The organism is Paraburkholderia sp. MM6662-R1, assembly GCF_050436245.1.
In the GTDB taxonomy this organism is placed as follows: domain Bacteria; phylum Pseudomonadota; class Gammaproteobacteria; order Burkholderiales; family Burkholderiaceae; genus Paraburkholderia; species Paraburkholderia tuberum.
On sequence record NZ_JBNDLV010000001.1, the window covers coordinates 4,111,719 to 4,167,617 of the forward strand.

General features: G+C 61.6%; 63 protein-coding genes and 1 pseudogene (1 of these 64 cut by a window edge). 52 read left to right on the forward strand and 12 right to left on the reverse strand.

The window, feature by feature from the left end; translation table 11 throughout:
• Positions 1-343 precede the first annotated feature (343 nt).
• From OKW39_RS19465 to OKW39_RS19555, 19 genes are all read left to right on the forward strand, one after another.
• Complete coding sequence (locus OKW39_RS19465; protein WP_429563281.1) at positions 344-1,195, forward strand: hypothetical protein; 852 nt, start codon at positions 344-346, stop codon at positions 1,193-1,195.
• 213 nt (positions 1,196-1,408) lie between these two features.
• Positions 1,409-1,906 (forward strand): HNH endonuclease, encoded by a 498-nt coding sequence (locus OKW39_RS19470; RefSeq protein ID WP_429563282.1) that lies wholly within the window; start codon positions 1,409-1,411, stop codon positions 1,904-1,906.
• A gap of 8 nt (positions 1,907-1,914) precedes the next feature.
• Positions 1,915-2,823 carry a hypothetical protein gene (locus OKW39_RS19475; protein WP_429563283.1) on the forward strand — a complete coding sequence of 303 codons (909 nt, stop codon included), beginning with the start codon at positions 1,915-1,917 and terminating at the stop codon, positions 2,821-2,823.
• The gene (locus OKW39_RS19480) at positions 2,801-3,421 is read left to right on the forward strand and encodes a hypothetical protein (RefSeq protein WP_429563284.1); all 621 of its coding nucleotides are present in this window, start codon (positions 2,801-2,803) and stop codon (positions 3,419-3,421) included. The genes OKW39_RS19475 and OKW39_RS19480 overlap by 23 nt, the downstream gene beginning before the upstream one ends.
• The gene (locus OKW39_RS19485; RefSeq protein ID WP_429563285.1) at positions 3,418-3,909 is read left to right on the forward strand and encodes a RusA family crossover junction endodeoxyribonuclease; all 492 of its coding nucleotides are present in this window, start codon (positions 3,418-3,420) and stop codon (positions 3,907-3,909) included. The genes OKW39_RS19480 and OKW39_RS19485 overlap by 4 nt, the downstream gene beginning before the upstream one ends.
• Positions 3,906-4,133, forward strand: coding sequence for a hypothetical protein (locus OKW39_RS19490; protein WP_184063986.1), 228 nt, complete (start codon positions 3,906-3,908; stop codon positions 4,131-4,133). The genes OKW39_RS19485 and OKW39_RS19490 overlap by 4 nt, the downstream gene beginning before the upstream one ends.
• 47 nt (positions 4,134-4,180) lie before the next feature.
• On the forward strand, positions 4,181-4,357 hold the full coding sequence (locus OKW39_RS19495) for a hypothetical protein (protein WP_429563286.1): 177 nt from the start codon (positions 4,181-4,183) through the stop codon (positions 4,355-4,357).
• A 419-nt stretch (positions 4,358-4,776) separates the two neighbouring features.
• Positions 4,777-5,346: a HigA family addiction module antitoxin gene (locus OKW39_RS19500; protein WP_429563287.1), complete on the forward strand. Its 570-nt coding sequence runs from the start codon at positions 4,777-4,779 to the stop codon at positions 5,344-5,346.
• Position 5,347: 1 nt separating this feature from the next.
• Positions 5,348-5,782 (forward strand): antirestriction protein, encoded by a 435-nt coding sequence (locus OKW39_RS19505; protein ID WP_429563288.1) that lies wholly within the window; start codon positions 5,348-5,350, stop codon positions 5,780-5,782.
• Between the two features lie 86 nt (positions 5,783-5,868).
• On the forward strand, positions 5,869-6,606 hold the full coding sequence (locus OKW39_RS19510) for a hypothetical protein (RefSeq protein ID WP_429563289.1): 738 nt from the start codon (positions 5,869-5,871) through the stop codon (positions 6,604-6,606).
• Positions 6,578-7,312: a ParB/Srx family N-terminal domain-containing protein gene (locus OKW39_RS19515; protein WP_429563290.1), complete on the forward strand. Its 735-nt coding sequence runs from the start codon at positions 6,578-6,580 to the stop codon at positions 7,310-7,312. Before OKW39_RS19510 ends, OKW39_RS19515 begins: the two co-directional genes overlap by 29 nt.
• Positions 7,309-8,040, forward strand: coding sequence for a cupin domain-containing protein (locus OKW39_RS19520; RefSeq protein ID WP_429563291.1), 732 nt, complete (start codon positions 7,309-7,311; stop codon positions 8,038-8,040). The genes OKW39_RS19515 and OKW39_RS19520 overlap by 4 nt, the downstream gene beginning before the upstream one ends.
• The gene (locus OKW39_RS19525; RefSeq protein WP_429563292.1) at positions 8,037-9,239 is read left to right on the forward strand and encodes a phosphoadenosine phosphosulfate reductase family protein; all 1,203 of its coding nucleotides are present in this window, start codon (positions 8,037-8,039) and stop codon (positions 9,237-9,239) included. The genes OKW39_RS19520 and OKW39_RS19525 overlap by 4 nt, the downstream gene beginning before the upstream one ends.
• Positions 9,220-9,789 carry an IbrB-like domain-containing protein gene (locus tag OKW39_RS19530; protein WP_429563293.1) on the forward strand — a complete coding sequence of 190 codons (570 nt, stop codon included), beginning with the start codon at positions 9,220-9,222 and terminating at the stop codon, positions 9,787-9,789. The genes OKW39_RS19525 and OKW39_RS19530 overlap by 20 nt, the downstream gene beginning before the upstream one ends.
• Before the next feature lie 14 nt (positions 9,790-9,803).
• On the forward strand, positions 9,804-10,505 hold the full coding sequence (locus OKW39_RS19535) for a hypothetical protein (protein WP_429563294.1): 702 nt from the start codon (positions 9,804-9,806) through the stop codon (positions 10,503-10,505).
• A 794-nt stretch (positions 10,506-11,299) separates the two neighbouring features.
• The gene (locus tag OKW39_RS19540) at positions 11,300-11,824 is read left to right on the forward strand and encodes a hypothetical protein (protein WP_429563295.1); all 525 of its coding nucleotides are present in this window, start codon (positions 11,300-11,302) and stop codon (positions 11,822-11,824) included.
• Positions 11,757-13,874, forward strand: a complete 2,118-nt coding sequence (locus tag OKW39_RS19545) for a phage terminase large subunit family protein (protein WP_429563296.1) — start codon at positions 11,757-11,759, stop codon at positions 13,872-13,874. Before OKW39_RS19540 ends, OKW39_RS19545 begins: the two co-directional genes overlap by 68 nt.
• 19 nt (positions 13,875-13,893) lie before the next feature.
• Positions 13,894-14,166 (forward strand): gpW family head-tail joining protein, encoded by a 273-nt coding sequence (gene gpW / locus OKW39_RS19550; protein ID WP_429563297.1) that lies wholly within the window; start codon positions 13,894-13,896, stop codon positions 14,164-14,166.
• Positions 14,167-14,173: 7 nt separating this feature from the next.
• Positions 14,174-15,868, forward strand: coding sequence for a phage portal protein (locus OKW39_RS19555; protein WP_429563298.1), 1,695 nt, complete (start codon positions 14,174-14,176; stop codon positions 15,866-15,868).
• Positions 15,869-15,872: 4 nt separating this feature from the next.
• Here the strand turns inward: OKW39_RS19555 and OKW39_RS19560 are convergent, their stop codons facing one another.
• The 3 genes from OKW39_RS19560 to OKW39_RS19570 form a co-directional block, all read right to left on the reverse strand.
• Positions 15,873-16,454, reverse strand: a complete 582-nt coding sequence (locus tag OKW39_RS19560) for a DUF6037 family protein (protein WP_429563299.1) — start codon at positions 16,452-16,454, stop codon at positions 15,873-15,875.
• 161 nt (positions 16,455-16,615) lie between these two features.
• The gene (locus OKW39_RS19565) at positions 16,616-16,753 is read right to left on the reverse strand and encodes a hypothetical protein (protein WP_429563300.1); all 138 of its coding nucleotides are present in this window, start codon (positions 16,751-16,753) and stop codon (positions 16,616-16,618) included.
• A 485-nt stretch (positions 16,754-17,238) separates the two neighbouring features.
• Entirely contained in the window at positions 17,239-18,693 is a 1,455-nt protein-coding gene (locus OKW39_RS19570) for an ATP-dependent nuclease (RefSeq protein WP_429563301.1), read from the reverse strand.
• 343 nt (positions 18,694-19,036) lie between these two features.
• On the opposite strand from OKW39_RS19570, the gene OKW39_RS19575 reads away from it, so the two are divergent.
• The 17 genes from OKW39_RS19575 to OKW39_RS19655 all read left to right on the forward strand — a co-directional run bounded on the left by OKW39_RS19575 (position 19,037) and on the right by OKW39_RS19655 (position 33,242).
• Positions 19,037-19,912, forward strand: a complete 876-nt coding sequence (locus OKW39_RS19575) for a S49 family peptidase (protein ID WP_429563302.1) — start codon at positions 19,037-19,039, stop codon at positions 19,910-19,912.
• A gap of 39 nt (positions 19,913-19,951) precedes the next feature.
• Positions 19,952-20,653 (forward strand): hypothetical protein, encoded by a 702-nt coding sequence (locus OKW39_RS19580; RefSeq protein WP_429563303.1) that lies wholly within the window; start codon positions 19,952-19,954, stop codon positions 20,651-20,653.
• 46 nt (positions 20,654-20,699) lie between these two features.
• Positions 20,700-21,425 carry a head decoration protein gene (locus tag OKW39_RS19585; RefSeq protein ID WP_429563304.1) on the forward strand — a complete coding sequence of 242 codons (726 nt, stop codon included), beginning with the start codon at positions 20,700-20,702 and terminating at the stop codon, positions 21,423-21,425.
• 73 nt (positions 21,426-21,498) lie between these two features.
• On the forward strand, positions 21,499-22,644 hold the full coding sequence (locus OKW39_RS19590; protein WP_429563305.1) for a major capsid protein: 1,146 nt from the start codon (positions 21,499-21,501) through the stop codon (positions 22,642-22,644).
• Positions 22,645-22,656: 12 nt separating this feature from the next.
• Positions 22,657-22,992 (forward strand): head-tail joining protein, encoded by a 336-nt coding sequence (locus tag OKW39_RS19595; RefSeq protein ID WP_429563306.1) that lies wholly within the window; start codon positions 22,657-22,659, stop codon positions 22,990-22,992.
• A 21-nt stretch (positions 22,993-23,013) separates the two neighbouring features.
• Positions 23,014-23,700, forward strand: a complete 687-nt coding sequence (locus tag OKW39_RS19600) for a hypothetical protein (protein WP_429563307.1) — start codon at positions 23,014-23,016, stop codon at positions 23,698-23,700.
• Between the two features lies 1 nt (position 23,701).
• Positions 23,702-23,938, forward strand: coding sequence for a DUF2635 domain-containing protein (locus OKW39_RS19605; protein ID WP_429563308.1), 237 nt, complete (start codon positions 23,702-23,704; stop codon positions 23,936-23,938).
• Positions 23,939-24,100: 162 nt separating this feature from the next.
• Positions 24,101-25,591, forward strand: coding sequence for a phage tail sheath subtilisin-like domain-containing protein (locus OKW39_RS19610; RefSeq protein ID WP_429563309.1), 1,491 nt, complete (start codon positions 24,101-24,103; stop codon positions 25,589-25,591).
• Between the two features lie 117 nt (positions 25,592-25,708).
• A complete protein-coding gene (locus OKW39_RS19615) occupies positions 25,709-26,218 on the forward strand; it encodes a hypothetical protein (protein WP_429563310.1) in 510 nt (169 codons plus the stop codon).
• Positions 26,219-26,273: 55 nt separating this feature from the next.
• A complete protein-coding gene (locus OKW39_RS19620) occupies positions 26,274-26,648 on the forward strand; it encodes a phage tail tube protein (protein ID WP_184064060.1) in 375 nt (124 codons plus the stop codon).
• Between the two features lie 21 nt (positions 26,649-26,669).
• Positions 26,670-26,906, forward strand: coding sequence for a phage tail assembly protein (locus tag OKW39_RS19625; RefSeq protein ID WP_429563311.1), 237 nt, complete (start codon positions 26,670-26,672; stop codon positions 26,904-26,906).
• An 11-nt stretch (positions 26,907-26,917) separates the two neighbouring features.
• Positions 26,918-27,073, forward strand: a complete 156-nt coding sequence (locus OKW39_RS19630) for a GpE family phage tail protein (protein ID WP_184146116.1) — start codon at positions 26,918-26,920, stop codon at positions 27,071-27,073.
• Between the two features lie 4 nt (positions 27,074-27,077).
• Entirely contained in the window at positions 27,078-29,042 is a 1,965-nt protein-coding gene (locus tag OKW39_RS19635) for a transglycosylase SLT domain-containing protein (RefSeq protein ID WP_429563312.1), read from the forward strand.
• A gap of 4 nt (positions 29,043-29,046) precedes the next feature.
• The gene (locus tag OKW39_RS19640; RefSeq protein ID WP_429563313.1) at positions 29,047-30,387 is read left to right on the forward strand and encodes a DNA circularization protein; all 1,341 of its coding nucleotides are present in this window, start codon (positions 29,047-29,049) and stop codon (positions 30,385-30,387) included.
• A gap of 317 nt (positions 30,388-30,704) precedes the next feature.
• On the forward strand, positions 30,705-31,508 hold the full coding sequence (locus OKW39_RS19645; RefSeq protein ID WP_429563314.1) for a hypothetical protein: 804 nt from the start codon (positions 30,705-30,707) through the stop codon (positions 31,506-31,508).
• A 1-nt stretch (position 31,509) separates the two neighbouring features.
• Complete coding sequence (locus OKW39_RS19650; RefSeq protein ID WP_429563315.1) at positions 31,510-32,154, forward strand: hypothetical protein; 645 nt, start codon at positions 31,510-31,512, stop codon at positions 32,152-32,154.
• Entirely contained in the window at positions 32,151-33,242 is a 1,092-nt protein-coding gene (locus OKW39_RS19655; RefSeq protein WP_429563316.1) for an MBL fold metallo-hydrolase, read from the forward strand. The genes OKW39_RS19650 and OKW39_RS19655 overlap by 4 nt, the downstream gene beginning before the upstream one ends.
• A 446-nt stretch (positions 33,243-33,688) precedes the next feature.
• On the opposite strand, the gene OKW39_RS19660 is transcribed toward OKW39_RS19655, so the two are convergent.
• Positions 33,689-34,339, reverse strand: a complete 651-nt coding sequence (locus tag OKW39_RS19660) for a hypothetical protein (protein WP_429563317.1) — start codon at positions 34,337-34,339, stop codon at positions 33,689-33,691.
• An 87-nt stretch (positions 34,340-34,426) separates the two neighbouring features.
• On the opposite strand from OKW39_RS19660, the gene OKW39_RS19665 reads away from it, so the two are divergent.
• The 13 genes from OKW39_RS19665 (at position 34,427) to OKW39_RS19725 (ending at position 43,482) form a co-directional block, all read left to right on the forward strand.
• On the forward strand, positions 34,427-35,566 hold the full coding sequence (locus OKW39_RS19665; protein ID WP_429563318.1) for a phage baseplate assembly protein: 1,140 nt from the start codon (positions 34,427-34,429) through the stop codon (positions 35,564-35,566).
• A 19-nt stretch (positions 35,567-35,585) separates the two neighbouring features.
• Positions 35,586-36,173: a phage baseplate assembly protein V gene (locus OKW39_RS19670; RefSeq protein WP_429563319.1), complete on the forward strand. Its 588-nt coding sequence runs from the start codon at positions 35,586-35,588 to the stop codon at positions 36,171-36,173.
• 10 nt (positions 36,174-36,183) lie between these two features.
• Complete coding sequence (locus tag OKW39_RS19675) at positions 36,184-36,618, forward strand: phage GP46 family protein (protein WP_429563320.1); 435 nt, start codon at positions 36,184-36,186, stop codon at positions 36,616-36,618.
• 30 nt (positions 36,619-36,648) lie between these two features.
• Complete coding sequence (locus tag OKW39_RS19680; RefSeq protein WP_429563321.1) at positions 36,649-37,761, forward strand: baseplate J/gp47 family protein; 1,113 nt, start codon at positions 36,649-36,651, stop codon at positions 37,759-37,761.
• Positions 37,752-38,372: a YmfQ family protein gene (locus tag OKW39_RS19685; protein WP_429563322.1), complete on the forward strand. Its 621-nt coding sequence runs from the start codon at positions 37,752-37,754 to the stop codon at positions 38,370-38,372. The genes OKW39_RS19680 and OKW39_RS19685 overlap by 10 nt, the downstream gene beginning before the upstream one ends.
• A 12-nt stretch (positions 38,373-38,384) precedes the next feature.
• A complete protein-coding gene (locus tag OKW39_RS19690; protein WP_429563323.1) occupies positions 38,385-39,098 on the forward strand; it encodes a hypothetical protein in 714 nt (237 codons plus the stop codon).
• Positions 39,080-39,307 carry a hypothetical protein gene (locus tag OKW39_RS19695; RefSeq protein ID WP_429563324.1) on the forward strand — a complete coding sequence of 76 codons (228 nt, stop codon included), beginning with the start codon at positions 39,080-39,082 and terminating at the stop codon, positions 39,305-39,307. The genes OKW39_RS19690 and OKW39_RS19695 overlap by 19 nt, the downstream gene beginning before the upstream one ends.
• Position 39,308: 1 nt before the next feature.
• Entirely contained in the window at positions 39,309-40,601 is a 1,293-nt protein-coding gene (locus OKW39_RS19700; protein ID WP_429563325.1) for a hypothetical protein, read from the forward strand.
• 485 nt (positions 40,602-41,086) lie between these two features.
• A complete protein-coding gene (locus OKW39_RS19705) occupies positions 41,087-41,488 on the forward strand; it encodes a hypothetical protein (RefSeq protein WP_429563326.1) in 402 nt (133 codons plus the stop codon).
• A 206-nt stretch (positions 41,489-41,694) separates the two neighbouring features.
• Positions 41,695-41,862, forward strand: a complete 168-nt coding sequence (locus OKW39_RS19710) for a hypothetical protein (protein ID WP_429563327.1) — start codon at positions 41,695-41,697, stop codon at positions 41,860-41,862.
• 123 nt (positions 41,863-41,985) lie between these two features.
• Positions 41,986-42,417: a hypothetical protein gene (locus OKW39_RS19715; protein ID WP_429563328.1), complete on the forward strand. Its 432-nt coding sequence runs from the start codon at positions 41,986-41,988 to the stop codon at positions 42,415-42,417.
• A 119-nt stretch (positions 42,418-42,536) separates the two neighbouring features.
• Positions 42,537-43,013, forward strand: coding sequence for a lysozyme (locus tag OKW39_RS19720; RefSeq protein ID WP_429563329.1), 477 nt, complete (start codon positions 42,537-42,539; stop codon positions 43,011-43,013).
• Positions 42,997-43,482 carry a lysozyme inhibitor LprI family protein gene (locus OKW39_RS19725; protein WP_429563330.1) on the forward strand — a complete coding sequence of 162 codons (486 nt, stop codon included), beginning with the start codon at positions 42,997-42,999 and terminating at the stop codon, positions 43,480-43,482. The genes OKW39_RS19720 and OKW39_RS19725 overlap by 17 nt, the downstream gene beginning before the upstream one ends.
• Before the next feature lie 82 nt (positions 43,483-43,564).
• Here OKW39_RS19725 and OKW39_RS19730 read toward each other — a convergent pair whose 3' ends face one another.
• The 3 genes and pseudogenes from OKW39_RS19730 to OKW39_RS19740 all read right to left on the reverse strand — a co-directional run.
• Positions 43,565-44,050: a hypothetical protein gene (locus tag OKW39_RS19730; protein ID WP_429563331.1), complete on the reverse strand. Its 486-nt coding sequence runs from the start codon at positions 44,048-44,050 to the stop codon at positions 43,565-43,567.
• Positions 44,051-44,308: 258 nt separating this feature from the next.
• Positions 44,309-45,388 carry a helix-turn-helix domain-containing protein gene (locus OKW39_RS19735; RefSeq protein ID WP_429563332.1) on the reverse strand — a complete coding sequence of 360 codons (1,080 nt, stop codon included), beginning with the start codon at positions 45,386-45,388 and terminating at the stop codon, positions 44,309-44,311.
• Positions 45,389-46,233: 845 nt separating this feature from the next.
• Positions 46,234-46,329 (reverse strand): annotated as a pseudogene (locus OKW39_RS19740) (aspartate racemase); the annotation flags it as partial.
• Between the two features lie 113 nt (positions 46,330-46,442).
• On the opposite strand from OKW39_RS19740, the gene OKW39_RS19745 reads away from it, so the two are divergent.
• Positions 46,443-47,279, forward strand: coding sequence for an RNase A-like domain-containing protein (locus tag OKW39_RS19745; protein WP_429563333.1), 837 nt, complete (start codon positions 46,443-46,445; stop codon positions 47,277-47,279).
• Between the two features lie 7 nt (positions 47,280-47,286).
• Positions 47,287-47,577: a contact-dependent growth inhibition system immunity protein gene (locus OKW39_RS19750; RefSeq protein WP_429363640.1), complete on the forward strand. Its 291-nt coding sequence runs from the start codon at positions 47,287-47,289 to the stop codon at positions 47,575-47,577.
• A gap of 161 nt (positions 47,578-47,738) precedes the next feature.
• Here OKW39_RS19750 and OKW39_RS19755 read toward each other — a convergent pair whose 3' ends face one another.
• On the reverse strand, positions 47,739-48,437 hold the full coding sequence (locus OKW39_RS19755; protein ID WP_090800823.1) for an aspartate/glutamate racemase family protein: 699 nt from the start codon (positions 48,435-48,437) through the stop codon (positions 47,739-47,741).
• A gap of 163 nt (positions 48,438-48,600) precedes the next feature.
• Here OKW39_RS19755 and OKW39_RS19760 point away from each other — a divergent pair, with 163 nt between their 5' ends.
• Positions 48,601-49,902, forward strand: a complete 1,302-nt coding sequence (locus OKW39_RS19760) for an amidohydrolase family protein (protein ID WP_429563334.1) — start codon at positions 48,601-48,603, stop codon at positions 49,900-49,902.
• Between the two features lie 130 nt (positions 49,903-50,032).
• On the opposite strand, the gene OKW39_RS19765 is transcribed toward OKW39_RS19760, so the two are convergent.
• From OKW39_RS19765 to fixL, 4 genes are all read right to left on the reverse strand, one after another.
• Positions 50,033-52,138, reverse strand: a complete 2,106-nt coding sequence (locus OKW39_RS19765) for a M3 family metallopeptidase (protein WP_429563335.1) — start codon at positions 52,136-52,138, stop codon at positions 50,033-50,035.
• 317 nt (positions 52,139-52,455) lie between these two features.
• Entirely contained in the window at positions 52,456-53,319 is an 864-nt protein-coding gene (gene folD, locus OKW39_RS19770) for a bifunctional methylenetetrahydrofolate dehydrogenase/methenyltetrahydrofolate cyclohydrolase FolD (RefSeq protein WP_090800818.1), read from the reverse strand.
• Positions 53,320-53,763: 444 nt separating this feature from the next.
• A complete protein-coding gene (fixJ, locus tag OKW39_RS19775) occupies positions 53,764-54,408 on the reverse strand; it encodes an oxygen response regulator transcription factor FixJ (RefSeq protein ID WP_018417512.1) in 645 nt (214 codons plus the stop codon).
• On the reverse strand, positions 54,405-55,899 hold the 3' portion of the coding sequence (fixL, locus tag OKW39_RS19780) for an oxygen sensor histidine kinase FixL (RefSeq protein ID WP_167368661.1). It continues 1,022 nt past the right edge of the window; 1,495 of the gene's 2,517 nt are visible here — the last part of the coding sequence; its start codon lies beyond the right edge, outside the window — the gene reads right to left on this strand; it ends in the stop codon at positions 54,405-54,407. Before fixL ends, fixJ begins: the two co-directional genes overlap by 4 nt.

The following is a 55,899-nucleotide window of genomic DNA, read 5'->3' on the forward strand; positions in this document are numbered from 1 at the left end:
CCGCATAAAAAATTATCAGTTGCCGCTTCCAGAACGGTCGTTTAATTTTTATTCTCATATCCATCAGCGGCTTGCGCAGCGGGTGTCGAGGATGAATTGACATAACCTGACGTTAATGGTTGAAACATCCAGTTTTCCTAAGTGAATGCACCTATCCCCTTGATTTTTTTTAAAAGACATCTGTGTACTTCCATGCACTTGCATGCACTCTTAATACAAGTAAGCGTAATTGACGGGATGCCTTTTTACGCCTAATTTTTAGTCCGTGAATCCAGTAAAGGAATTCGTCATGCTTACCGCGACAGACGATTTTCCCGGGGTGACGACACCGTAGGACGACGCGATGAATCCAGCCGATCAAGGAGCGCGCCTTACCGGCTCGGACGGCAAGACGTACCCGCGCAGCTACAAGGTCAACCGCGACGCGATCCGCAAGGCCATCGAAGCCAATCCGACCGCGACCAACACGGCGATAGCCAGGCTGACCAGCGCGTCACGCGATACGGTTATCGACGTGCGCCGCAACATGATCGCCCGCGCCGGGGCGCTGGTCGATGCACGCTACGTCGCAATGTGTACCGCCATTGCGGAATGCCATCGCGTCGATGAAGTGAAAGACCTTCGCGACAGGGCACTCGCGCTCGAAGTCTATGCAAGGCAGGCGAAGAACACCGACGCCGAACGTAAGGCGTGCGCAATCCGCCTTCGCGCCGAACGCCGCGCAGGCGTGCTGCTGAAAGAACTTGCCGAAGCGGAAATGCGGGCGACGCCGAAAGGCAATGTCAATCCGGCGAACGCGTCGCCCAAGGTGTCGCACGATTCGACACCTTCCCGCCCGCAAACGCTTGCCGATCTCGGCGTGACGCGCGATCAGTCTTCGAAGTGGCAGAAGCTGGCCGCGATTCCTGAAGCGCAGTTCGAGGAAGCGTTGCGCGACCCCGCCGGGAAGCCCTCAACAGCGGCGCTTGTCCGCGAAATTCGCAACGACGTCGCGGCGACTATCAACCGGATTCCCGAGGACGTGCTCTGGATATGGGGGCGCGTGCGCGACTTCGAAAGCGACGGGTATCTATCGAAGAATCCCATCGCGATCTATGACGCGATGACGGACGCCATGCAGGCCGACATGCGGCGCATCGTGCCGGCGATGGCCGCGTTTCTGTGCGCAATGCTGGAAGGGGCAAACCATGACTGATTCCCGAATCAAGGGACGTTTCGCTATCCGCGTCGCAAGGCGCGCACGCACGCTTGACGACTATGAGTGTGCGGCGCGGGTCGTACTGCGCGAACGCGGAGGACATTGCGCTTCACGTTGGCGAGCGTCTTGCCGAACTGCGCGATCAGGAACAGCGCGCACGCGCGTTGCTGCGCGTTGCGCCGCTGCCGTGCTCATTCGAATAGCGCCGTCATGTCTGCGAACGACTATGCAGAAAAGCTTCGTGACCCACGCTGGCAACGTCGCCGGCTGGAGATCATGCAGCGGGATAACTTCGCCTGCACCGAATGCGGAGACACGGAATCGACGCTGAATGTCCATCACAGACGCTACATCCGCGGCGTTGAGCCTTGGGACTGTCCGACCGCGATGCTTGTGACCTTGTGCGAGAGATGCCACGAAGCCATTCACGAGGGATGCAGGACCATTGCAGAAGCGTTATTCGATGCAATGCGCACAGCCGGAGCGGGCGAACAAGAGTTCGACGTCTTCGGCGCAACTTTTCTCTCGTGCCTCGGAACACCTGACGGCCATTTGACATCTGCTGAATGGCAAGCCGTTTGTTGCTCGCTGGAGGCGACGATACGCGGAATTGTTCATATCAGGAACGGCGACGGCGATGCCGCCGCGTTCTATGCGCTGCACCGGCACAAGCTATCTTCGTCGCCTGATCTGGTCGCCACCCGCTAGAGGATGACATGGCGCGCATCCGCACAATCAAGCCAGAATTCTGGGTCAACCCGCAGGTCGTGCATGTATCGCTTGCCGCACGCCTGCTATTTATCGGCACCTGGAACTTTGCCGACGATCACGGCAACCTGCCGCGCGATCCAGAAAAGCTGAAGATGCAGGTTTTCCCAAGCGCTCTGGACGCCGACATTGATGTCGAACCGCTGGTTCTCTCACTGATTTATCAAGGATTGCTAAGTGAATATTCAGTGAGCGGGAAGCGCTATCTGCATATCACCGGCTTCGAAAATAATCAGGTTATCAATCGTCCTTCAAAGCCTACCTTTCCCTTGCCGCATAAGGATGACGCGCCATCTGAAGACGCGGATTCAGCCGCTGATTCCGTGAACACTCATGCACCCCTCACTGAAGGCTCATGGACGGAAGGGAGTAGGAAGGGAGTAGGAAAGGAAAAGGATAAAACCAGTGGTACTAACGTGGGCGAGCAGCATAACCCGCGCGCGCGCGAGGAAACCGTCGCGCCCGTCCGCCCTGCCGATCTGTCGGCAGCAATGCGACGCAATAGCGTCGAGGCGTCACCGTCCGATCCCCGCGTGATCACCGCGGCTGCAAAGGGCATCACACCCGAAACCGTCGAAGCCGCTTGCGTGGAAGCCCGTGCTTCGGACCCGGCAGGACGCATCAAGCCGGGTTTCGTTATCGCGATTGCCGAGCGCTGGACGCAGCAGGCAGCGCAAATGCGGTTGTCGCCGAATGCGCAGGGGCCGCCCTTTGCGCGTCTTTGCGCCCGGGACGTGCGCGAGGCACGTGACCGCGAATTCGTGGCTGCTGTGACCGGACGCGATGCGTCGCGCCCGCCCGATGTGTTCGACCTTGCCCCCGAGGACGTGCGCGATGTTCCCGACCGGCCAACCTGAGACCCGTGGCGAATGGCTGTTTCGCCAGATGCACGCGATCTATGGCGCGCGCTTCGTGGCGATGTGGCGCAGCGTCGATACGAGCGACCTGAAACGCGTCTGGACGCACGCGCTGAACGGTGTGCCAGCCGAAGCGCTACAGGCCGGAATTGTCGCGCTCTGCGATGTGCCGCATCCACCGACACTGCCCGAATTCCTTGAACTCTGCCGTGCCACGCGCCGACAAGCCGCAGCAAGCAGTCCGCCACGTCTGCCGCAACCCGACCGCGCGAACCCGGCGAAGGTGGAAGCGTGCCTCGCACGCATGTGGGCAATCCTTGCGCCGCTCGCGGATCGCCGGCCCTCGCCGCAATGGGCCTTTGAGATGTTGCTACGCGGCTGCGCAAAAAACGGCGCACCACTCACGTATGAAACGAAGCGAATCGCGATTGATGCCGCACTGTCGCCAGCGGGCCGTGCATATCTGGACGACGCGCCCACAGAGAAGCGTGCGCAGTACCGCGCCGTATTCAATGCCGCGTGCCGATTGCGCGGTGGCGTGCTGCCGTCGCGCGTGCCAGGCGAAGACGACGAAGAGCCGCACGAGGCCACGATATGACCGCGATTGCGTTCACGATCCTGGGCGAACCCGCCGGCAAGGCGAACAGCCGCGAAATCGTCTCACGTCGCTATCGCGATGACGCGAACCGCATCCGCTCGCGGCCGATGTCGATCAAGTCGGACAAGGCGCGCGCCTATGAGCGCTACGCGCTGCGGCAGATTCCGCCGCTGTGCCGCGTGCAACTGACCGGCCCGGTGCGCGTCACGCTTCGGATTTTCTACGCGTCCGAACGGCCGGACCTCGATGAATCCGTGATTCTCGACATGCTGCAGAACCGCTATGCAAGGGTGAAGGCCGGTGGTGCAAGTGTGCGCGAGTTGGTACAGGCCGGCGTCTACAGGAACGACAGGCAGGTGCGCGAGAAACACGTCTATCACGGTATCGACCGCACCAATCCGCGCACCGAGGTCGTCGTTGAACCGCTTGCAGCACAGCAGTGCGTGCTGTCGTTCGCGCACGCGCTATCGATGGAGGCCATGCCATGAACCTGCGACAGAGAGAGGTCAGAGTGATCCGTTCCGACCAGATGCGCCACCGCGCATTGCACGACGCTGCACGTTTGCGCGAAGCGCTCGCGCTGATTGCCGACCTCGCGGAAGGCACGACGAGCGCGCTAACGCTGCCCGATATCGCGCGGATTGCACGCGCCGCGCTGGTGGGTGCGGAACCAGCGGACCCGCGTCAGCAATCCGGTGCGGTGACACACTGAGTGGGAAAACCATGCACAGATTTCCAGTTGCCGAATGCGCACCGCTTGTGAGTGTCACGCTGGCAGCTCAGGTGCATGCCGAAGCGATCCGCCGCGGCGGTGTCTGGAAAGCACGGGCCGATGAATGCGCCGCGCTCGCGGTCAAATGGTATGGACGCCGCCCCTGCAAGGCTGAGGATTTGCAGACCGTGTTTGGTGAAATTTTTCGTACTGACAGGACGTAACCATGCACCGTTGTCCGTGGCCCGGTTGCGGGCAGATCGTCCCGCGCAATACGTGGGGATGTCGCCGTCACTGGTATGTGTTGCCGAACGATCTGCGTGCGTGGATCGGTCGCGCATACCGTCAGGGAATCGCGCGCGGCGAGCATCCTTCGCGCTCGTATCGGGACGCGCACCGCGCCGCGCTCGAATGGATACGGGAGCAGACCAGCGGGGCGCGATCAGCCACGTATCAAACCTTGCCAGCGGACACTAAATCCTCGCCGCCCCGGTTGCAATCCTCGCCCATCAACGCGGCATCCTCGCCACCTCGGAAAAAAATCTGAGTCTGGCCGAAGTTTGCCTCTGGACAGGCCTGCGCGGTCGCCTTAAGGTGGGTATGCAGTTGTTTGTAATTACCCACTTATTAGATAGGATTCCCGATGAAAGCGACGAAGACCACCACGAACCACGCCGCAACGAAAGCACCGGTAGAACAGGCAGCAACGAAAGCACCGGCAACGAAAGCACCGGCAAAGAAAACGATGGCCGCGAGTGTGGTTGAGCCGAAGGCAAAAACGACGGCGGCGAAGGCGGCTGCAAAAGCTCCGACGACGAAGGTCGAGCCGACGCCCGCTGCGGCTCCCGCGAAGGTCGCAACGACGCCGCCCGCGTCGAGCCAGTCCAGCAGCGCAACGGCGCTTCCTCAAACGGCCGGCGCAGCGCTCGCTGCGCGAATCGCCGACTCGCGCGTGACTGAAGTCAGGCTGGCTAAATCGATCAGCGTGGCGCCGCGCCGCATTCGCGAAATCATTGAAGGCAAGCGCCGGTTGACGGCTGATACGGCGGTTCGTCTTGCTGTGTTCTTCGGCGACGATCCGATGACCTGGATGGGCTACCAGCTTGCGTACGAGATCGCGCAGGAGACTCGGGAGCTCTCCGGCGTACTCGCGTCGATCGTGCCCCTGGCGCGCGTCGCGCAGACCCCTGTCGTCGCTTCCAGGGGGGCGTGAGATGGCGAGGAAAAAGCCGGTCGGAATCGTTGCAAAGCTGGTCCCTGAGAGTCGTCGCCTGAGGTTTTTCCCGAAAATGCTGGGCAAATTTTTATGGCCGGTTGCAGAGAACCTGGTGTATTCCTGCGCGGCCAAGCTCTCGCCGGAGTATGCGCACGGGGCGTGGAATTTTTACGAACTGTCAAACGGCAGCTTCTATCTTGCGCCCTGCGCGCCCGCACGGCTGACACTGAGAATAGAAGGCAATCAGTTCGACGGAGCAATGAGCGCTGACGCAGCCGGAATCACAATCAGTCTTTTCGTACTCAACCGGCTGATATGGACGATTCACGATCAGGGCGGCGACTATGACGACCTGGTTGACCGGTATTACGCGCTACGCGAGTACGCATGCGAGCATGACGAGAACTCGCTCATCCTGAGGGCTATCGACTAGCGATCTGGCGCACCAGTCCAGGCCCGCCGAGCGCAAGCCTGAGCGTTCCTGACGCCAGGCGCGCTGGTGAGCCGGATTGAAATTTCTTGACAACCGGCAAAAACAGTCGAATATACGCAAAGATTAGTAGTCGCCGAACTGCACCCGGAACCCGCCTCGAGCGGGTTTTTTCGTTTGCGCGCCCGGTTTTCCCACACGGCTTGCCCATGAAAGACACCTATTGCGGCACAGCAGCAGCGCTGCGTGACGCGCTTTCGCACGCGGTTCTGCGTGGAGGCGCGTCCTCTCTCTCGGCGCTACACCAGTCGGCTCCCGGCGATGACGTACTGACCGGCACCGATGCCACCGCGCAGGCCGCGCGTATCCGTTACCGGCTGGACCGGTTGACGGTTTTGCAGCGCGCGCTGCTGGTAGTCAGCTACGCACCCCGAAACATAACCTGCGCGTGCCATCGTCCCTGCTGCGCGGGGCACTATCCCAATCCCGAATGGTCGGGCGCGCTCGCTCAGATCGTCGCGCACACTGCGCCGCTCTTCACCGGGCACGTCCCGAATATCCGTTTGCGTTCCGCGCTGGTCGCCAACATCCTCACCCATACCGGCGAGACACAGGTCAGCCTCGCGCAGCGCTGCGGCGTGCACCGGCAGACCGTTGCCGAACATACCGCGATTCTCGGTGCAACACTGAGCGGCACGCGGCAGAAAAGCGGTGAGTTCGACGCAGCGTTCTCGCGAATTGACACGCTGCTGCGTGAGGCGGGCATCGTACGCGACGAGAGCGCATCCGGTACGCCGAATGAAGAATCAGCCGCCCTGGCCCGCTGACCGCGTGGAGCGCTGGCCGCTCGCGCGCGTTCTCGAGGCTGAACGCAATCCGCGCACGCATACCGATTCGCAGGTCGAGGCCATTGCGGACTCGATGCGCGAATTCGGCTGGACCATTCCGCTGCTGGTGGACGAGCGCGGCGCGCTGATCGCCGGACACGGGCGGCTTTTCGCGGCGCGAAAGCTCGAACTCGCCGACGCTCCTGTCATCGTCGCTCGCGGCTGGACCGAGCCTCAGAAACGTGCATACCGGATCGCCGACAACAAGCTCGCACTCAACGCCGGATGGGATGCCCCGCTCCTGTCAGCAGAACTCGCCGTGCTGGCTGACGAAGGTTTCGCCGTCGATCTGCTCGGGTTCTCCGATGCCGACATAGCGCGACTGATTGACGACACCGACCGGCTCACGCTCGATCACGCTGCACGGTCCGCCAACGCCGCAGACCCTACGGAATTTGGTTTCGCAAGCGCGAACGCCAATACGCACGACCGGGCTCCTGTCAGTGCAGCCGTCGACGCTGCCGTCAGCCCTGAGGGTGTTGCGTCCGTGAGCGATGCAGGCGGTTCGCTCGCCGTCTTTTCCTGCATGGTCCGGGTAGCTGACCGTCAGATTCTGTTTGACGCCATTGCCCACGCGAGGACGCGCGGCGCAGCCGATAGCGGCGCGGCGCTGGTACTGATCGCTCGCGAATGGTTGAACCCATGACCGCACACGCGCCAACTCACGCCTTCACGGCTTACGGCTGGCAGCATGGCTATCTGGCTGACGCATTGCAGGCGTGGACAGAGGACCTCGCTATGACTGAGCCGCAGGCGACTCACTTCGGCTACGTGCATGAGGGGGCAGCGCGCTTGCAGCACGACGGCCATGCGTGGATGCTGCACGCCGGCCAATACTTCTGTGTCCCCGGCCGCTTCACGCTGTCCGCACGGAGCAGCCGCGGAGTCATCATGCGTCGTATCGGCTGGCGCGGCCTGTTCATGATCGGTGGGCCCGTCGAGCACAAGGGCCGCTTGCGCTATATCGACCAGTGCAGTGATACCACGCTGGTTCAGCCGGTTCGCCGCGGCGATCCATGTCTGAACCTGCTGTACTTCCCCGCAGGCGTTTTTCAGACCGCACACACGCATCCATCGGACCGGCTTGGACTCGTTCTCTCAGGGCGCGGGACGTGCGTCGCACGTAATGCGGGCGCGGATGCCCGCATCGCGCTCGAAGCGGGAATGATCTTCTGCATCCATGCGAACGGCCGACACCACTTCGCAACCGACCGGGGCGACGAAATGCGCGTGCTCGCCTATCACCCGGATTCCGATTGCGGCCCGACCGACGACGATCACCCGATGATCAACCGCACTATCGTGGATGGCGTGTCGGCCCGCAATCTTGCTGCGATCCGCACGACCGGCGATACGACACTGGAACGCTCATGAGCGGCAAGGCGCGTCTGACGCTGGATCGGCACTATGTGGACGAAACCGTCCACGATGCAGCGCTCGAAAGACTCCGGCATCTTTACAGCAGATTCGACCGGATCGTCGTCTCGTTTTCGGGCGGCAAGGACTCGACGGTCGTGCTGCATCTCGCACTCGCGGTCGCTCGCGAGACCGGACGCCTGCCGCTCGAGGTGCATTTCTATGACGAGGAATGCATATCGCCCGACACCGAGGACTATGTGGAGCGGGTGCGCGCGCAGCCCGATATCGCGCTTACGTGGTATTGCGTGCCGGTCAAACACCGCAACGCCTGTTCGCGGCAGCAGCCGTACTGGTACTGCTGGAATCCTGACGAGCGGGAGAAATGGGTACGCCCCATGCCGTCCTGCGCTGAGCCGACGATGCCGGGTTTCGCGCGCGGAATGATGATTCCCGATTGCAGTCACCTGCCATTCGCGGGCCAGTCGCAGACCGTCGCCATGCTGCGCGGCATCCGTACTCAGGAGTCGTTGCGCCGGTTGCGCATGACCATGCGCTCGCGCGTCGATAACTACATTCATCAGAGCCCTAACGGGCGCAACGTGTGGTTGTGCGATCCGATATACGACTGGCGGTTCGAGGATGTTTGGGTCGCGCCGTCGTGCTTCGGCTGGGACTACAACCGCACGTATGACCGCTTCGAAGCGATGGGCCTGGCGCACGCCCAGCAGCGCGTCTGCCCGCCGTTTGGCGAAGAACCGCTCAACCTGCTGCACACCTGGGCGATCTGCTATCCCGACCTGTGGCACCGGATGACGGCGCGCGTACCGGGTGCCGCAACAGCCGCGCGCTACGCGCTGACCGAGCTTTACGGTACGCACCTGCGCGAGCCGCCAGTAGGACTGACATGGCGGGAATGGACCTGGCGGATCATCAATCTATACGATGAGCCGTGGCGCTCACGCGTCGCGCTCTCACTGCGACGCGCCGTCGAAACGCATCAGCGCAAGACGAAGCGGCCCATTGACGACACAAGAGCCGACCCGATAAGCGGCGTGTCCTGGCGCGCGCTCGCGCAGATCGCGCTCAAGGGTGACTTCAAGAACCGCAAGGCCGGCGGGCTGGTCACGCTGGCTGGAGCCGAGCAGAAGCGGCGGGGGCTGACGCTCGAAGAACTGCTTGCAATGGAAACCGACAATGACGGTACCCGCTATTGAGTCCGCTTCGCCGCTGCCGGATGACGTGCGCGGCGCTATTGAACGCGCTGCCGTCTCACGCGTGAAGTGGGTACATCGCGATTGCGTGCGGGCGAACGACTACAACCCCAACCGCGTTGCGCCGCCCGAACTTGAACTGCTGGTTCTCTCGATCCTAGAGGACGGCTTCACACAGCCGCTGGTTGTGCTCAGGGACGGCAGCGGTTATCTGCTGATTGATGGCTTTCATCGCTGGCTGGTGTCGGACGATGCTCGTATCCGCGAGCGGTACGGCGGCTTCGTCCCGGCTGCGGAGATTGAAGCCGATCCGGTACACCGGATGATGTCCACCATCCGTCACAATCGCGCTCGCGGAACTCACGCGGTCTTGCCGATGGCAGGTATTGTCCGCACGATCCTTGAGGCAGGCGTACCGGTACCGGAGATCGAGCGCGGCCTTGGTATGGAACCGGAGGAAGTAGACAGACTTGCAGACCGTTCCGGCATGCCTGAACGCGTTGGCAAGCGCCTCGCAAAAGCGGAGTTCGGCCGCGCGTGGATTCCGTCTTGACGCTGCGTGTATCGATGCTTGAACTGTCGATCCGCTCGAACATTGAGGCCGTGTCGCGCAAGCTCTCAGCGCTGGCTTATCGGCAATTGCCCTTTGCCGAAGCACGCACTGTGACCGAACTGGCGAAGCTCGCCGCCGACGCCGAAAGGAACGCACTACCGCAGGTATTTGACAATCCGACGCCCTTTACCGTCAACTCGGTTGCGATGCAGGCCGCCCGAAAGGGAACGCCCGTTGCACGCATCTATATCCGCGACAAGGCCGCCCAATACCTCGCACCCTACGAATTCGGCGGCATGCAGTACCTTGGCGCGAAGCCTGCGAACCTGTTGCCGGTCGCAGCGTCGGCGAACCAGTACGGTAACCTGCCGCGCAACGCGATCCGCAAGTACATGGGACGGCCTGACGTGTTCATGGGGCCGGTCAAGACAAAGCACGGCATTATCTACGGTGTATGGCAGCGTCGATTTCTCCGCGAACGTGCGACGGACATAACCGGAGACGTTGCGCAGCGCAGAAAGCTCCGGGGCAGACACAAGCGGCTGGCGAAAGATGCGAACACGTCTGGCCGGCTTCGCCTACTGGTTGCGTTCCGTGCGCCGGTCGAAACGAAGAAGCGGCTTGAATTTGGCGAGCGCGCAGAAGCGGTTGTCGCGGCGAACTTCGAGCCCGTTTTTGGCCGGGAACTAGCGGCAGCGGTCGCCGGCGGACTTTGAGTGTCGCCAAAGTCGGCTCTCCATCGCTTCAGCGCGCAAAGTGAATCGCAACGAGCCCATTTCTGTCATGTCACTGCGCTTTGGTCTTGAAAATGTCCGGGTGCCGCGTGCGTGGTGCTAGAAACGAACTCGGTGAAGGACATTGGCATTGCGCGCACACAACGGAGGGGGTGCACGTTTCGCCTGCATCCCCGGTAACTGCATAGCAAGCACGGTGTATACCTGGATGTTTGGTGCAGTTGCAGTCGTCGTATCTAATCGGGTTAGGGTTCTGTACACACATTGCTGATGCCAAAACGGAAAAGAAAATACCGCTCGCAAAGCAAAGCGTCAGAGCTAGTTTGGTGTGCATGACCGGCTCCCATCAGGGTTAAAACTGCAAGCTTCGAGACTTTCGCTGAACGTTTTAAGGCACAACCGCCTGTGAACAAGAATAGTCGCCCTGTTTTGGTGATCAAGGCGCCCATAAGGCTTTTCCCGACAAACTATGTCCCTTTGCGGAACGCAGATTCCTTGTTACTAGGCCGGCATTCTCACGAAAATCATTTCAACAACGCTCAATGACATTCGTTTTAAGAATTTTTTCCGATCGTGCTATGGCTCTTTCAAAAATGATCAAGCCGAACACGCGGCATTGATGATTGAATGCACCGAAACAAGCCGACGTGGGCTGCTGGGTCCGAGATGGATCCGGCCGGTCGTGAAGCGCGGGTCCTGGTCCCCCCTCAAAAAACGTGGGAAATTGCGCGATCCCGTTCTTTCTGTAGCTACACGTTTCAAAAAGTCTTTGCACCGTGGCTGACGGCATTTCAATCCGCGAATTCGCGCGGCGCGAGCACGTTTCGGACACACTTGTTCATCAGGCGCTGAAACAGGGACGGCTCGCGAAGCGCGCAGACGGCCTGATGGACCCGGCGCTCGTCGGTACCCGCTGGCGCGCGAGCGAGAGACCCGACGAAAGCGCAAAGGAAAACGCAAAGGACACTTTGCAATCAGCCGGAAGTGCAAAGGGCCTCGCCTACGGCGAAGCGCTGCGCCTGAAAGAGAACTGGACGGCGCTGCTGCGCCGCCTCGAATACGAACAGAAATCCGGCGCACTGGTTGAGCTGGCCGTCGCACGAGGCGTCGTGTTCGAGCTATGCCGGGAGCAGCGCGACGCGTGGCTTGCGTGGCCCGCGAAGGTCGCGCCGTTCATCGCAATGGCTTTCGGTCTGGACGACATTGACCGGCTAACGAACACACTGGCGGCGCATGTTCATCAGCAGCTTGCCGACCTCGGGGAGCCTGCACCGCGCTTCGACGCAGAACAAGGCCGATGACCTTCGACGTGTCGGCCGCGGCGGTTGGACCCCACCGCCACGTCTGAGCGTTCCGGCGTGGGCTGACCGCTACAGGAGACTCGCGAAGGAATCGGGCAGCCTGTCGGGCCGCTGGACGACAGGGACCGTGGAAGCTGCACGCGGGCCGATGCTCGCAGTGACCGAGCCGGGCGTGCATGTCATCACGGCGATGGTGAACACGCAGTTGTTCAAGACGTCGCTGATCGAAAACGTCTTCGGCTACTTTGCGCATCTCGATCCGTGCCCGATGCTGCTGCTAGAACCCAAGGAAGCCGCAGCCGAACAGTTCAGCAAGGAACGCATTACGCCACTGGTGCGGGTCACGCCCGTACTGCGTGAACGGGTTGGCACGACGAAAACGCGCAACGCCGAGGAAACGCTGCTGTTCAAGTCGTTTCCAGGCGGCTTTCTCGCGCTCGCGGGCGCGGGCAGTCCCGATAACCTCGCACGCCGTCCGATCCGGCTCGTTCTCGCCGACGAAATCGACAAGTACCCGGTGACGCGCGAGGGCGACCCTATCGCGCTCGCCGAGGAACGGGTCGCCACGTTTGCGAACTGGCTGTCAGTGCGGACCTGTTCACCAACCGTCACCGAGGAAAGCCGCATCGAAGCCAGTTACGGCGAGTCGGACCAGCGTCGCGCGAGCGTGGCCTGCCCGCATTGCGGGCACCGTCAGTTCCTGGAATTTTTCCGCCATGTCGAGTGGGAGAAGCGCAAGGACGACAAAGGCAACGTAACTGGCCATCGCACGAAGACCGCGCGCGTGTACTGCGAGTCGTGCGGCGCGGGCTGGTCCGAGTCAGAACGGCTTACCGCCTTGCAGTCCATACGGTGGCATCAGACGCGGGTGTTCGAGTGCTGCGGCGCGCGGCATGTGCCGCTTGACGCCTATGAGCGTACGTGGCGGAACTGTGAGGAAATCCACGAGCCCGGCGGCGAGTCTGCCTGTGTCCGTGCCGTATGGGACTGGTGGGAATCGGAACGTCATGCCGTCTACCGCGCGAAGTGTCCGACCTGCGGCACGTGGAGCGTCGATAACACGCATGCCGGATTCCAGGCATCCAAACTCCTGAGTCCGTGGACGCGCGACCGGCCCGCCGATATCGCGGCGCGCTGGATCGACGCACAGGGCGACGAGGAACGGCTGCAGGCCTGGTGGAATACACAGATGGGACTCCCGTACCGTCCGCGTACCGGTCGCGCGCTCTCCGCTGAAGCAGTCGTCGCTCGCGGTGAGATATGGGCGGCTGAAGTGCCCGATGGTGTCGCCGTGCTGGTCGTGGGCGCGGACGTGCAGGATTACCGCGTTGAGCTTGAAGTCGTGGGCTGGGGCCGCAACGAGGAAAGCTGGTCAATCGACTACGAAATCATCGAGGGCGAGTTTTCGGACGCGCGCACGCAGGCGCGCATCGACACGTATCTCAGACGCCTGTGGCATCGCGCCGACGGTCGTCCCTTCGAGATCATGGCGGCGTGCATCGATTCGGGCGGGCATCACACGCAGGCGGTCTACCAGTTCTGCGCGGCGCGAATCGGCCGCCGTATCTGGGCGGTCAAGGGCGAATCGGCACGCGGCGGCGAGCGCAATCCGGTGTGGCCGTCAAAGCGCCCGACGTCGCGCACGAAGAAGACCTATCGCCCGATCCTGCTCGGCGTGAACGCGGCGAAAGACACGATCCGGCAGCGGCTGCTGCTCGATACACCGGGACCAGGTTACATGCATTTCCCTGCCGACCGTGACATCGGCTATTACGCGCAACTGACCGCCGAGCGCATCGTGATCAAGGAGTCGGGCGGCAGGCGTTATCGGGTGTGGGAACTGCCACCGGGCCGCGCCAATGAAGCGCTCGACTGTCGCGTGTATGCGTACGGCGCGCTGTGCGGCCTGCTGTTCTTCGGCCTGCAACTGAACCGCCGCGCCGACGCGGTACAGGCGTGGACGCCGCCGCCTGACGTGCCACTGACGCCGCACCGTCCGTATCCGGCCAGTGCCCGCATGCGAACCTCGCTCGTTCAGCGTCTTGCCTGAATCGCACGTCTAAGCTGCCATGCCCTGTCGCCGCCTGAGCATCCTGGACGGGATGACGCTCGGTGCGCTCGAAAGGCAGCTTGCGAGCATGCAGCAGGCGTATCTCGCACTGGTGTCGGGCACAAAGGCGCAGTCCGCGTCGTACACACAGGCGGACGGTAGCCGCTCCGTCGCGTACACGCAGACCAATATCGCCGATCTGGTGCAGGCCATCATCGGCGTACAGACACAGATCGATGCGCTGCGCGGGTTCTGCCGTAACCGCCGCCGTCCGGTCACGCCGTACTTCTGAGCCAGCAATGGGTGTCATCGTTGACGAAAGCGGCCAGCCGATCCCCGAGCCGGTACCGGTACGTGGTGGCGCGGTCGGCGCGCACATGTCGGAACCGGGACGCGTGCTGGCCTCGCCGGGCAGCGGCCTCGGGTTGCCGGGCTACCAGTTTCCGTATGACGCCGCGGACTGGTTTGCCCAGGAGATGGGCAACTGGTTGCCGTGGATACGGTCGCCCGACTCGGAGATCAACCTATTCCGTGACTGGATGGTCGCGCGCTCGCGCGATCTTTTCCGCAATGATGGTTGGATCAATGGCGGCGTCACCCGCATTCTCGATAACACTATCGGCACCAACCTGCTGCTGTCGGCGAATCCCGATTACCGGGCGCTGGCATTGCGTACTGGTATCAACGCCTTTGACGCCGCCTGGGCCGATGAATACCGGCGCACGGCTGAAGCACTCTGGCGCGGCTATGCGGAGAACCCCGCGCACTACAACGACGTGGCCCGACAGCTTACGCTCGGTCAGCAGTTCCGGCTCGCAATGCGTCACAAGCTGGTCGATGGCGAGGGACTGGGCCTCATTTACTGGCTACCCGAGCGCATCGGCTATGGCGGCGCGGACTACGCGACCGCGTTGCTGCTGCTCGATCCCGACCGCCTGAGCAACCCGTATCAGGCGATTGATTCGCGCTACCTGCGCGGCGGTGTCGAGATAGACGATTACGGCGTCCCGCTCGCGTATCACATCCGCGAGGCGCACCAGAACGACTGGTATCTCGCCGTCGAGGCGAACACCTGGGAGCGTATCGAGCGCTGCGACGAGGACGGCTGGCTGCGCGTACTGCACGACTATGACCGCGAACGGGCGGGCCAGCATCGGGGCCTCGGGGTGTTCACGCCGGTCCTGCTGCACGCGCGCATGCTCGCGCGGTATTACGGCGTCGAGCTACAGGCCGCGACCATTGCCGCGACGTTCGGCACGTACGTTACGTCGCCCTACGATCCGGCGCTGGTACAGGATGCGCTCGGCGCGGGCGAAGGCGAGGAACTGCCGCTCTATCAGGCGCTGCGCGCACGCTGGGCCGACGAGCGTCCCGCGATGCTCAACGGCGCGCGTATTCCCACACTCGCACCTGGCGAATCGCTCGAAAGCGTCTCGGCCGCGCACCCGCATGGCAACTTCGAGACCTTCGCGCACGAAATGCAGCGCGTGATTGCGGCGGTGCTGGGCCTGAGTGCCGAGCAGCTTTCACAGGACTGGAGCAAGACGAACTACAGCAGTGCGCGGGCTGCGCTGCTGGAAGCATGGAAAACGCTCACGCGGCGGCGCGACGAGTTCTGCCTGAACTTCGCGTCACCGTTCTACGGTGCGTGGCTGTGGGAAGCAATGGACCGGGGTGAACTGCCGCTGCCCGCTGGTGCGCCGCCGTACATCGAGGCGCGCGCCGCGTATGCGCGGTGCTCATGGATGGGCGTGGCGCGCGGCTGGATCGACCCGACCAAGGAAAAGGCAGGCGCCGTCATGGGCATGGACGCGGCACTTTCCACGCTCAAGCGCGAATGCGCAGAACAGGGACTCGACTACGAGGAAGTGCTTCACCAGCGCGCGAACGAAATCCGGCTGATGAAGGAACTGGGCCTCGAATTGCCCGACTGGGCCGGCAGCGTAGCCGTGTCCGAAGCGGCGAGAGTTCAGGAAGTACCCCAACCGCAATGAGACATCAGACCTTGGGTTCGTGGTAGGGTCGCCGGTCTTTTTCGATATCGCTCCATCTGCTGCTTATGTAATGCCGCTTGCACCTCTCATAAACATCGAAACCGCAGATTCGCCTGGTCTTTAGAAGGTTCGCCTCGGTTGGCTTGGAACTGATGCCATCATGGTGTATCCACCCGACGAAATAGATTTTGTTGATCTCATCTACGTCGCGGCGCACTGAAGCTATGTCGGTAATCGTTGGAGCATTCGCAGGCGTTGTGCTTCGCGGAATTGCAGTCTTGAATTCTTCAAAGAACACGTTGGGACTGAATCGCTGTTTGGGATCGGGTTCCAGACCCAATGCGTCCAACAGCGGTTTGTATGCGTTGCCCAGATACGTCCCGATAACGAAGTCCCTTCCTACCGCGACGACGAAGAAGAGATTGTGTGCGTGGCAACCGAATAGAAGTTCATGAGGAAAGCTGTCGGTGAGGTAGACGACGGAAAACCACAAATTACGAAAGCGAAACTCGAATTTTGTTTTGGTCATCCCCTGAGACGTCATGCTGTCGTAAAGCTGGGAAAGTGCTTCCAGTTTGATACCCATAGGCGACTCCATTCGATGGGAGCAGTTGCGTTGTCGTTATACGCGTGTTTTTTGACCAGCGCGGCTTGGACTGGCAGCGTGGCAGCCGCGGAAGCGGCGAAACCCGAACCAGCACCTGTACCGCAATAGTATCCGTTTGCATTATCAACCGGGTGCCACGTTCAGGACTGGCGACGCGCGACGAATAGCCTGCGCACGAGCGCAATCAGGCGCAAGGGATTGAGGCGGAAATGGCTATGGCGTGCAACGCCTGCGCGGCTGTAGAGGTGCGTAGCTTCAATCAGGGTAATGGGGCTCATGACTTTCTCCGTATAAATTCGAATACAGGATAGGTCTCCCTGTCTCAAATTTGAATAGGTTCAGTCCGAAAGATATATGCCCCCGGATATCGAGGTCGGTGGAAAGTGAAACCAGCTTTGTTGAATTGCAGGTTTCCGGGTGGCGACACGCCCAACGGTGCCGCGAAGGCCAAATGAAGGGACGCAAAAAATAGCGCGCCACAAGGATGCGCCGTGAAGAGGGCTTTGTACTGCATGCCAACCCTATCGCCCCAGATGAGCGGAGGACGTACTGAGGGGCGACGCTTCAATTCTAGGCGTGTGTGCCCGATGCGGGCCTCGGACAAATCCGAAATGCCGGGGCGCTCGATGGTGGCGCAGCGCAAAAAAAGTTCTTCGCGGATTTACGTGGAGGATGGGTTACTGGCTCGAGTCGGCGGCGGACGTTCATCTTCAACGTAAGCAGTCGCTCGATTTACGTTGATCTGATTTTGTGCAGACCGAATTCAATGGAGGAACTCTTTGGCGATTTCATTCCCGAGAAAGTCAAAGATTGAAAATTCGCCTGTGGGTGCATGCTGATTCCGCATTACGCTAGCTAAGGTTTGCCCGACAACGACTTCCCACGGTTTGTTACTCTTCGCAATTGATACGATGAGCTGGCGAATATTTTTAATTTTTTTGTCCCGGAATCGATCTTTCGAGGTGATGAGCTGCTGCAAATATGGAATATCCTTGTGCCCAGCGTTCTGCTCCATCCAATTCTGTACTAACGCTTGGAATTCGGTCCAGTCTATTCCCAATTTTTCGAGACATTCATTGCTAAGGAGCAAATTCTCAACTGCATAACATTGCAACCGGAAGCGTGTTATGCACCCGATTGCGGGGAGGGATCCACGCGTACCATCGCCATCCCTCAAAGAATAGGCTTTTGGCTTATCATAAATCGACCGTAGCATCGTGTCGCAGAATGACTCCAACTCCAACTGCTGGTCAACCGATTGAGCAAGGACCGGGAAAACGCGGATTGCACCTTGGGAAGAACGAGCCGCTTGTTGCCATACTCGCTCATCATCCTCGCCCTCCAGGATCAGCATCGGGTCATTGCTCAAGCTCAATGAAAGCGGATGTCCGAAGAATGGAGCCACTTTCTTAATATCCTGTGCCACCTTGCTTAACAACACCGTTTGGCTGTCAAACTCCTTTGTTCCCAGAACGGTAAAATCACTGTTTGCCAAGGCGCAAACGAGCGCGGTGCTGTGTGTCGCAATGCAAATGATCACTTTGCTCCGGGCGGAGTCGTCCAAAGCTGAAAGTTGGTCCAGAAGATATTGACCGAAACGAGCCTGCAAATCTGGGTGCTGATGCACATCCGGCTCGTCCAGTAGCAGTACGTTGATCCTGGATGGATCCACTGACATTATGAAACTAAGCACTTCTGATGCGACTGCAATAGTTTCCGATTCCCCGCTGCTCAGTTCGTTGGGGTTTATTAAAGTGCCGTCGAAGGTTCGGAAAACAAAGTCAGGAGTACCTTGTTCGATCGAGACATTTCCTAACATTTTGCTGATCGGATCGAGGCAATCAATCTGGAAGCTCCGCCCGCGAGCGTCAGTGTTCTGGAGACGTCGGAGATAATAACTTTCTGCGTTTCGGAGAGCAAGATGAGACATTGCCTTGAAGCTAGCGCCATTTACCTGGTTGGCTCGTCTAACGTGGATCGACCAGCCGGGGTTACTGGCAATATTAGTTTCAATATTCCCATCCCGTTGAAACGATCCACTTCGCTCTGGAGTCACGTAACTCACCCGATATTCTTTGTCGTCTGCGAGGCACGAGTCAATCAAGCGCAAAAATCGGCTCTTTCCAGAGCCATTTCTTCCCAAGATAACATTCACATGGTTGACCCCGACGAGACTTCCCACGTTACCCAACTGGTCTTTGAATTTTAGGTCCTGCATTTATCGTCCTATTCTTATACTGCTTCATCACCGGCGAAATGAAGCACATGTATTCCGCGTCGTCTACCTGCCAGATCCAATGGTCAGCAAACCGATTGTCAACGAATTCGGCGACTGTGTCGAACGGCCGCTCGGGGTCGGTAGCCGTCTCTCTCCCCGGAATTCCGCGAAGAGCCCAAAAAAAGCGCGCTAGTCATGGCGCGCACAAGGGGCTGATGAGGTATCCAGCCCACCGGTCACTGCGCGCAAGGGGAATTGCTGGCAGCGACCGGGGCAATGCTAGGCGTGTATGCCGAGCGCAGACCTCAGACAACTCCGAAATGCCGAGGCGCGCACGATGGTCGTGAACTATCCACACTTGGCGACGCGCCTTTTTAATGTGCCGCTCGCCATTGCGCCGGGCAAGATCGAAATCATCATGGCCGCGCTCGCGGACCGGTTTGGTCTCGCGCGGCTGTTCCGCCCGAACGGTGAACTGCGCGCATTCGATACCGGGCTTGAAGCGGGCGAGCCTGCGGACGAGCGTGCGTATGAGGTCGTCCAGGGTATCGCGGTCATTCCAGTGCAGGGAACGCTGGTGCAGAAGCTCGGCACGCTGCATCCGTATTCGGGCATGACCGGTTATGACGGCATCCGCGCGAACCTCGCGACGGCGCTGGCCGATGACTCTGTGCGTGCAATCGTGCTCGATATCGACAGCCCCGGCGGCGAGGTCGCCGGGTGTTTCGATCTGACCGACGCCATTTACGGTGCGCGGGGCATCAAGCCGCTGTACGCGATCCTCACCGAGTGCGCGTTTTCCGCCGCGTATGCGCTTGCTTCGGCCTGTGATCGTGTGATCGTGCCGCGCACAGGCGGGACCGGAAGCGTCGGCGTGATCGTCGCGCACGTCGATTTTTCGAAAGCGCTCAGCGACGCGGGCCTGACTGTCACGCTGATTACCTACGGCGAGCGCAAGGCTGACGGCAGCGAATACCGGCCGCTTTCGGATGAGGCCTATACACGCATCAAGGCAGACGTGGACAGCGTAGGCGAACTGTTCGTGGCGACTGTCGCACGCAATCGCGGGCTGACCGTAGCGAAGGTGCGCGACACGCAAGCGGCAACCTTTCTCGGGGCGGCCGGCGTCGAAACCGGGTTGGCCGATGCCGTCATGTCGCCCGATGCAGCGTTTCTCGCGCTCGTTGATTCGCTCGCGCCGTCATCCGTACCGCAGTAACCAGCAGGAATACAAAGGAATATGCAGGAGGTCTTCAAAATGGGATTCTCTCTTTCAGCCATGAGCCGCGCGCTGCCGTTCGCGCATCTCGGGCGCGCGGGGACTCGCGCGCGTGCCGAAGACGCGGCGCCCCCGGATGACGACAAGCCCGACGCGCCCGCCGAGCGCGACCGCGAGGATGGTGCACACAACGATGCGCGCACACGGCGCGCACAGGACGACGAGCCGCGCAACGGTGACGATGCAGAGGGCGACGACAACGAAGAAGAGGAGGAGGAAGGGGACGAGGACAACGACAACGACGAAGGCGACGATGGCGTCCAGCTCGGGGACGACGACAGCCGCGACGACTCCGACAACGCCGATGAACGGGACAGCCGGTGCGGCAAGGCCAGACGTGGCCGCGCGCAGGACGGTGACGACGAGGAAGAAATGCACGGCAGTTCCGTCGAGGCGCGCGCGCGCCGCCGCGAGCAGGCGCGCTGCGCCGCGATATTTTCAAGTCACGCGGCCGCGCGCAATCCGGTACTGGCCGCCAATCTCGCGTTCAGAACACGCCTCGCACGCGGTGCCGCGCTCGCGGTACTCGAAAGCACACCCGCCGCGCCGACCGCCAATAGCGGACGCGTCGAGCGCAATCCGCGCGTCGGCCCGGGAGGTACACCGGGCATGAACTCACGCCAGGCCATCGCGTCGGCATGGGACCACGCATTCGCGAAGGTGAATGCGCGCAAACGCTAGTGCGCGTGCCGGTTTTTCATCCGTTCCATTACAGGGGATCACGATCATGGGCGCTCCTACTGTCCCGCCGCTCTTTGAGAACTGGCATGACGGCGGCTTTCTCGTCTCCGAAGCGAACGGCCACCGCTCGCGCGACGGCATCGTCCTGACGGGCGGTGTGTATGTCATGGCCGGGACCATTCTCAGCCGCCTTGCCTTGCCTCCGCCACCCCCGCCAGGCAGTGACGCAAGGGGCGACGCGGGGGCCGCGTCGGTCGTCGCAGGCACGCCGGAGCGCGAGAACACCGGCGACGGTGTCTTGCGGTTCACCGATCCGCCGTGTGCCAGCTCGTCGCCGTATGGCCGCTACGTCTGCACCTTCACGAGCCGCAACACGTTCGACGTGAGCGGACCCGATGAACTGGGCGCGACTGCGCAGCAGACCGGGGCGCCGGTCGTCGTCGGTGGCCTGAGCTTCGTCATCGAACAGGGCGCAAAGCGCTTCGCTGCGGGCGATACCTTCGCGATCACGTTCAACGCGGCCGATCCGTTTGATATCGGCACACCCGGTATCTGGATGCCGTGGAATCCCGTCGCGACTGACGGCTCCGAAGTTGTGGCGGGTCTGCTGTTCGGCTCGCGCGATACGACGCGGATGGATCGCGCCGCCGTCGCGATCGTGCGCGACGCGGAAGTGAACGCATCGGAGCTTGCCTGGCCGTCGGACGTGACGCCGTACCAGATGCAGATCGCGGGCGACCAGTTGCGCGCTGCAGGCATCCTTCTGCGCTAATCCCCCTTTCCTTCCTCGCAAGGCCGCACGGACTCTGGTCCGGGGCGGTCTTTTCTTTTGGGGAGCCGTCATCATGACTGGCGAAATTCTCGATGTGTTCCATCAGGACCCGTTCACGGCAATTGCGCTCTCGGACGCCGTTCAGCGCAACCCGTACCAGCCTGTCGGCCTCGGCGAACTGGGCGTATTCGATCCCAACCCGATCCGCACGAAAGCGCTGGCGGTCGAGGAACGCACCGGCAAGCTGATCCTGATCCCGTTCTCCCAGCGCGGCGAGGAAGGCACGCAGCGCACGACCGAACGTCGCAAGATGCGCTATTTCGATGTGCCGCGCCTGATGCACTCGGACACGGTGTACGCTGAGGAAGTACAGGGCATCCGCGAGTTCGGTACGGAATCCGTCCTGATGCAGGTCGAGGCCGAAGTTGCGCGGCGACTGTCAGGGCCAACCGGTCTGCTGGCGAGTGTCGAGTACACGAAGGAATTCCTGAGGCTCGCCGCGTTGCAGGGTCTGGTGCTCGACCCGAAGGACGGCAGCGTGCTCTACAACTGGTTCGATGAATTCCAGATTCCGCAGGCCGCCGAAACGCCGTTCGATCTGGGCGCGACCGAGGCAGGCAAAGCCAATATCCCCTTGCGCCCGATCTGCAACGCGATCATCCGTACGATGGCGCGCAAGTCCCAGGGCGCATTCACGCCGACCACGCGCGTCTACGCGATGTGCGGCGATGCTTTCTATGACGCGTTCGTCAATCACCCGGACGTGATCCGTACGTTCGTGAACTGGTCCGATGCGCGCGCACTGCGCGACAACTCGCAGGGTGCCGCGTTCGACGCGTTCGTGTTCTCCGGCATTACGTGGTTCAACTATCGCGGCTCGGACGACAACGTGACCATCAAGGTTCCTGATGACGTGGTGAAGTTCTTCCCGGTCGGCGCGCCCGGTGTATTCCGCGAAGCGATGGCGCCGGGCGAAACCGTCGATTGGGTCAATACACCGGGACGGCCCGTGTATGTACTGCCGATCTTCGATGTGCTGCGGCGCATGTGGTGGAAGATGGAAGCGTATGCGTACCCGCTGTACGTTTGCACGCGGCCCGAAGTACTGCTGTCCGGTCGCATGTTCGAAGCGACCACGGCAGGCGCTACGCGCATCACAGAACCATCCGCGACGGCTGTACAACCGGCAGGCGCACCCAGCGCCGCGCCAATCGCCTGAGCGGTCCCCACCATGATTGACTGGGATAGCCTGGTGCTCACGCCCGTCGAAGGCATCTTCGGCCAGCCCGCGACGCTCTATGCGGGAAGCGGTAACGCGCATGCGCTTAACGGCGTGTTTGATGAAGCCTTTACGAACGTGGATGTGGTCGACGGCGTACCCGTCACCACGACACGCCCATGCTACGGCTTTCGCGTGGCAACACTTCCCGTTACTGCACACCAGGGCGACACGCTGTTCATTCCGGCCGCGCCCGGTGCGCCGCTCAGTGACACGACGTATGTCGTCCGCGAAGTCCGTACGGATGGACATGGGTGGTGTTTCCTGCTGCTCAATCTCGCGACCTGACCAGTTTTCCTCGCCCCAGCCGTGGACCGCGCACGTATCCGCCCTTTGCCGATGCTCGGGCGTCGTCAGGTGCGTCTCGCCGCGCTTGGCGCACTGCAGCGCGCAGCGCTTCGGGTCGCCGGCCGGCCGGTCCTGATCCGCTCACCAGGCGACTGGGCCGCGCCGTCTGACGTGCTGCCTGCGGTCATCGTGCGTACCGCGCACGAATCGAAATCCTCATTCAATCGCGGCATGCCGCAGTTCACCACGACATGCAGCCTCGAAGTCAAGGCGATGGTCGAGGCGGCGACGGGCGAAGCCGCACAGGACGCCATTGAATCGCTCTGGTACGCCGTCGAAAACGCGCTACTGCTCGACTGGTCGCTTGTACGCATGCTGCAGCAGTTCGCGACGGTCGAAAGCGTGCTGGATATCCGCGCGGAAGGTGCGCGTCACCTCGCCGGTATCGCGGCGTCCTTCCGCTGCGAGTTTCCCGAAATGTACGACCCCACGGTTGAGCAGCCGCAGCCGGCGCCCTGGCCGCTCGATCCGCCTGCGCCCGCACCGCTCGAAAGCGTGGGCCTGCACGCGGACCTCACCAATCGCGCCGACCCGACCGGCACGTATCCCGCGCCGCCGTTCCCGCAGGGGGTCGTCCCCGCGCCGCGTACGCACGGCCCTGATGGACGCGACGAGGGCCGGCTTGACGTTCCGTTAAAGGGGAACTGACATGCACATCAGGCCAGCAACCGGCATGCGGGTGCGCGATCCCGACCTGCGCGACTTCCTGCCCGACGCGGGGCGCGTCGTACCCGATTCGGTGTACTGGCGTCGCCGTCTGCGCGATGGCGACGTGGTGCCGGTCGCGGATGAGCCGCCCACCATCCCGGACACGCCAGACGAGCCCGACGCGACGCGGCGCGCATCACACCGCACGCGCGAACCCAAAGCCACCGACCCGACGTAACAACGCGCCTTCTGCGCCGCTGCCTGCCGCTGCCTGCCGCTGCGCGCGCTTCCCGCGTCAATCCCTCAAGACGATCGCGCGAGCCCCACCACGGCCCGCCCGGGCCGTTCTGCGTCCGTTTCCGTCTCCGGTTCGCGCCCACCTTCCCGGGAGGTTGCTCCCATGATTCCCTTTACCAACCTGCCTGAGAACATCCGCGTGCCGCTGTTCTACGCGGAGCTCGACGCGTCACAGGCGAACAGCGCCCAGCTCAACCAGCGCACGCTGATTATCGGGCAGATGACCGACGCGGGAACCGGCGAGCCGGGCACACCCGTTATCAGCGCGGGCGTGGGCGACGCGCGCGCACGGTGGGGCAGCAATTCGATGCTCGCCGCGATGACGGCAGCCTATCGCGCGGCCGATAGCTTCGGCGAAGTGTGGTATTTGCCGCTCCAGGACGCAACCGGCGCGGTAGCCGCAAGTGGAACGGTCACGCTCAACATCGAAGCCGACGCCGGCGTCTCGGGCGTCATCTCGCTTTATATCGCCGGTCGGCGCTACCAGTTGCCGGTGCAGGCCACGCAGGGCGCGGCCGACATCGCGGAAGCGCTCGCCACACTCGTTGCTGCAGATGCGTTCGGGCTGGTGAGCGCATCGGCTCAGGACAACGTAGTCACGCTGACCGCCATCAATGCGGGCATGGTGGGCAATGAAATTGACGTGCGCCTGAATTACGGCGGCTCACGCGCAGGCGAATCGACGCCGCTCAATCTGGACATAGCCATCACGCCGATGGCGGGCGGCGCGATCAATCCGACCGACACGCTACAGGCCGCGCTCGATAACTGTGGCGACATGCCATTCGACTTCATCGTCTGCCCCTATACCGATAGCGTCAGCCTTGATGCACTGCATGCTTTCCTGAATGACCAGACCGGGCGCTGGTCGTGGGCCCAGCAGATTTACGGACACGCGTTCGCCGCTTACCGGGGGACGCTCGCGGCGTGTACGACATTCGGCGCGGGCCGCAACAATCAGCATGAATCGGTGCTTGGGTTCCATGATTCGCCCACACCCGCATGGATCATCGCCGCGCAGCTTGCCGGCTCGCTCGCGCCCGCGCTGCGCAGTGATCCGGGGCGCCCGGTCCAGACGCTACCGATTCGCGGCATGCTCGCGCCGCCGGTTGCCTCGCGCTTCCTGCTCACCGAGCGCAACACGCTGCTCTATGACGGTATCAGCACGTTCAATGTGGGCGATGACGGCACCTGCTACGCCGAGAACGTCACGACGACCTACCAGAAGAACCCCTGGGGGGATCCCGACGACAGTTATCTCGAAGTCGAAACCATGTACCTGCTGATGTACGTGCTGCGTGCGCTGCGCTCGATGGTCACATCGAAGTATTCACGTATGAAGCTCGCCGCGGACGGCACACGCTTCGCATCCGGTAGCGCCATCGTCACACCGCTGCTGATACGTGCGGACGTGATCGCCCGGTATCAGGAACTCGAATTCGACGGCTACGTGCAGAACAGCGCACTGTTTGCCCGGCAACTCATTGTCGAGCAGAACGCGAACAACCCGAATCGGGTTGACTGTCTGTGGCCCGGAACGCTGATCGACCAGCTGCGGATTTTTGCCTTGCTTGCGCAGTTTCGGCTCAGTTGAGCTGTGAACGCTGAGAAGCGTTGCTCGAAATGCAGAGTGTACAAGCCATGTACTCGCGAATACTTCTATGCCAACAGGAAGGAAAAAGACGGGTTTGCCTGTCAATGCAAAACGTGCATGGCAGCTTCGGCGCGAAAGTACTATGCGTTGAATCGGACAGCAATTGTTGCGAAAGCGTGTCAGCAGGTAAAGGAACGCCGACGCACGAATCCAGACTACGACCGCACGGTTAGCCGTAATGCGAAGCGACGAAAACTCTCTGATCCCGCCGAGTATTCAGCCCATCTGGAACAAAACCGTAGATGGCGTAAGCAACATCCTGATCGCGTAAAGGCATTCAAACATGAGCAGCGCCCTTACCGCGCCGCCCGGACGATGAAGCGGTACGCGGCGAAACGAAATGCGACGCCTGCCTGGGCCGATCTACGGGCCATCTCCTCGATTTACGAGTGTGCCGCCGAGTTGAGCGCCAAAACAGGGATAAAACACGAAGTCGATCACATCGTGCCGCTACTTGGGGAACTTGTCTGTGGGCTGCATGTGCCGTGGAATCTTCGCATTGTTCCTGCGAGCGTCAATCGAGAAAAGTCGAACCGCTTTAACGAGTCCCATGTAACCGATTTGTGATTGCAAGCCGCCCAGGCGAACCGCCCCGGCGGCTTTTTCATTTCTGGAGCCCGCCATGTCAGATGACACAAACCGCCTGGCCGGTGTCGCGTGGATATCGATGGACGGCCAGAACTACATGCTATCCGGCGAACTGGCGTATTCGCCCGCCGACTACGAACGCGAGTCAATGGTCGGACAGGACCGCGTACACGGCTATGCGGAGAAGCCGCGCGCGCCGTTCATTTCCGCGACGCTGCGCGACGCAGGCACGCTGACGGTCAAGGACTTCAACGCCATGACCAACGTCACGGTCACGCTCGAACTGGCGAACGGCAAGACGGTCGTCGGCCGCAATATGTGGAGCACCGAAGCGCAGGAAGTCAGAACCCCGGAAGCGACGTTCGAAATCCGCTTCGAGGGCTTCTCGGGCAGCGTCACGGAGCAATAAGCGAACAGTAAGGAGCGCGCCATGTACGAGGTCATTACGCTACTGAGCCCGATTGACGGGCTGACCGAAGTCACCTTGCGCGAGCCTACGGTCGATGAAATCGCGAAGGTCAACGACGACGCAGCGAAGTTCGGCAACGTGCGCGCGATGAAGAACCTGATCGCAACGATGGCGAAGATCGACGTTGCGAGCGTGGGCCGCATGGGCGCGCGCGACTTCAACGCGTGCAACAAGTACCTGTCCGGTTTTTTCGAGTAGTACCCGCGAACGTGCGCGATATCGTCGCCGATGTGACGCACTTCTATGGATGGGGGCCGCGCGACGCGGGCGCGCTGACCTGGGCTGAACTCGCACAATGGCTCGCGCAGGCGCGACGCATCCAGCACGTTGCGCAGCAGGCCGCAGAGAAACGCCGCCAGGGGTGAAGCGATGGCAGCGCAGGCAATCCAGTTCACCATCTCGACCGTTGACAAGGCGACGAGGACAATCAACCGGATCAACGATTCGGTGTCGCGCATGACGCGCCCATACCAGAACCTCGCGCGCAGCGTGCAACGGTTCTCGAAGGCGTCGGGGCTGACTGAAGTTGGCAAGCGGCTCGATGCTGTCGCGCAGAAGGCAGGCAAGGCGGCGGCGAGTGTGACGCGCATCGGTGCGCCCCTGCTCGCGCTGGTCGGCGGCGGGACGCTCGCGGGTCTGACCGACCTCGTGGTGCAGTGGGAGCGCATGGGCGCGGAAACGGAGCGCACCGCGCGACTGCTCGGCATCACGGCAGGCGAACTCACGCAGATGCGCAGCGCGGCGACGCTGATGGGCGTCTCCGCCGATACGATGACCTCGGGCTTTCGTGGCTTCGCAGACACGTTGCAGGATGCACGCTGGGGACGCAATCAGGCCGCGTTCGCAACGATCCAGGCACTGGGTATTACTTTGCGCACAACGAAGACCGGCGCAACCGATACCCAGGCCGCGCTCCATGAGCTCGCGGATCGTATCCAGAGAATCCAGCGCGCGGACCCGGCTGCGGCACGCAATCTGGCGCGCTCGCTCGGCGTCGAGCAGCTTCTGCCGGTCCTCGTTCGCGGTCGCCGGGGCATGCAGGCATACGAGGCCGAAGCGCGGCGGCTACGCGGTGACTTTACCCCGCAGATGGCCGCGCGTACGCAGGCGTTCGCCCTGTCGCTCGATCGCATGCGGACGGCAGCGGACGGCCTGAAAGCATCGATTGCTGACAGTCTCGCGCCGGTATTCGGCCCGATGATCGATCGCTTTACAGAATGGATTGCGAAAAACCGCGAACTGATTGCGCAGCGGATTGTGGAACTTGCGCAACGGCTTGCACGCTGGCTTGCCTCGGTCGATTGGGGCAGGTTTGCACAGGGCGTCACGGATGCTGTAACCGGCCTGATCGGCTTCGCGTCGTGGATCGGACGCGTGGTGGATGCCATCGGCGGCTGGAAGGTCGCCGCCGTCGCGATAGCGGCCTACATGGTCGGCGGCTTCGCGCTGTCCGTGGTCTCGACTATAGCCAGTATCGGCATGCTGATCGCGCGGCTGGTGCTGCTGCGCAGGTCGTATGTCGCTGCAGGGACTGCGGCGCGCGGGGTGGGCGGGTTGCTGCGCTTCGTCAATCCTGCGACCGTTGGCGCGTATCTGGGTCTGCATAGCGAAAACCTCAACAGAGGCGAGGATGAACAACTGAGGCGCATCCGGGCGGCCGAAGCGGCAACGGGTGGCATGTGGCCGGGTTCGGCAAACGTCCAGCGTGCGGAGACCGCACCCGGCGCAGCGGGCGCAACCGGCGAAATGGGGGCGCCGCTCAATCCTGCTGTCGCGCAGTGGGCACAGAAACTCAATTTCGCCGGAACCGAAGCGCGCTATGGTCTGCCTGCCGGACTGCTTTCGGCCATCGCGCAGAAGGAATCGCGCGGTAACCCGATGGCGGTGAGTCCTGCCGGCGCGCGTGGACTGTTCCAGTTCATGCCCGCGACGGCGCGCGAATACGGGATCGACGCGTTCAATCCAGCGCAGGCCGCCGACGCCGCGGCGCGCAAGATGTCCGGCCTGCTCGCGCGCTACAAGGGCAATCTGATCTACGCGCTATCAGCCTATAACTGGGGCGAAGGCAATCTGGACCGCAAAGGACTCGCCCACGCCCCGGCCGAAACGCGCAACTATGCGCCGGGCGTCCTCGCGCACATGCCGTCACTCGATCCGGGCGTGGACGTCGCTTCGCTCAATGCCCCCGGCGCGGCGGCGGGCATGCAGAGCGCGCCCGCGCCGGTCGTCCACGTTGACAACCACGTCCACGTCGCGCGCGACGGCAGCGTGACTGTGAAGACGCGCACGCCTGCGGGTCTGAAGATCGCCCGACCGATGGAAGCGCTCGGCTAGGTAGATGGCTGTGGCCGAGTATCCGTTCTTCAGCGCGTTGCAGGCCGCCTCATGGCGGGGCGTGCCGTTCGGCGTGACAGGTTCGACGCTGAAGGTCGGGCGGCGCAATGTCACGCATGAATATCCGTACCGGGACGAAGTATGGGTCGAGGACCTCGGACGCGCAGGGCGGCGCATCAGCCTGAGCGGTTTTCTGCTTCAGGATGCCGCCTATCTGGGTACCCCTGGCGGCGGTGACGTGATCGCGCAGCGCGCCGCGATGATCCGCGCCTGCGAGGAGCCGGGAGACAGCGACGGCGCCGATGGCGAACTGGTGCATCCGTCGCTTGGGCGGCTGAATGTCGCGCTGATCGAGTTCGAGTGCGAGGAACGTTCGGAGCGCGGCCGGTACTTTGAACTGCGATTTTCGTTCATCGAGTCGGGCGCACAGCAGTTTCCCACGCTGGCGATTGCGACGCAGGCACAGACCGGCCTGTCAGCCGTCGCCGCATTCGCGGCAGTGGCGCAGGACTTCTTCAATACGGTATCCGCCGTTCTGTCGTCACCGGCCGTGGTGGGCGAGATCGAACGGACCGCGCAGAACTTCGTCGTAGAAGCCCAGGCCATCACGCAGCGCGCAACGAGCCTCGTTGCGATGGTCGCGACGCTCAATGGCCGGTATGGCCGGTTCGTGGGCCAGTTCACCGCCGCTGTGCGGCAACCGGCAACGACGATACAGGACCTGATCGGCGCGGGTGCGCAGGCGCGCACCGCGGTAGGCGTCGCGGGCGAAGCGCTGAGGAGCGCTGCGGCCGTCTCGGACTGGCCCGGCATGTCTGACGCTACACGCGCGCTGGTGGGAGCCGTGCAGAATGCGAATCCCGATCCGCATCAGGCCGTGCAATCGCTTGTCGCGTTACAGTCGTCCATCAACCCGCAGAAGCGGGCGACGGCGGCGCTCACCGCAGCAAACCGGCTCACGACAATGCTGTACCGTCGCAGCGCGGTTATCGCGCTCGCGCAGAGCACGACCGGTTATGCGCTCGCCTCGCTTGAAGACGCCGAATCCTTGCGTTCAACGGTATCCGATGCGCTCGATATGGAGATCACCACCGCAGGCGATGCGGGCGATGATGCGACCTATGGCGCACTACGCGCGCTTGAGGTTGCCGTGGTGCGGGACGTGACCACGCGCGGCGCATCGCTCGCGAGCATGCAGACGGTCAGCACGCCGGAGCCGATGCCGCTGCTGGTGCTTGCGCAACGGCTCTATCAGGACGTGACGCGCTACGATGCATTGCTACAGCAGGCCACACCGGTTCATCCTGCTTTTGCGCCAACCGTCTTTAGCGCTTCATTAACCTAACCCTTAACTTAGGGCTGGCTGGCGGCTGACAGCCTGTGGTGATCGACTGTCATCGACCCCGTCTCGGCCGTTCGACACTCAGCCGGGCCCAGTCTCTTCCTGACGTATAGCTGTCGTTCACAAGTTCGCTTCGCGAGCCGGTCATCGACCTTCTAAGCCGAGGGTCGGGTTCGAGCCCCACCTGTCGTGCCACCTTCTAGAATGGGGACTTCTGCGAGGTTTCACACTGGCGTTACGCTTCAATGGCGTGCGACGAACCCGTAGGTTTTACAAACCAGTGCTATATTCTCCGTTCCCCTCCCATTTGGACATTCCGAATGATCCACTACCGGGACCGCGCCGTGTCGATTGTAGTGCTCGGTCAGTTTGCGCCGGCGCGTTTTCATCCTGAATGGTTCCTACGGAATCATTTTATGACTAGTGACGACCGTGACGATGTGGCAATCGTCACGGTCGGCCCCGGGGGTACTCAGTGGACGCACCCACGCTTCGGCGATTTCCTTGCTCTCCCAGATCGCATATCGCTCACCTGTAAGATCGAGGCGCTTTGGATGGTCGCTCGCGATCTTGTCGAAGGAATCATCGGCCTTGACGCAGGTAACGCCATCCGGGCACTGGGGATCAATCTGCACATGGTTGCGGTTCTCGAAGACGGCGACGCGAACCCTAGCGTATGGAATGCCCTTGGGGACGTGCTTGCTCCGAAGGAGCTTTGGCGGGATGCCTTGGCCCTCCCTGACAAAGACGGCTTCCCGGGACTGGAAGGCATCAAGCTGGCCGTTCCCGATCCGGATCCCGACCTGAGCGGATCGAAGCGTGTATTTGCATTCGAGCCTGTCTTGGCTACGGTGTACAACCTCGCTATTCTCGTTAATAATCACTTTGACATTACTCGGGCCTACATATCCAAACAGGTAGACGAGACCGGAGCCGGCACGTCTGACGTTAAGGATTCCGTGGGGCCCAGCCCGGCCGAACTTTCAATGCAGTTGCTCTTCGAGCGATACGAAACGGCAATATCTGAGTCCAGAGAGCAGACAGAAGCAATTTTATCGACCGCGGTGAAACAGGCGCGGCTATCCGCGATGGCTATCGAAAAACGACGAGCGAAGGAGAATTGATATGCTGAACGCCACAATTCCCCATGTTGATAGCGCAGTGACATCTTCCCTTCCGGACGTATTTTCACTGGATTGCTATTCGCACAACGAATTAGCCTCGATCGACATTGATCGTTTCGAGGGGGGGACATTCGAGGTACCTGTCCCTTCAGTTGAAAAAACAGCGCCGAAGATTGCCGCATTACATCTTCCGGCAACGGTATACACGACGATTGCACAATGGGAAGGTTCAGTCGAAGAGGTGCTTTCCGATGGTGGCCTTGTCGCTCATCTTCGTGCGCTCTCACTTGTGGGGCATGCTGCGCCACCTTCGTCCGAAGGGTTCGAAGAGTGGGCAACGATTCCTCAGTCGCAGATCGAACCTGAAGATATTCAATACGCGCGAGCGGGTGCAACCTTCTATATGACGGTCGTAAAGGAGAGGCGCCAAGGTGCGCTGCTTGGCGGAACTTCGGTAGTTATAGTCTTTCGTAAAGTGCCCGTTTGGAACCGGTCGCAAGTAGAACTCTACCGCCAGCGAGCTGCCGAACTGTTTGCCAGAATCCATGGGGGAGACAAATCGAAGGTTGTGACCAACGACCGGCCTAGACCAGAACTATCTGTTCCTGAGAAACCAAGATCTGTTCGCGTGACCATTCATAAGTGATCGCAACTTTTGGTGGTGCTCCCGAGCCCGACACGAACGAAATAACCACTTTCGGGAAAGGCTTCGGCGAGGCAATCGTTCTGCATCGCCGGGGGGAGTGGTTCATTGTCGATTCGTTTTACGATGAACCAGTAAGCGCCAAAGTGCCAATAGCGGCCCGATATTTGGATGAACTCGGCGTCCCTGCAAGCGCGGTGAGAATCATCGTGGCGACGCACTGGCACGATGACCATACGCCGGGCATCTCCCAGCTTTATGAGCGCTACAGCAACAGCAAGTTTGCATGCGCATCCGCACTTACGACGCAGGAATTTCTTGCATTGGCTGAGTCGACGGGCATCGCATATTCAGGTTCGCTAAAGCAATCTCGCCTCGCTGAATGGCGCAAATTGTTGTCGACCGGTGATTTCCCGGATCGATTATTGTCTGTATTCGCGGGTACGAGTATTTGGCGGACTCAGGCAGACGATTTCGAGCTCTATGCTCTCAGCCCGTCTGGTGCAGAAGGACTGCGAATGCAGCAGGCAATCGCACAGATGCTCCCGCAAAGCGGTTCTCGGCAATTGCCTCCGCCCAAACGAGGATTGCCGAACCACGCTGCGATCGCCATAGTCGCCCGGTTTGATCGCATGTGCATGCTTTTGGGATCAGACCTGGAGGTTAGCAATATTCCAGGATGCGGTTGGGGCGGAGCCATTTCGCAATTCATGAGCCAAATCTCGACTTGGAAGTCTTTTCTATTCAAGGTCGCACACCACGGCAGCGTTACGGCGCATGATCAATCAGTCTGGGCACATGTACTGGAGAACCGGCCACTATCTGTCCTAACACCTTTCATCAACGGAAGCGTCAGATTGCCGACGTCTGATGACGTGTCACGGGTAAAAGGGCTAAGCAGCAGTTTATTACAGGCGTCTGTTCAGAAAGTCCAGCAAAAGACCGCCAATTCGACCGCCCAGACGATTCTGAATCGTGTTGGCATCAAGGTGCAAAGGTACAAGCCAAGTTTGGGCGCCGTTCGCATTCGATGGAAAGACGGCATCAACGACATTGACGTCCAGCAGTTAGGGAGTGCTCTGGAGAGATAGCCAGGCATAAGAGTTGATCCGCGCATCGCGCGGCGTTGTTGCATGAATTGAGTGTAAGGACGAAGTAGTCGTCATGATGCCCGGTTCGTCTGATCAACAGACTGTGGTATGAAGCGCCTTTTTATTGGCGTAGTTGGGTAGGATCGAGTGGCCGCTTGCCGGGGCAGAAATGGTCGCTCACATGTCCAAGTGGCGGTCTCATAGGATGACGATTATTGGTCCGATAGGCGGCAGTCGCGTCCAGTGCCGATGGCGGACTCAACACGCTCGCTGGTAGCGTCGAATGCTATCAGTTCTCTCATGAGCGACGACGTTTCACTGACGGTCAGCGGATTGACCGTCGCGGGCTGGCGAAGCGTACGCATGACGCGCGGCACGTCGCCAGCGAGCAGGCAGACGGTCAGCGCGCTCGTCTAGCACTGGACACAGGAATGTTGGTGACGCACTTACGCGAGATACTTTCGCACGTCAGGCATATACCATGGGACGGGCGTTTCGAGTTTCATCTCCAAATGCTTGACGGTGCGTGCTGGCAACGTCACTTCCCAAATGTAGCGTTTGTAGCCGGCCGGGAAATTCCAGTATTCGCCAGTTTCCGGCGACGCTTCCAGCACGAAAAAAGTGTCTTTGGCCCGCCCAAAATTATTTGCCTTGAAGACATCGACGCAGGTCAGTAAGACGTACGGGATATATTCGCGCGGCATGTCCTTTAACGACCAGATATCCTCTTCGCGCGCTGTCTTTAAAAGCGCATGCAGTTCGCGCCAGGTAAGTCCCGGCGAAATTTTCTTGATCTTGTCGTAGATGCCATCGATGTTTTCGAGTGCCCATGCTTTTGCAGCCGTAGCAACCGTTGGATCGCGAGGTAGATCCCGGAATCCTGCATATGGCTTGTGATTTTCATCAACTGTTGGACAGCCAGAGTGCGGTTCGTGTGCAAAGTGCGTCTGACGTTGCGATTTTTCGGCCTTTACTTTCAGGACCTTGTGGCAGATGCGGCAGCGCCCTAAGGCGTCAGGGCCATTCTGAGTTAGCCAGGTTTCAATATCAATGAGAGTTCGATTTGGATCAGCTGGGTCGTATGCGTAGAGGTTCATCTCAATCGAAAATTGTATCCGTTGCAATAAGTAATCATCGTCACGTCGATGCGTAATGCATGAAGCATTGCCGCTCCCCGCGACAACATGCTAGCACTGACATACGTGCTGCCCGTCAGCTTATATAAGTTCATCAACTGTTGGCGGCGTCCGTTCTGTACCATGCGCGACGACGTATCGCTAATCGTCAACGGGGCGAGGACCTCGGGCTGGAAAAGCGTACGCATTACTCGCGGCATGGAGCGCATCCCGGCCGACTTCGATATCTCGATGACCGAGCGCTTTCCCAACACGACAACGGTCGTCGTGATGGAAGGCGACTCCTGCGTCGTGAACATCGGCGCGGACCCGGTCATCACCGGCTACGTTGACCGGGTGACGGAAGCAGTCAGCGCGACGACGCACACGCTGTCGATTTCCGGGCGCGGCAAATGCGAAGACCTGGTGGACTGCGCCGCGCAGTTCGACTCGTTCCAGTTCGTGAACATGATGACCGCCGACATTGCGGCGCAACTCGCGCAGCCATACGGCATCCACGTCAAGGCGCTCACCCCTGGCATGCTGCACCCGCAGGTCTGCCTGAACGTAGGGGAATCGCCCTACGCGGTGATAGACCGGCTGTGCAAGCTCGCGCAGGTGCTGTGCTACGAGGATGCGGACGGTGATCTGGTGATCGGGCCGCTTTCGACCATTGAGGCGGCGGGCGGTTTCGCGATGGGCGTCAATGTCGAACAGGCGAGCTATACGCGTGATATCTCGCAGCGCTTCAGCGAGTACCGCGTCTATCTGGTCGGCACCGGCATTTTCACGGATGCCGGTCAGCAGCCGCTCGCCGAATACGCGGTGGCTGACGCCACCATGCCGCGTTTCCGACCGAAAGCATTCATTGCGCAGAACGGCGACGCAGGCGCGGAAGTGTCGAATGCCCACGCGCTATGGGAATGCAACCGGCGCATCGGGCGCGGCAACGTGGTGAGCATCACGGCCACGTCATGGCGCGACAGCGACGGCGCGCTCTATATGCCTAACACGCTGGCGGCGCTCTCGTTGCCGCAACTCAAGGTGATCGACGGCGCGAAGTGGACGATTGGTGAAGTGACCTATCGGCGCGACATGAGCGGGACCGGCTGTGAAATCACATTGATGCCCCCGGAAGCATTCCGGCCCGAACCGATCCTCTATCTGCCGCTGCCTGCGGATGCTGCGGCGGCGCTCGCGCAGCAGTAAACCTGCATGGATACCGGCAGTGGAACACCTTTTCTGGAGCATCGTTCGTACGCTCGGACGTGGACGTCTTACGCGCGTGGATGATGGCGGCGCGGTTCAGCTTGTACAGATGCAGCTATCCGCGAACGAGACACGCGACGGCGCGCCGCGACTCGCGGAATACGGGTTCCAGTCGAATCCGCCAGCGGGGAGCGACGCGCTCGCGGTGTTTCTCGGTGGCGACCGTACGAACGGCGTCGTGATCGCGTGCGGCAACCAGCAGTACCGATTCCGCAATCTCGCACCGGGCGAGGTCTGCATCAGCGATGACAAGGGGCAATCGGTCCATCTGTCCGCAGCGGGGATCGTCGTCAACGGTGGCGGTCAACCTGTCACGATCACCAACGCGCCGCAGATCACCGCCGATGCGCCGCTGTTCCGCTGCACCGGGGATATCGAGGGCGACGGCAATATCACCTGTACGGGCGACATGCGTGACAACAGCGCAACCAACCCGCACACCGCTGCCAACTCGCGTGCCGTCTACAACTCGCATCATCATCCGGTACCGGACGTGCAGGGCGGCGGTGACACGGTAACGAGCGATCCACCTGTACCGCAGCTTTGAGCCTTGCGCCGTGGCTGACATCTCGACCGTCTGGAATGTACCGGACATGCGCGGCGACTGGATGCTTGCGGGCGCGTCCCTGCGATCCGGCGACGATCTACAGACTGCCGTGCTTATCAGCCTCTTCAGTGACCGGCTGGCATTGCCGAGCGACGAAACACCGGACGGCGACCGGCGCGGCTGGTGGGGTGACAGTGCCGACTACCCGATTGGCTCGCGCCTGTGGCTGCTCTCGCGGGTCAAGGGACCGCGCGACGTGGCGCAGCGCACCGGTGACTACGCGAGCGAGGCGCTGCAATGGATGCTCGATGACGGCGTGGTCGCGCGCTTCGAAATTACGCCGCAGTGGATTACACCGAACCGGCTCGATCTGGCCATTGTCGCGAACCGCCGCGATGGGACGCGTGTCGCGATGAACTTCCCCGAGGTGTGGACGGGACCATAGTCCCGTCAGGTAGTCCCGTACGTAAGGCGCATGCCTTTCTCACGACCGACGCTGACGGCCCTGCGCAATCAGGTTGCGCAGGAACTGAATGCGAACCTGCCGGGGGCCGATGCCCTGCTGCGCTTCTCGAATCTGCGCGTGCTCGGCGACGTTCAGGCCGGGCTCGCGCACATGCAGTACGGGTATCTCGACTGGATCGCGTTGCAGGCTACCCCGTTCACGGCGACGGATGAATTCCTCGACGCGTGGGGCGCGCTCAGGGGCGTATTGCGCAAGAGCGCGTCGCAGTCCTCGGGTCTTGTCACGTTCACGGGCATCGAAGGCATACCGGTCGATACAGGAACGGGGCTCAAGCGTAGCGACGGACTGCCCTATACGGTCACTGCCGCCGCTGCCGTCGAAGCCGGTAAGGTCACACTGGCCGCGACCGCGAACCCGGACCCCGCAGGACTGGCAGGCCTGAACGGCGATTGCGCGCCCGGGACGCAATTCACGCTCGCCAGCGCGATTCCGGGTATCGATTCGACCGGCGTTGCCGCAACGGAATTCCGAGGCGGCGCGGACATTGAATCGAACGATGCCTACCGTGCGCGTGTCCTGTTCGTCTACCAGAACCCGCCGCAGGGTGGCGCGGCGAGCGACTATGTCGCATGGGCGCTCGCCGTTCCGGGAGTCACGCGCGCGTGGTGTACGGGCAATGGCTACGGTGCCGGTACGGTCATCGTGTTCGTGATGCTCGATGAGGCGAACGCGCAGCATGACGGCTTCCCGCAGGGCAGAGACGGTGTCGCGTCGGCCGAGACAAGAGACACGCCCGCGACTGGCGACCAGCTCGCCGTGGCCAACGCAATCTATCCATTGCGGCCCGTTACCGCGCTGGTGTATGTCGTCGCGCCGGAGCCGTACCCGGTCGATATCAGTATTCGTGGCGTGGCGCCCGACAGGCAGGACGCCGCGCTCGACGCTATTGCGGGACTGATGAAAAGCGAGGGCGAACCGGGCGGATTCCTGATTCTCGCGCATCTGTGGTCGGCCATTGCCGCCGTCTCCGGCATCAATGATTTCCTTATTCTGTCGCCGACTGACGACGTGCTGCTTCCGCCCGGTACGCTCGCGGTGCCCGGTGAAGTTACGTGGTCGTAACTGACATGAACCCGGCGCGCTACAGCCGCGCGGACTACGCCAGCGCATTGCGGCGACTGCTGCCGCGTGGACGTGTCTGGACGCGCGAGGACAGCGGCACGCAGGCCGCCGTGCTCGATGCGCTCGCGAACACACCCGCCACGGTCGACCGCGACGCGCTGACGCTGATCGCAGGCTCGTTCCCGGCGACCGCCGACGCGCTGCTACCCGAATGGAATGCGTCGCTCGCGCTGCCCGATCCATGTTTTGGGCCGTTCGACTCGGACGACGAGAACCGGCTACAGATCGTCGCGCGACTGATCGGCACAGGTGGGCAGTCCATCGACTATTTCAGGGCGCTCGCCGCGACACTCGGCTACACGATCACGATTACGGAATTTGCCGTTCACCACGTCATGCGCACCGTCACCGCACCGCTTGCCGATACCGACTGGGCGCATGGCTGGCTGGTCGATGTCATCAGCGCGCCGCCGCCGCGATGGAACACGGTCGCGGACCCCGTAGACAATCCGCTCTCCGATTGGGGCACGTCGCCGACGCTGACGATGATCGAATGTCTGCTGCGCCGCTATGCGCCTGCACAGTCGGTTGTGGCGTTCTCCCATCACTGAGAGGGAATCAACGTGGATCGCTATTGGGAAACGAACAGCGCCGCTCAGGCGCCAGCCGTGCCCGTTGATAGCGAGGGCGGCTTTCCGACAGACGGCAGTCTGCCTGCGGCGATTGCGCCGACGACGCCGGGTGCGTGGTGGTTTCATTCGATCACCGAGGAACTACGCAATGCCATCGTCGCGCTCGGCGCATCGCCCGACTATACGAAGGTCGATCAACTCGCGCAGGCGCTGCTTGCGGCGCTCGCGCATCTCGCCGTTTCTATCAGATATGAAGACGTGATCGGGACGCCTGCACCGCTCGGATTCACGCCCGTGGAGCAAGGCGGCGGCGTGAGCCAGGGCACCAACAAGCTCCATATCGGATGGCGAACCAACGGGAGCGGGCTGGGTGTCACGGTTGACCAGACCGACGAGGGCAACGTGGTCTTCGAGGCTGAGCTGCAGGGCAACGTCAGCAACCTGCAAAACAACATCAACAACGTGAACAACGCGGTGAACGATCTGCGGGGCCAGGTGGGCGGCGCATGGACACCGGCCAACCTGCAACCGCTCAGCGGAAATGGAATCGGGTGGGTAGCGTTCATTGTGCGTGCAGGCGATAGCAGCCAGTCCGCGCCGGAAGGTACGGTCGCAGCGCTGCCGGGGCGCCCCGGAACGTGGCTTAGCAGCGGCAATGCGGCCGCTGCGGGCGACTATTGGTGCGTATGGACGAGGATCGCGTGATGGACATTGTTGCTGTCAGGAATCCCGCATGGGCCGACCCGGAACACACCGGCATTCGTTGCGAGGTCCACTTCGTGCGCTTCGACAACTTCATGCCATTCATCGCCATGCCGGACGATCCGCACGAGCACGGTCGCGACATTTTCGAGGCGTGCCTCGCGGGGGACTTTGGCGATATCGCCGACTTTGTACCGGGTGACGGGGAATGACATGGATCGCTACTGGCAGGCCAATGCGGTCGAGGATGCGCCCGAAACTCCCGCAGATAATGCGGGAGGCTTTCCGGCCAATGGCAATCCGGCGGCGGGCGTTACCGGGACCGTCCCCGGCGAGTGGTGGTATCACGCGATCACCGAGGAACTGCGCAACGCCATTGTGGCCCTCGGCGGTACACCGGACTTTGCCCGCGTCAACCAGCTTGCGGATGTCCTCGTTGAGTCGTTCGCGAAAACGGTCAGTGCGATTACCGGCAGTCTTGCAACAGTTGCCACCACTGGCAGCTACCACGACCTGACGGACCAGCCTGTCATTCCGCCTGGTCAGGTCAATGCGGACTGGAACGCAGACACTGGAATCGCCGCGATTCTCAACAGGCCGGACATTCCGGCTCCGCAGCGCGGCTCGACGCTGCTCGCGGTCACCGTCTATTCCGTCGTGGCGCAAAGCGTCACGTTTTCGGCCGGGTCGCCGGTCATCAACTGTTCGCACCGTGCGCCTCTCACCGGATCGCCGTTGACGTTCGACAGTACGGGCGCGTTACCCGCCAACATCACGCGGGACACGACCTATTTCGTGGTTCAGGTATCCACCGACCAGAACACATTCCAGATCGGCAGCGTACAGGGTGGCGAAACCATATCGATGACCGATGCGGGAACGGGTACACATTCGATCGCGAATCCGCCGTGGCGCAAATCGGATCACAGTCCGGCTATGGTGGAGACCGCACTTCAGGGCGGTGGCGGCTCGGGCGGCATCGCGAGCCGGACGGCCAATGCGGGCACGGCAACGGGTGGCGGCGCGGGAGGCTATGTCTGGCTGCGCCGCTCCGGTGACAGTCTGCCAGACGAGTTGGATATCGGCATCGGTGAGGGTGGTACCGTGCCAGCTTCGGGCAACGCGGGTACTCCCGGCTATCAGACTCATCTGGGAGACCTGCGATCACCCCTTGCCGTCGCAACCGGCGGCGCAGGCGGGTCTGGCTCGGCCACTAATGCCGTCCTGCTCGGTGCGCCCGGTGGAACTGGCATCGGTGGCGACCTGAACCTGCGCGGCGAAGGGTCCCTGCCGGTTGTCAGCACGACAGCATCGAATTACACCGCAGGCGGAAAGTCGATGTTCGGCACTGCCGGGATGGGCGGTGTCTATGGTCCGTCCGGGGCGACTCCGGTTCATGACGCCACGGGTCGGGGAGCGGGCGGTGGCGGTGGAACCGGGCTGTCAGGTTCGTACTTCGCCGGCAATGGCGGTGACGGGCTGCTGGTCATGCGTGAATACGGCTGATGAGGACCACAGCGCGGACGGTAGACGCCTACCTGTCGCGCAGGAGAACTCCATCGTGCTACGCGTTGCGTTGATCCTGCTCGTTCTCGCGGTCTCGAGGTTGACGGCCTGCACCGTCATTCACATCGAAGGAAACGACAACACCGTGAGCGGCATTGAAGGTCATACGGGGACGGTGAAAGTCCCCTCGAGCCTTCGCGACAGCGCACAATCCCAATAATCGCGAATTCTCCAGCATCCGCTTATAATCGGAATGCCGTCAAAACAGCGACGGCCAGGCTTGGCAGCCTGATTGCTAAACCCGCACGCCTGCCCAGGCAGGTCGTGCGTCTGTCTCTGCACGTCCATTTCAATGGGCGGGCCGTGGCGGGGAGGCCTTCGGGCCTGCCGGTCTGGTTTAGCGCCGGTCTGCCAACCTCGTCATCGTGCCCGCTCACCACCTCCCTATGTGTCCGGGCGATCCTTCATGATAACCAGGACCGCGCATGACCAAACCCACCAGAAAGCAGCAATCTCCCACCCGTCCCCCTGTAGACGCTCTCCAGTATGAACGTCTCGCGCTTGCCGCCTTCCATCTTTGCGACCGGCAGGGGCAGCAACTCCGACATCTGATTACACTTGCGACCTCGATGTTCAGGAGTCCTGCTGTGACTGCCGAGGAAAGGCACGAACACCGGAGCCTGCTGGAGGTGATGATCCAGCTCGGCGAGGACTACCACGCCGCCAATCGCTGCGATCAGGAACTGTTCACGGTGCTTGCGCTCGACGCCAAGGGGCTTCCTAACCGCCAACTGACACCGCAGGACGCCGCAGCGATTCTCGCTGACGCTGCGCAGGGCGCGAACGGGAAACTGGCGGCTGTGGACGCTTCGTGGACAAAGCACTAACTGGCGCTGATCACTACGGAGAAGGCGGCTCAATGCCGCCTTTTTTGTTGGAGGGTGATATCGGAAAAATGCATCTGAAAATGAGATGGCCGGAGCAATTGTGAATATCTGTCAAAACGGCTTTGTCTCAATTTAAAGTCGTTGACCGTGTCGCGTTTTAGATGGTTAATTCGTCGGGTGTGTTCTGGGAAATCAGCAGAGGTCAGATGGAACAACAGAAATGGGATGAAACCGGGGGCAAGGATGAGTGCCTGCTTTACCGTATCACCTATTCAGTCTACTCGAACTTCCCGCCAATGCCGTCCGCAATGGCGCTGAACGCCGAAACCGGCGAATGCTTTCCGCAGGACAGGCTTCGGTTGTATTCGATATGAACCATAACGCGAAGGATAACTGATGGTGCTCTTACGCGTGCTCAACGGTCTAATGGTCTGAGAGCGCGAATTAATCTATGGGAGGGTCCAATGTACGAAAGGATGCGCTCCGCAGAGGAGATCATGGAGGAAATGAAGGCTCGCTTTGCGGAAATGTTCGAGGGATCAAATAACCAGGAATGTCTTGATTGTCGTATCACGTTCAAGATATACAAAGAGTGGCCTGATATGCCTGAGGCAATGACGATAAACCAGAAAACCGGGGAGCGGATTCCGATTAATGCAATCAGGGCTCTCCCATCCGGTTACGACATGAGGCAGGCGTTAGGGCAAGGCGGGGGGTGCCTCTGTCGCAATCGATCTGCGAGCCTGTTCGATGAAGAGCTTACGCTTCGCGATGCCAACGGATCGCCACTCGCCGACACGTATTACACGATTGAGTGGCGAGGTTTCCTAACGCGCGGAGTCACTGATTCCATCGGACGTACACAGCGACACAAGACAGACGGCGCGCAAGCGGTGCGTATCTATCTTGGACACCGCGAGTCTGTCTAACAATTCTCGCAAAGTAACTCATATAATGGAGTAATTGTGACCGACCCGCTGCACGAATGCATAACCAATACTGATCCTAATTCAAATGTCACCGTATATTCTTCGCGCTTGTGTAAGCCGTGGAAATTTTCCGCGCAGGGACTAAGTTCCTTAAAGGTTGGGAACAGTTCAGCGCGACCATGTACGACAATGACGGCAGCAAAGCCGGAAATGCAACAGTTGGATATGGGCACCTTGTTCATTTGGGGAAAATATCCGGCGCCGCATCGGAAAAGCCATTTCAGAAAGGAATAACCGAAGCACAGGCCGAGACGCTACTTAAGGAAGATGTCAAGTGGGCGGAAAATACGATCAATCGAAAAATTCGGCTCCCGCTGTTTCAATTTGAATACGATGCACTTGTGTGCTTTATGTACAACCTTCAACATCATGGCGACAGTCTGCTCGATTTCGTTAATACTGGTGATTACAACAAGGTAGGTGATAAGATGAGGCAGTACGCCACGGTTAAGGGCCACCCGCTTAAGGGATTACTGCGGCGTCGGCACCGTGAAGCGGAAATGTTTGAGGCGGGGGTCTATGATTCATCGCACTAGTCTAATACTCGCACTCACGATCGCCCCGATCATTGCACCCGCTAAGACCGTGTATTCCGGTAAATTCGATTATCACTATTTTAAATCGCCGGATCAGTATTTTTCAGGTCATAGCGCCGCCGATGTGGCGCATATGTGTGACACTGGGGAGCATGCAAGCAATGACGACTTGGCACAGTGTTCGCACCGCAAATTCGATCATGCGGCCCGTGCACTGGATAAAATCCTGCGATCGGCGAAATCCAAGATTGGAGGCAATGACAGGTCACTTAAAGCAGAAGGCGAACCGTTAGCTCTCCCTTACTTTTTGAAGTCGCAAGGCGCTTGGGCACAGTACCGCGATAACGAGTGTTACACCGAAACCTATATGATGGGTGAGGCTGCCGAGCGCTATATTTTCTTTTGGGAGTGTATGGCAAATATCACGCAAGATAGAGTCAAGGAATTGCAGGAAGTCTTAAGAGACTAGACCATTGCTGTTATGTGTTGCGCCCCGCTTCAGCGGGGCTCTTTCCCGCGATAAGGCCCGCTACTGCGCGGGCCTTTTTCCGTTACGCCTGATTCCAGCGATTGGGCCTCAGGGCCGATCCACCACGATGCCACTTGCGCCGTTCTGCTGCGATCTTCTCCAGCAGTTGCAACACCGCTTCGCGCTTACCGGCTTTATTTGCCTGTTCCATAGCGGCCCGGTATTCATCAGGCGTCGGCTTGACGCCATCACAGCACCGGTTCACCACCACCGTAAGCGCATCCATCGGCGGGCCGACATACCGGACACGCAACGATGACATCGCATCATGCGTGAGTTGGGTCAGGTCGTCGGTCTGCAACACGGCGGCGCTGATTCTCAGCACAGGTTCCATCCACGCGAGCAATTCTGATGAATGCTGCTTTCGCACTTCGAGCGAGCGAAGATTGTCGTAGCAGCGCTTCCTGTTGTTATGGTCGAACGTGGCGGGCGCGAAACGATACGTGAACTCGGTTCGCGTCCATCCGAGGTATTCACGCACATAGGAGACATTTGCACCAAGCCTCATTTCCCTACCTCCAAAAGGCAAAAAAAAACCCGCACACAAAGATGCGGGCATTACCACACACGTCGCGGTCCGAGGATGGGACCGCGACGCTTTACAACGCGATGCTATCCATCCAGGGTGGCTGCGGACGTGCGCGGGCGCTGCGCACCGGTCAGCACATCTCTCACTTCCGTTCTGCACCGGTATGTGCAGGAATGAAGCGGTCTTATGCTTGTACTTGCAACTGAATCTCGCTTTTCCATCGATTTTTCTCCGGCGTTACAGGTGCGCGCGATGCGCGTTATCGTTTCGAGCCGCACGGTGTTCTGTCCGATGCGCAGAAGCGCCGGGCCGCGATGTATTTTCGATTTCAAGACCTCGGGGGCGCAGCAACTGCACAGACTTGCAGGAAAGGACAAGCGCCAGTGTCTTTCGGGTCCGGTCGCGCAGCACGGGTAACGCTTCCATACCCTTGAAGGTCTTGGATGTACAGCCGAAGGCTTTGGCGCACTGGTCGATCGTCATGCGCCGGTACATTCGCCAGGCGGTAATCGGGGATCTGCCATCGATCAGGTGCGCCATCACGGCGTCGGGATACTCAGTGTCGTCGGGTGCAAATTGGGCCACATGGCCTTTTGGGGCCGGCACGGACTGGTAGGGTTTGGTGCAGGAGCCAGGTTGCGGGGTCAACTGCCCGGTCGTGCAGTCGTACACGTCCGCGAAGCGCTTCAGTGTCTCGACGCTGGGCACGTTATAGCCGCGTTCGTGCCAGAGAACCGTGCCGCGGGAGAGGCCCGCGAGTTCAGCTGCCTCAACGGGCGTAAGGTCCCGATAGAGTCTCCACGCCCGCAGGTTATAGTTGCCTTGCTCGATCAGTCGCGCAACCTCATCGGGAATCGGCTCGACAAATACACGCGGAAAGAATACCTGCTGCTTCGCGGGGTGGCGGGGCGTCAGGGAGGCCGGTTCTTCCTGGCAGGACACCGCAGGAGCGCCTGATGACGTTTCCGACGCCGTGGGGAACTCGACAGCTCGCGTTGCCTCCTGCATCAGCCGTTCTTCCGGCGTCAGAAACAGCCGTTCGGCGCGTTCACGTTTTGTCCGCGGTTCGGGCAGCGTGGGCCGGAACGGCGCATCGACCGAGACCGCAACATCGGGTACGCCTGTCAGCCCCGCGAGCGAACTGCGGTACGCGCCGCGTGGTGTTTTTTCTTCCAAAGCTGTCGCCTGTGCGCGTAGCGCGGCGTTCCTGAGTTCCACAAACTGGTCAAACAACCATATCGGCATGTCAACCCGCAGTCGTTTCCCTTCGTGATCGGTTGTGAACTGACAGGAGGACAGATCAAACCCGTAATTCATTTGTAACCCCCGGAAGAATAACGCGGTCATCCGGGCCGCGCGAGTTACCCATTCGGCTCGGCCCTATGCGTAAGCGTGTGCATCCGGTCTTCCCATGCGCGCGCGTCATCGACGGAAATGACCACCTTGCGACCTAGGTGAACCTCGCGCGGTCCCCGTCCTGTGTGTCGAAGCCGGTAATAGAACGACCGGCTAAGGTGATAGGCTCCGCAAAACTCGTCAATCGTGAAAACGCGCCGCGGATCTGTTTCTGCGACAGCGGTTTTGGGGTCCGATAATCCGCTCGAACCCGTCGAACCGGACGCCGGGTCAGTTTCCTGTTGCATGACCTTCCTCCATTGTGAGGCGTCTAATTGCGTGCCTGTAAAACGTCTTTATAAATGTCAGTAGACTCCTGTGGATAAGTGCGTTTTTCTATCGTCAGACGGAAATCGATTGTTTCCTTAGACATAAAAAAAGCGCATGCTTTTTGGGGCGTGCGCCTGATGATTCAGAAGGCAGAACGAAAGTATTTCGCGGGCCGTTCAGGCTGCGCGTCTGCTGCCCGCGCGGGGGCGGCCCCTCTGCAGCACACTATGGAGCCATACAATCTGTCTCCGGGTGCCAAATCCTGCCCCCGCAACCAAAGCATTGTTGAAAGCCCGCATCGCGCAAGCCATGCGGGCTTTTTGACTTTCGGCGCTACGTTTTGCTTGTGGCGCTCGCTGCGTATGCTGCGCGCGTGAATAGATGCAACACGATTCGCGCGGGATCGAGGCCTCGATCCCATCGTCTCTCTCCTCCAATCGCCCACTGCACCGCCGCCTCGTCATGCAACGCGGCGGTATCGAAGCCGGGCAGCACTGAATCTTCCGGCTCGTGTTCGTCGCGAGGATCATGAAATCGGCGCCGCTGCGTTCGAGCTGGCGCGCGGCGTTGGCCATCCGTTCGCCGAGCGCGAGTCAGTATCCGAATCTACGTTGACCGATGGGACGCAAGAATCATCCATCGCCCATATCCGATGTCTAAGCCGACGGTTAGCGTGGTCGTCCCAACGACCAGGAGTAGGTTTCAGATGTCATATGAACAGGATTCAGACAGCGTGCGCGTGGTGCTGAGCGCCCCGCAGCTGTCGGCCGTGCTGGCTCGCCACTCGATTAGCCCCACCGAAATGCTTTCCAACCGTCTGTGGGGCGGTTTGCAGGTTGTCGGCGGGGTGCTTGAAATGGCTGGAGCGGCAGCGCTGTGCGTGTTGCCCGAACCGACGATGGCAAGCAAGGCCGGGTGTGTAGTGTTCGGGGCGCATGGTTCGGACACGGCCGCGGCGGGCCTGCGGCAGGTCTGGACAGGGCGCGATACCGCCAGCCTGACTCAGCATGGCACGACAAAGCTGGCAGAGGCGATGCGGGTCAGCCCTGACATGGCAGACCAGATCGGCCTGTCTATCGAGATGGCCGTGCCGTTCGGCTTTGCTGGCTCGATCAAGGCTGCACGCGCGGCCAGCGTTAGGATGGGCCGGATCCATCTGCAAATGCACGAGGCGAAAGCGCTCAATCCAGGGCTCGGAGGGCACACGCTCCAGAAGCATGTTGGTAAGAACGAAGCATGGCTCAGGGAGCGGCTGAAACGCGAGTCCGGGCGAGACATCGTGTCGTCATTTACAAATATCGAGCAGGCCGAACGTGCCATTTCTGAAGCAGTGGATGCCAATGCTGCAAGAATCAGGACGTGGGCGCAGTCTTCGACTCGAAGCGCGACGATCATGGTAACCAAAGTCGTCTCAGGCGACATTGGATATGGAGTGACGCGGGAAACAGGCACACTCACGCGCATGAACCAGGTGTTCGTCGTCCTGAAATACGAAACCTATAACGGCATGCCATATTACGTCCTTACCGCCTACCTTGAATGAGAAATCAATGAGTTACTCCGAGCGCTATCCAGCAATGGAGCATATTTTTAATGTGTATTTCGGCCAGGACTTCGACCTGTTCGGGGAGAACGTGCAAGAAATTGTCGCGTGTTACAAGAAAGACAGCCCTTACGATTATGAATATTTGATTCGCGAAATTGACTCGTTCAGGAGCGAACATCCGAGTGACCTGGACGCCGCTTTCAAACAGGTGTTCAGGAGGGGGTTTCGTCCCGAAGGCTGGGGCTACACAACCGCCTCTTTTCTCGAGGAGATCCAGCGCGTTCTGAGCGAATAATCGGCTTGTAGCCAGTTGCGGACAGTTTCGTGCGGTCCGACGTTTATGCACGGGACGTTCTCAGTGTCGATCTATCGCTTTCGACTCGCGCCATCTCTCGCCGACAAAGGGAGGCGAATCTGTTTTCCTTCCGGCGCAAAACCAGAGCCCCGCGCCCATTTTCACTTCGCCCCGATCGCCCACTCCACCGCCGCCTGCGCATGCAACGCAGTGGTATCGAACACCGGCAGCACCGAATCTTCCGGCTTGATCAGCAGCGTGATCTCCGTGCAGCCGAGTATCACCGCCTGCGCGCCACGCGCGGCCAGATGCTCGATCACGCGTTGATAAACCTTGCGCGACGCGTCGGCCACGTTACCGTGGCATAGCTCGTCGTAAATGATGCGGTGCACGTCCGCGCGTTCGTCCTCGTCAGGCACGAGCGTGTCGAGTCCATAGCGCTCGCGCAGCCGGCCCATATAGAACGTCTGCTCCATCGTGTAGCGCGTGCCGAGCAGGCCCACCCGCTCGACGCCCGCCGCGCGCAGCGCCGCGCCGGTCGGATCGGCGATGTGCAGGAACGGTACCGTGATCGCCTGCTCGATCGATTCGCACACGCGATGCATCGTGTTCGTCGCAAGAATCACGAGATCGGCGCCGCCGCGTTCGAGCTGGCGCGCGGCGTCGGCCATCTGTTCGCCGAGCGCGTGCCAGTCGCCGGCGCGCTGGTTCGCCTCGATCGACGCGAAATCGACGGTCAGCAGAAGACTGCGCGCGTTGTGATGGCCGCCGAGCCGCGCCTTCGCGTGGCGGTTCAGCAGCCGGTAATACTCGGTGGACGACTCCCAGCTCATTCCGCCGATCACGCCGATCGTTTTCATCTGTACGCTCCGTCGATGCATGGCCGAAACGGCGAGTATAGGCGCGTCGCATCGCGCGCAGCCGGTACGGATTTCGGCCTGCGCGCCGGTACGCATCGGTGCCCGCATTTTTCTGGCGCCGATAGAATCGTAGCGAGTCCGAACGCGATCAACCGGAGTGAACATGGATCTGATCATCCGCCACGCGACGCTGCCGCGCAGTGCCGCCCAGCTGTCCCCGCATCACCAGTCCCCAGTCGACATCGGCATCGACGCGGGCCGTATCGTCGCCATCGAGCCGAACCTGGCCGCGAGCGCGCGCGACGAAATCGACGCGGCCGGTTCGCTCGTCACGCCGCCGTTCGTCGACCCGCATTTCCATATGGACGCGACGCTGTCGTACGGTTTGCCGCGCGTGAACGCGTCGGGCACGCTGCTCGAAGGCATCGCGCTATGGGGCGAGCTGAAGCCCGAGCTCACGCAGCAAGCGTTGATCGAACGCGCGATGCAGTATTGCGATTGGGCGGTCGCGCGCGGCCTGCTCGCGATCCGCAGCCACGTCGACGTGTGCGATCCGCGTCTGCTCGCGGTCGAGGCATTGCTCGAAGTGAAGCGCCGCGTCGCGCCGTATCTCGATCTGCAATTGGTTGCCTTCCCGCAAGACGGTCTGCTGCGCAGCGCCGGCGCGTTCGACAATCTGAAGCGCGCGATCGACATGGGCGTCGACGTGGTCGGCGGCATTCCGCATTTCGAGCGGACGATGGCCGACGGCGCGCAGTCGGTGCGCATGCTGTGCGAGTACGCGGCCGAAAAGGGCCTGCGCGTCGACATGCATTGCGACGAATCGGACGATCCGCTATCGCGCCACATCGAAACGCTCGCGGCCGAAACGCACCGGCTCGGCCTGCACGGACGTGTCGCCGGCTCGCACCTGACGTCGATGCATTCGATGGACAACTACTACGTGAGCAAGCTGTTGCCGTTGATGCGCGAGTCGGGCGTCGCGGCGATCGCGAATCCGCTGATCAACATCACGCTGCAAGGCCGCAGCGACACGTACCCGAAACGGCGCGGCATGACGCGGGTGCCGGAGATGCTGGCCGCGGGCATCACGGTCGCGTTCGGCCACGACTGCGTGATGGACCCGTGGTACAGCCTCGGTTCGGCCGACATGCTCGAAGTCGCGCAGATGGGCCTGCATGTTGCGCAGATGACCAGCGTCGACGGCATGCACGCCTGTTTCGACGCGGTGACCGTGAACGCGGCGCGCATTCTCGGTCTGGAATACTATGGCATCGCGCCCGGATGCGCGGCCAATCTCGTCGTGCTCGATGCGCGCGACGAACTCGAGGCGATCCGTCTGCGCGCCGCGCGGCTCGTGGTGGTTAGCCGGGGCAGGGTGGTCGGCCGCGCGCCGGCCGCGAGCGTGTCGTTATCGCTCGAAGGGCGGCCTGAGCAGGTCGATTTCAAGCTGCATCGCGCGTAGCGACGTATCTCGCGCATCAATGACAAACCGGCGGCCTGCGCGAGCAGACCGCCGGTTTTTCTATCGGCATCGTTCATTCAGCGCCATCGCATCCAGGCCGAACGAACGATCATCGCGACGTTTCAATCGCTCATTGCGCGGCACCCGGCGCCATGCCGTTATGCCGCAGCAGCGCATCGATATTCGGCTCGCGGCCACGGAACGCCTTGAACGATTCCATCGCCGGACGGCTGCCGCCCACTTCGAGAATCTCGCGACGATAACGCATGCCGGTCGACTGATCGAGCACGCTGCCCGCGGCTTGCGCGGCTTCCTCGAACGCCGCGTACGCGTCGGCCGACAGCACTTCGGCCCACTTGTAGCTGTAGTAGCCGGCCGCGTAACCACCCGCGAAAATATGGCTGAACGTATTCGGCCAACGCGAGAACGGCGCTTGCGGCACGACGTGGAAGCGTTCGTTGATTTCGCGCGCGAGTTCGTTGGCGCTCTTCGCGCCGTTCGCGTCGAAGCCGGTATGCAGTTGCATGTCGAACATCGAGAACACGATCTGCCGCAGCGTGCCGAGGCCGCTCTGGAAGTTCTTCGCGGCGAGCATCTTGTCGAACAGCTCGCGCGGCAGCGGCTTCGCGGTATCGACGTGCGAGGTCATGTCGGACAGCACGTCCCACTCCCAGCAGAAGTTCTCCATGAACTGCGAAGGCAGCTCGACCGCATCCCATTCGACGCCGTTGATGCCCGACACGCCGAGCTCATCGACGCGCGTGAGCATGTGATGCAAGCCGTGGCCGAACTCATGGAACAGTGTGATCACTTCGTCGTGCGTGAAGCAGGCGGGCTTGCCGCCGACCGGCGCCGAGAAATTACAGGTCAGATACGCGACCGGCGTTTGCACCGCGCCATGCGCGAGCTTGTGACGACCGCGTGCGTCGTCCATCCAGGCGCCGCCGCGCTTGCCTTCGCGTGCATACAGGTCGAGATAGAACTGCGCGACGAGGCCGCCGTCCTGATTCTCGACGCGGAAGAAGCGCACGTCCGGATGCCAGACGGCCGCTTCGTCGCGGCGGATGCGCACGCCGAACAGCGTCTCGGTGACCTTGAACAGGCCCTTGAACACCGCGTCTTCCGGGAAGTACTGCTTCACTTCGTTTTCCGAGAACGAATAGCGCTTCTGGCGCAGGCGCTCGGCGGCGAACGTCATGTCCCACGGCTGCAGATCGGTCATGCCGAGTTCGCTCGCGGCAAATTCGCGCAGCTCTTTCCAGTCCTGCTCGGCATGCGGACGCGCGCGCGTCGCGAGGTCTTCGAGGAAGGCCATTACCTGCGCCGGCGATTCGGCCATCTTCGGCGCGAGCGACACTTCGGCGAAGTTGCCGTAGCCGAGCATCTGCGCTTCTTCGGCGCGCAGCTTCAGTTCGTCGGCGAGCACCTGGGTGTTGTCCCACTCGGTCTTGCCGTTGCCGTATCGCGCGCCGAGCTCCGACGCGCGCGTCACGTATGCGCGATACATCGCTTCGCGCATCGGACGGTTTTCCGAGTACTGCATGACCGGGAAATAAGACGGGAAGTGCAGCGTGAACTTGTAGCCAGTCTTGCCGTCTCGCTCGGCGGCTTCCTTCGCGGCTTCGATCACGTCTTCGGGCAGTCCCGCCAGTTGCGTTTCGTTGCCCGCATCGACGATGTACGCATACGCGTTGGTCGCATCGAGCACGTGATCCGAAAACGCCTTCGACAGCGCCGCCTGGCGCTCCTGCAATTCGGCGAAACGCGGCTTCTGGTCTTCCGGCAACTCGGCGCCCGACAGACGGAAATCACGCAGCGCGTTGCTGAGGATCTTCTTGCGTTCGCCGTTCAGCGATGCGAATTCGTCGCTGGCGTTCAGTGCCTTGTACTTCTCGTAGAGCGCGAGATTCTGGCCGACGCTCGACCAGAACTCGGTCACGCGCGGCAGGTTCTCGCCGTACACGGCGCGTAGCTCGGGCGTATCGGCGACGGCATTGAGATGACCGATCACGCTCCACGCGCGCGACAGCGGCTCGGTGGCGCGCTCGACCGGTTCGACGACGTCGGCCCACGACGCGGGCGTGGCCGGCAGCGCGGCACGCTCGACGGCGGCCGCCGCGTCGGCGAGCAGCACGTCGAGGGCGGGCGTCACGTGTTCGGGTCGGATGGAGCCAAAGCGCGGCAGATCGGAAAAATCGAGGAGCGGGTTGTCTTGATGCGTGGCGGTAGTGGACATAAGGCTTCCTGTCTGACGCGGGTGAAGGGGGCGGTGCGGCGCTCGCGCGTGCCGTCTCGTGCTGGGTCGCTCGACGCCCGGCGCATGGCGGCACCGGCTACGGACATTATTGGGGCGGGGGCGCCGATTCCAATCCATCGGCTGACAAATTAACAGATGTTGCGGTGCGTTGGGCGCGCGTTGGGGCAGGCCGCGGGCCGCGGGATCCGGCGACGCGGTAAGGAGGCGGTGGCTGTGCGAGAGAGAAGGGCGGGTGATGATCCGGTGGACGAGACGGATGAGTCGCCTCACTCCGCCTCGCGCTCACCGCCCAGCGGTTACGCCTTGGCCGCGTCCGCCTCGCGCTCGGCCGCTTCGATCGTGTTGACGAGCAGCATCGTGATCGTCATCGGGCCGACGCCGCCCGGCACCGGCGTGATATGGCCGGCCACTTCCTTGACACCCGCGAAGTCGACGTCGCCGCACAGCTTGCCGGCGTCGTCGCGATTCATGCCGACGTCGATCACGGTCGCGCCCGGCTTCACCATGTCCGCGGTCAGGATGTTGCGCAGACCGGTCGCGGCGACCACGACGTCGGCGTTGCGCGTGTGCGCGGCCAGATCGCGCGTCTTGCTGTGGCAGATCGTGACGGTCGCGCCCGCTTCGAGCAGCAGCAGCGCCATCGGCTTGCCGACGATGTTCGAGCGGCCGATCACGACCGCGTTCGCGCCCTTCAGATCGATGCCGTAGGCCGCGAACATCTTCATCACGCCGTACGGCGTGCACGGACGGAACAGCGGCTGACCCGTCATCAGCGCGCCCGCATTGGCGACGTGGAAACCGTCGACGTCCTTCTCGGGCGCGATCGCCTCGATCACCTTGTGGCTGTCGATGTGCTTCGGCAGCGGCAGCTGCACGAGAATGCCGTGGATGGCCGGATCGCGATTCAGCTCGTCGATGCGCGCGAGCAGGTCGGCTTCGGGCAGATCGGCCGGATAGCGGTCGAACGACGAGCCGAGGCCGTTGTCGTGGCAGGCCTTCACCTTGTTGCGCACATACACTTCGCTGGCCGGATTGTCGCCGACCAGAATCACGGCGAGGCCCGGCTGATGACCGCGGGCGGTCAGGGCGGCGGCGCGCGCCGCGACGTCGGCGCGCAGGGTCTTGGAGAGGGCGAGGCCGTCGATCAGTTTGGCAGTCATGGTCGGTCGAACGTTGGGTCGAGATTGGGATCGGGAATCAGGTCGGGACAGACGGTTTGGCAGGCGGGGCGAAGCGCTCGCGCGGAGGGGCGCGCGACGGCGTGCTTCGGCTGGCTGACGGAGCCACGGAGCCCCGTCGCCCTGCGACAGGCGCGCTGCCGGTTCGGGCAAGGCGCCGCTGCGAAGTCCGACATTATACCGGCGCGGGGGCGCGCTTTCGCAGTGGATTCGGGGCGCGCGGCGCGCGTGGGAGCGTCCGGGATGTGAGGCGGCGGCCCTGTGGCGGCCAGGAAGCGCACTGCGAGCAGCGGGGCAGGCCGCTCGCACGCCACCCGCACGCCGGACTCGGCGTCGGTCAGGCCGTCGCGAACCGGCGACGCAACCGCCACGGATGGCGGCCACGTACCAACGGCCCCTCCGAACGAAAGGCCGCCCGTGCCTCTGTTACTGCGCCGTTTGCGGCTTGTTCGACAGCGCGAGTCGCAGCAGATCGGCGACCGTGTTGACGTTCAGCTTTTCCATGATGTTCGCGCGATGCGCTTCGACCGTCTTGATGCTGATGCCGAGGTCGTCGGCGATCTGCTTGTTCAGGCGGCCCGCGATGATCCGCTCGAGCACCTGATGCTCGCGCGCGGTCAACTTGCCGAGGCGCTCGGCCGCGGCGCGCTGCTGCTGGACGCTGGTGCTTTCGCTGCGTGCCTTGTTGAGCATGCGCTCGACGAGCTTGCGCAGTTCGGCTTCGTCGAACGGCTTTTCGATGAAGTCCATCGCGCCTTTTTTCATCGTCGACACCGCCATCGGCACGTCGCCGTGGCCCGTCACGAAGATGATCGGCAGCGACGCGTTGTCGGCGATCAGGCGTTCCTGCAACTCGAGCCCGCTCATGCCGGACATCCGCACGTCGAGGATCAGACACGCGATCTGGCCCGGATGCTGATGGGGCTGCCATGCGTCGATGAACTGCTCGGCGCTCGAGAAGCACTGAACGCGGTAGCCGTTCGCCTCCAGCAGCCAGCGCAGCGAATCTCGCACGGCCTCGTCGTCGTCGACGACAAAGACGGTTTCCTGTGTGGTGACTGGGCTGTTCATAGCTCTCCCGTAACGGTTTGTGGTATCGGCGCCTCGGACCCGCCGTTGCTCGGGCCGTCAGGCTCCCCAATGGGCAGACTGCAATGGAACGTGGCGCCCGTGATGTGGCCGTCGGATTCGACGTTGTTGACCACCCACAGACGGCCGCGGTGCGATTCGATAATCGAACGGCAAATGTTCAGCCCCATGCCCATGCCATCGGACTTGGTGCTGTAAAACGGTTCGAACAGACGCTCGGCGGTCGCTTCGTCGACGCCGGGCCCCTGGTCGACGACGCTGATGCAGACGAAGCCGCTCTCCAGTCGCACGACCACGCGGATGACTGGGTCGACCGCGTTCGGGCGCGCTTCGGCCATCGCCTCGACGCCGTTCTTCAGCAGGTTCACGAGCACCTGCTCGATCAGCACCGGATCGACGTAGATCACCGGCAGCCGCGAGCGCAGATCGGTAACGATGCGAATGCGCCGCTTCCTTGCCTCGATTTCGGCGAGACCCACCGCGTCCGCGACGATATCCGCGACCCGCGTGGCCTGCCGCTTCGGCTCGCTGCGCTTCACGAACTCGCGGATACGCTTGATGATCATGCCGGCGCGCACCGCCTGCTGCGCGGTCTTTTCGAGCACCGGCAGCAGATTGTCGGGCGTCGTTCGACCGGATTTAACCAGTGCGACGGTTCCGGAGCAATAGTTATTGATGGCGGCGAGCGGCTGGTTCAGTTCGTGCGCGAGCGACGAGGCCATTTCACCCATCGTCATCAGGCGGCTCGTGAACTGCAGCTTCTCGTCCTGCTGGCGCGCGAGTTCCTGCGCGCGCTTGCGGGTCGTGATGTCGGTCGCGATCTGCATCTGCGCGAGATGGCCGTCGACCCACTGGATGTATTGGCGTCGCACCTCGAACCACTTCTGGATGCCGGGGATGTAGATTTCCTGCGCGTCGGCGGTGCTTTCGGTCAGCGCGGCGGCGGGCAGGCCGACGAAGGTGTCGACCATGTCGATCGAATCGGACGACGCCTGCGAGGCGTCGAAGCCGCCGCCCGCGAGTTCGAGGTGGCCGTCCGGGCGGATGCCGAACAGATGCCGGTAATAGCGGTTCGCGAACAGCAGCTCGGCTTCGTCGGCGGCGAGCACGGACACTGCCGCGTCGAGGCTTTCGAGCACGGTCGTGAAGCGTTCGTGGGCGGCGGCGAGCTCTTCGCGCGCGCGCTTCGGCTCGGTGATGTCGGTCATCGACGACATCCAGCCGGTCTGGCGGCCCGAGCTGTCGATCAGCGGCGACACGTAGAGCCGCGCGTGGAACGTCGAGCTGTCCTTGCGCCGCACGCGCAGCTCGAAGCCGGACGAGGGCGCCTTGCCGCGCAGCGTCATGTCGAGCTGACGCTGCATCTCGGGGTACGCGTCGCGCGGCCAGTAGGCGAACGGCGCGCTCTTGCCGACGAGGTCGCTTTCGTCCCAGCCGGTCATGCGGCAGAACGCCGGGTTCACGTGCGTGATG

What these genes read in the sequence shown, in the direction of transcription:
- folD (WP_090800818.1), bottom strand. Translation starts at nt 53,319, where the DNA reads ATGACTGCCAAACTGATCGACGGCCTCGCCCTCTCCAAGACCCTGCGC.
- OKW39_RS19490 (WP_184063986.1), top strand. Translation starts at nt 3,906, where the DNA reads ATGAACCTGCGACAGAGAGAGGTCAGAGTGATCCGTTCCGACCAGATG.
- OKW39_RS19660 (WP_429563317.1), bottom strand. Translation starts at nt 34,339, where the DNA reads ATGAACCTCTACGCATACGACCCAGCTGATCCAAATCGAACTCTCATT.
- OKW39_RS19565 (WP_429563300.1), bottom strand. Translation starts at nt 16,753, where the DNA reads ATGAGCCCCATTACCCTGATTGAAGCTACGCACCTCTACAGCCGCGCA.
- OKW39_RS19700 (WP_429563325.1), top strand. Translation starts at nt 39,309, where the DNA reads ATGGATCGCTACTGGCAGGCCAATGCGGTCGAGGATGCGCCCGAAACT.
- OKW39_RS19645 (WP_429563314.1), top strand. Translation starts at nt 30,705, where the DNA reads ATGATCCACTACCGGGACCGCGCCGTGTCGATTGTAGTGCTCGGTCAG.
- OKW39_RS19480 (WP_429563284.1), top strand. Translation starts at nt 2,801, where the DNA reads ATGTTCCCGACCGGCCAACCTGAGACCCGTGGCGAATGGCTGTTTCGC.
- OKW39_RS19570 (WP_429563301.1), bottom strand. Translation starts at nt 18,693, where the DNA reads ATGCAGGACCTAAAATTCAAAGACCAGTTGGGTAACGTGGGAAGTCTC.
- OKW39_RS19590 (WP_429563305.1), top strand. Translation starts at nt 21,499, where the DNA reads ATGACTGGCGAAATTCTCGATGTGTTCCATCAGGACCCGTTCACGGCA.
- OKW39_RS19640 (WP_429563313.1), top strand. Translation starts at nt 29,047, where the DNA reads ATGGCTGTGGCCGAGTATCCGTTCTTCAGCGCGTTGCAGGCCGCCTCA.
- OKW39_RS19475 (WP_429563283.1), top strand. Translation starts at nt 1,915, where the DNA reads ATGGCGCGCATCCGCACAATCAAGCCAGAATTCTGGGTCAACCCGCAG.
- OKW39_RS19520 (WP_429563291.1), top strand. Translation starts at nt 7,309, where the DNA reads ATGACCGCACACGCGCCAACTCACGCCTTCACGGCTTACGGCTGGCAG.
- OKW39_RS19715 (WP_429563328.1), top strand. Translation starts at nt 41,986, where the DNA reads ATGGAGGAAATGAAGGCTCGCTTTGCGGAAATGTTCGAGGGATCAAAT.
- OKW39_RS19680 (WP_429563321.1), top strand. Translation starts at nt 36,649, where the DNA reads ATGCCTTTCTCACGACCGACGCTGACGGCCCTGCGCAATCAGGTTGCG.
- OKW39_RS19705 (WP_429563326.1), top strand. Translation starts at nt 41,087, where the DNA reads ATGACCAAACCCACCAGAAAGCAGCAATCTCCCACCCGTCCCCCTGTA.
- OKW39_RS19665 (WP_429563318.1), top strand. Translation starts at nt 34,427, where the DNA reads ATGCTAGCACTGACATACGTGCTGCCCGTCAGCTTATATAAGTTCATC.
- gpW (WP_429563297.1), top strand. Translation starts at nt 13,894, where the DNA reads ATGCCCTGTCGCCGCCTGAGCATCCTGGACGGGATGACGCTCGGTGCG.
- OKW39_RS19595 (WP_429563306.1), top strand. Translation starts at nt 22,657, where the DNA reads ATGATTGACTGGGATAGCCTGGTGCTCACGCCCGTCGAAGGCATCTTC.
- OKW39_RS19605 (WP_429563308.1), top strand. Translation starts at nt 23,702, where the DNA reads ATGCACATCAGGCCAGCAACCGGCATGCGGGTGCGCGATCCCGACCTG.
- OKW39_RS19465 (WP_429563281.1), top strand. Translation starts at nt 344, where the DNA reads ATGAATCCAGCCGATCAAGGAGCGCGCCTTACCGGCTCGGACGGCAAG.
- OKW39_RS19515 (WP_429563290.1), top strand. Translation starts at nt 6,578, where the DNA reads ATGAAGAATCAGCCGCCCTGGCCCGCTGACCGCGTGGAGCGCTGGCCG.
- OKW39_RS19615 (WP_429563310.1), top strand. Translation starts at nt 25,709, where the DNA reads ATGGCAGCTTCGGCGCGAAAGTACTATGCGTTGAATCGGACAGCAATT.
- OKW39_RS19695 (WP_429563324.1), top strand. Translation starts at nt 39,080, where the DNA reads ATGGACGAGGATCGCGTGATGGACATTGTTGCTGTCAGGAATCCCGCA.
- OKW39_RS19555 (WP_429563298.1), top strand. Translation starts at nt 14,174, where the DNA reads ATGGGTGTCATCGTTGACGAAAGCGGCCAGCCGATCCCCGAGCCGGTA.
- OKW39_RS19745 (WP_429563333.1), top strand. Translation starts at nt 46,443, where the DNA reads ATGTCATATGAACAGGATTCAGACAGCGTGCGCGTGGTGCTGAGCGCC.
- OKW39_RS19500 (WP_429563287.1), top strand. Translation starts at nt 4,777, where the DNA reads ATGAAAGCGACGAAGACCACCACGAACCACGCCGCAACGAAAGCACCG.
- OKW39_RS19580 (WP_429563303.1), top strand. Translation starts at nt 19,952, where the DNA reads ATGGGATTCTCTCTTTCAGCCATGAGCCGCGCGCTGCCGTTCGCGCAT.
- OKW39_RS19710 (WP_429563327.1), top strand. Translation starts at nt 41,695, where the DNA reads ATGGAACAACAGAAATGGGATGAAACCGGGGGCAAGGATGAGTGCCTG.
- OKW39_RS19750 (WP_429363640.1), top strand. Translation starts at nt 47,287, where the DNA reads ATGAGTTACTCCGAGCGCTATCCAGCAATGGAGCATATTTTTAATGTG.
- OKW39_RS19735 (WP_429563332.1), bottom strand. Translation starts at nt 45,388, where the DNA reads ATGAATTACGGGTTTGATCTGTCCTCCTGTCAGTTCACAACCGATCAC.
- OKW39_RS19755 (WP_090800823.1), bottom strand. Translation starts at nt 48,437, where the DNA reads ATGAAAACGATCGGCGTGATCGGCGGAATGAGCTGGGAGTCGTCCACC.
- OKW39_RS19505 (WP_429563288.1), top strand. Translation starts at nt 5,348, where the DNA reads ATGGCGAGGAAAAAGCCGGTCGGAATCGTTGCAAAGCTGGTCCCTGAG.
- OKW39_RS19760 (WP_429563334.1), top strand. Translation starts at nt 48,601, where the DNA reads ATGGATCTGATCATCCGCCACGCGACGCTGCCGCGCAGTGCCGCCCAG.
- OKW39_RS19650 (WP_429563315.1), top strand. Translation starts at nt 31,510, where the DNA reads ATGCTGAACGCCACAATTCCCCATGTTGATAGCGCAGTGACATCTTCC.
- OKW39_RS19530 (WP_429563293.1), top strand. Translation starts at nt 9,220, where the DNA reads ATGACGGTACCCGCTATTGAGTCCGCTTCGCCGCTGCCGGATGACGTG.
- OKW39_RS19725 (WP_429563330.1), top strand. Translation starts at nt 42,997, where the DNA reads ATGATTCATCGCACTAGTCTAATACTCGCACTCACGATCGCCCCGATC.
- OKW39_RS19470 (WP_429563282.1), top strand. Translation starts at nt 1,409, where the DNA reads ATGTCTGCGAACGACTATGCAGAAAAGCTTCGTGACCCACGCTGGCAA.
- OKW39_RS19620 (WP_184064060.1), top strand. Translation starts at nt 26,274, where the DNA reads ATGTCAGATGACACAAACCGCCTGGCCGGTGTCGCGTGGATATCGATG.
- OKW39_RS19765 (WP_429563335.1), bottom strand. Translation starts at nt 52,138, where the DNA reads ATGTCCACTACCGCCACGCATCAAGACAACCCGCTCCTCGATTTTTCC.
- OKW39_RS19730 (WP_429563331.1), bottom strand. Translation starts at nt 44,050, where the DNA reads ATGAGGCTTGGTGCAAATGTCTCCTATGTGCGTGAATACCTCGGATGG.
- OKW39_RS19610 (WP_429563309.1), top strand. Translation starts at nt 24,101, where the DNA reads ATGATTCCCTTTACCAACCTGCCTGAGAACATCCGCGTGCCGCTGTTC.
- OKW39_RS19625 (WP_429563311.1), top strand. Translation starts at nt 26,670, where the DNA reads ATGTACGAGGTCATTACGCTACTGAGCCCGATTGACGGGCTGACCGAA.
- OKW39_RS19525 (WP_429563292.1), top strand. Translation starts at nt 8,037, where the DNA reads ATGAGCGGCAAGGCGCGTCTGACGCTGGATCGGCACTATGTGGACGAA.
- OKW39_RS19545 (WP_429563296.1), top strand. Translation starts at nt 11,757, where the DNA reads ATGTTCATCAGCAGCTTGCCGACCTCGGGGAGCCTGCACCGCGCTTCG.
- OKW39_RS19635 (WP_429563312.1), top strand. Translation starts at nt 27,078, where the DNA reads ATGGCAGCGCAGGCAATCCAGTTCACCATCTCGACCGTTGACAAGGCG.
- OKW39_RS19535 (WP_429563294.1), top strand. Translation starts at nt 9,804, where the DNA reads ATGCTTGAACTGTCGATCCGCTCGAACATTGAGGCCGTGTCGCGCAAG.
- fixJ (WP_018417512.1), bottom strand. Translation starts at nt 54,408, where the DNA reads ATGAACAGCCCAGTCACCACACAGGAAACCGTCTTTGTCGTCGACGAC.
- OKW39_RS19560 (WP_429563299.1), bottom strand. Translation starts at nt 16,454, where the DNA reads ATGGGTATCAAACTGGAAGCACTTTCCCAGCTTTACGACAGCATGACG.
- OKW39_RS19485 (WP_429563285.1), top strand. Translation starts at nt 3,418, where the DNA reads ATGACCGCGATTGCGTTCACGATCCTGGGCGAACCCGCCGGCAAGGCG.
- OKW39_RS19585 (WP_429563304.1), top strand. Translation starts at nt 20,700, where the DNA reads ATGGGCGCTCCTACTGTCCCGCCGCTCTTTGAGAACTGGCATGACGGC.